General features: G+C 64.7%; 54 protein-coding genes, 2 tRNA genes and 1 pseudogene (1 of these 57 cut by a window edge). 38 read left to right on the forward strand and 19 right to left on the reverse strand.

The features are described from left to right. The first annotated feature begins 18 nt into the window (after positions 1-18). The 13 genes from Q0C17_RS11180 to Q0C17_RS11240 all read left to right on the forward strand — a co-directional run bounded on the left by Q0C17_RS11180 (position 19) and on the right by Q0C17_RS11240 (position 11,298). Positions 19-1,482, forward strand: a complete 1,464-nt coding sequence (locus Q0C17_RS11180; protein WP_291205964.1) for a cytochrome b N-terminal domain-containing protein — start codon at positions 19-21, stop codon at positions 1,480-1,482. Positions 1,483-1,502: 20 nt separating this feature from the next. After that, entirely contained in the window at positions 1,503-2,465 is a 963-nt protein-coding gene (locus Q0C17_RS11185; protein WP_291205968.1) for a cytochrome c1, read from the forward strand. A 156-nt stretch (positions 2,466-2,621) separates the two neighbouring features. Further along, on the forward strand, positions 2,622-2,975 hold the full coding sequence (locus Q0C17_RS11190) for a GNAT family N-acetyltransferase (RefSeq protein WP_366914815.1): 354 nt from the start codon (positions 2,622-2,624) through the stop codon (positions 2,973-2,975). A 4-nt stretch (positions 2,976-2,979) separates the two neighbouring features. Further along, the gene (locus Q0C17_RS11195) at positions 2,980-3,858 is read left to right on the forward strand and encodes an S-methyl-5'-thioadenosine phosphorylase (protein WP_291205971.1); all 879 of its coding nucleotides are present in this window, start codon (positions 2,980-2,982) and stop codon (positions 3,856-3,858) included. A 69-nt stretch (positions 3,859-3,927) separates the two neighbouring features. Further along, positions 3,928-4,887: a hypothetical protein gene (locus tag Q0C17_RS11200; protein ID WP_291205974.1), complete on the forward strand. Its 960-nt coding sequence runs from the start codon at positions 3,928-3,930 to the stop codon at positions 4,885-4,887. Positions 4,888-4,950: 63 nt separating this feature from the next. Next, entirely contained in the window at positions 4,951-5,412 is a 462-nt protein-coding gene (locus Q0C17_RS11205) for a nuclear transport factor 2 family protein (protein ID WP_291205977.1), read from the forward strand. A gap of 90 nt (positions 5,413-5,502) precedes the next feature. Then, positions 5,503-6,468, forward strand: a complete 966-nt coding sequence (locus tag Q0C17_RS11210; protein ID WP_291205980.1) for an ion transporter — start codon at positions 5,503-5,505, stop codon at positions 6,466-6,468. A 132-nt stretch (positions 6,469-6,600) separates the two neighbouring features. Beyond that, complete coding sequence (locus Q0C17_RS11215; protein ID WP_291205983.1) at positions 6,601-7,308, forward strand: TerB family tellurite resistance protein; 708 nt, start codon at positions 6,601-6,603, stop codon at positions 7,306-7,308. A gap of 100 nt (positions 7,309-7,408) precedes the next feature. Then, positions 7,409-7,681 (forward strand): hypothetical protein, encoded by a 273-nt coding sequence (locus tag Q0C17_RS11220; RefSeq protein ID WP_291205986.1) that lies wholly within the window; start codon positions 7,409-7,411, stop codon positions 7,679-7,681. Positions 7,682-7,756: 75 nt separating this feature from the next. Further along, positions 7,757-8,320 (forward strand): isopentenyl-diphosphate Delta-isomerase, encoded by a 564-nt coding sequence (gene idi / locus Q0C17_RS11225; RefSeq protein ID WP_291205989.1) that lies wholly within the window; start codon positions 7,757-7,759, stop codon positions 8,318-8,320. A gap of 62 nt (positions 8,321-8,382) precedes the next feature. Next, positions 8,383-8,919 carry a cytochrome c family protein gene (locus Q0C17_RS11230; RefSeq protein ID WP_291205992.1) on the forward strand — a complete coding sequence of 179 codons (537 nt, stop codon included), beginning with the start codon at positions 8,383-8,385 and terminating at the stop codon, positions 8,917-8,919. Positions 8,920-9,049: 130 nt separating this feature from the next. Beyond that, positions 9,050-9,433 carry a BlaI/MecI/CopY family transcriptional regulator gene (locus Q0C17_RS11235; protein WP_291205995.1) on the forward strand — a complete coding sequence of 128 codons (384 nt, stop codon included), beginning with the start codon at positions 9,050-9,052 and terminating at the stop codon, positions 9,431-9,433. After that, positions 9,430-11,298, forward strand: a complete 1,869-nt coding sequence (locus tag Q0C17_RS11240; RefSeq protein ID WP_291205998.1) for a peptidoglycan DD-metalloendopeptidase family protein — start codon at positions 9,430-9,432, stop codon at positions 11,296-11,298. The genes Q0C17_RS11235 and Q0C17_RS11240 overlap by 4 nt, the downstream gene beginning before the upstream one ends. A 69-nt stretch (positions 11,299-11,367) precedes the next feature. Here the strand turns inward: Q0C17_RS11240 and Q0C17_RS11245 are convergent, their stop codons facing one another. Together Q0C17_RS11245 and pgeF are read right to left on the reverse strand one after the other, a co-directional pair. Beyond that, positions 11,368-12,303 carry a ribose-phosphate pyrophosphokinase gene (locus Q0C17_RS11245; RefSeq protein ID WP_291206001.1) on the reverse strand — a complete coding sequence of 312 codons (936 nt, stop codon included), beginning with the start codon at positions 12,301-12,303 and terminating at the stop codon, positions 11,368-11,370. 90 nt (positions 12,304-12,393) lie between these two features. After that, positions 12,394-13,158, reverse strand: a complete 765-nt coding sequence (pgeF, locus tag Q0C17_RS11250; protein WP_291206004.1) for a peptidoglycan editing factor PgeF — start codon at positions 13,156-13,158, stop codon at positions 12,394-12,396. 169 nt (positions 13,159-13,327) lie between these two features. Here pgeF and typA point away from each other — a divergent pair, with 169 nt between their 5' ends. Then, positions 13,328-15,160: a translational GTPase TypA gene (typA, locus tag Q0C17_RS11255; RefSeq protein ID WP_291206007.1), complete on the forward strand. Its 1,833-nt coding sequence runs from the start codon at positions 13,328-13,330 to the stop codon at positions 15,158-15,160. A gap of 96 nt (positions 15,161-15,256) precedes the next feature. On the opposite strand, the gene Q0C17_RS11260 is transcribed toward typA, so the two are convergent. Then, the gene (locus tag Q0C17_RS11260) at positions 15,257-15,880 is read right to left on the reverse strand and encodes an energy transducer TonB (protein WP_291206010.1); all 624 of its coding nucleotides are present in this window, start codon (positions 15,878-15,880) and stop codon (positions 15,257-15,259) included. Between the two features lie 201 nt (positions 15,881-16,081). Beyond that, positions 16,082-16,426 carry a UrcA family protein gene (locus Q0C17_RS11265; protein ID WP_291206013.1) on the reverse strand — a complete coding sequence of 115 codons (345 nt, stop codon included), beginning with the start codon at positions 16,424-16,426 and terminating at the stop codon, positions 16,082-16,084. A gap of 1,007 nt (positions 16,427-17,433) precedes the next feature. On the opposite strand from Q0C17_RS11265, the gene Q0C17_RS11270 reads away from it, so the two are divergent. Beyond that, entirely contained in the window at positions 17,434-18,255 is an 822-nt protein-coding gene (locus tag Q0C17_RS11270) for a PhzF family phenazine biosynthesis protein (RefSeq protein WP_291206016.1), read from the forward strand. Here the strand turns inward: Q0C17_RS11270 and Q0C17_RS11275 are convergent. The 6 genes from Q0C17_RS11275 to hemC form a co-directional block, all read right to left on the reverse strand. Next, entirely contained in the window at positions 18,252-18,959 is a 708-nt protein-coding gene (locus Q0C17_RS11275) for an SDR family NAD(P)-dependent oxidoreductase (protein WP_291206019.1), read from the reverse strand. The two genes, Q0C17_RS11270 and Q0C17_RS11275, sit on opposite strands and share 4 nt — an antisense overlap. Before the next feature lie 55 nt (positions 18,960-19,014). Then, positions 19,015-19,090: transfer RNA gene (locus Q0C17_RS11280), tRNA-Thr, on the reverse strand. 79 nt (positions 19,091-19,169) lie between these two features. Then, entirely contained in the window at positions 19,170-20,600 is a 1,431-nt protein-coding gene (locus tag Q0C17_RS11285; protein WP_291206022.1) for a heme biosynthesis HemY N-terminal domain-containing protein, read from the reverse strand. Positions 20,601-20,605: 5 nt separating this feature from the next. Then, complete coding sequence (locus tag Q0C17_RS11290) at positions 20,606-21,631, reverse strand: hypothetical protein (protein ID WP_291206025.1); 1,026 nt, start codon at positions 21,629-21,631, stop codon at positions 20,606-20,608. A 72-nt stretch (positions 21,632-21,703) separates the two neighbouring features. Then, entirely contained in the window at positions 21,704-22,411 is a 708-nt protein-coding gene (locus Q0C17_RS11295) for a uroporphyrinogen-III synthase (RefSeq protein WP_291206027.1), read from the reverse strand. After that, positions 22,408-23,373, reverse strand: a complete 966-nt coding sequence (gene hemC, locus Q0C17_RS11300) for a hydroxymethylbilane synthase (RefSeq protein WP_291206030.1) — start codon at positions 23,371-23,373, stop codon at positions 22,408-22,410. Before hemC ends, Q0C17_RS11295 begins: the two co-directional genes overlap by 4 nt. 124 nt (positions 23,374-23,497) lie before the next feature. Here hemC and Q0C17_RS11305 point away from each other — a divergent pair, with 124 nt between their 5' ends. From Q0C17_RS11305 to Q0C17_RS11315, 3 genes are all read left to right on the forward strand, one after another. Further along, a complete protein-coding gene (locus tag Q0C17_RS11305; RefSeq protein WP_291206033.1) occupies positions 23,498-25,360 on the forward strand; it encodes a DUF885 family protein in 1,863 nt (620 codons plus the stop codon). A gap of 146 nt (positions 25,361-25,506) precedes the next feature. Then, on the forward strand, positions 25,507-26,670 hold the full coding sequence (locus Q0C17_RS11310) for an acyl-CoA dehydrogenase family protein (protein WP_291206036.1): 1,164 nt from the start codon (positions 25,507-25,509) through the stop codon (positions 26,668-26,670). Positions 26,671-26,673: 3 nt separating this feature from the next. Beyond that, positions 26,674-27,138, forward strand: a complete 465-nt coding sequence (locus tag Q0C17_RS11315) for a DUF3429 domain-containing protein (protein WP_291206039.1) — start codon at positions 26,674-26,676, stop codon at positions 27,136-27,138. Here Q0C17_RS11315 and Q0C17_RS11320 read toward each other — a convergent pair. Next, positions 27,123-27,650, reverse strand: coding sequence for a disulfide bond formation protein B (locus Q0C17_RS11320; protein ID WP_291206042.1), 528 nt, complete (start codon positions 27,648-27,650; stop codon positions 27,123-27,125). The two genes, Q0C17_RS11315 and Q0C17_RS11320, sit on opposite strands and share 16 nt — an antisense overlap. A 136-nt stretch (positions 27,651-27,786) precedes the next feature. Here Q0C17_RS11320 and Q0C17_RS11325 point away from each other — a divergent pair. From Q0C17_RS11325 to Q0C17_RS11330, 3 genes and pseudogenes are all read left to right on the forward strand, one after another. Then, a tRNA-Leu gene (locus tag Q0C17_RS11325) sits at positions 27,787-27,870 on the forward strand. Between the two features lie 258 nt (positions 27,871-28,128). Next, positions 28,129-28,305, forward strand: a pseudogene (locus tag Q0C17_RS18185) (Arm DNA-binding domain-containing protein); the annotation flags it as partial. A gap of 120 nt (positions 28,306-28,425) precedes the next feature. Further along, positions 28,426-29,193, forward strand: a complete 768-nt coding sequence (locus tag Q0C17_RS11330; protein WP_366914817.1) for a tyrosine-type recombinase/integrase — start codon at positions 28,426-28,428, stop codon at positions 29,191-29,193. Between the two features lie 53 nt (positions 29,194-29,246). On the opposite strand, the gene Q0C17_RS11335 is transcribed toward Q0C17_RS11330, so the two are convergent. The 3 genes from Q0C17_RS11335 to Q0C17_RS11345 form a co-directional block, all read right to left on the reverse strand. Next, the gene (locus Q0C17_RS11335) at positions 29,247-32,735 is read right to left on the reverse strand and encodes a toll/interleukin-1 receptor domain-containing protein (protein ID WP_291206045.1); all 3,489 of its coding nucleotides are present in this window, start codon (positions 32,733-32,735) and stop codon (positions 29,247-29,249) included. Positions 32,736-32,741: 6 nt separating this feature from the next. Next, the gene (locus Q0C17_RS11340; protein WP_291206048.1) at positions 32,742-37,010 is read right to left on the reverse strand and encodes a TIR domain-containing protein; all 4,269 of its coding nucleotides are present in this window, start codon (positions 37,008-37,010) and stop codon (positions 32,742-32,744) included. A gap of 171 nt (positions 37,011-37,181) precedes the next feature. Beyond that, positions 37,182-37,439 (reverse strand): hypothetical protein, encoded by a 258-nt coding sequence (locus Q0C17_RS11345; RefSeq protein ID WP_291206050.1) that lies wholly within the window; start codon positions 37,437-37,439, stop codon positions 37,182-37,184. Between the two features lie 183 nt (positions 37,440-37,622). Between Q0C17_RS11345 and Q0C17_RS11350 the strand changes: the two genes are divergently transcribed. Both Q0C17_RS11350 and Q0C17_RS11355 read left to right on the forward strand, forming a co-directional pair. After that, the gene (locus Q0C17_RS11350) at positions 37,623-38,831 is read left to right on the forward strand and encodes an AI-2E family transporter (protein ID WP_291206053.1); all 1,209 of its coding nucleotides are present in this window, start codon (positions 37,623-37,625) and stop codon (positions 38,829-38,831) included. Positions 38,832-38,948: 117 nt separating this feature from the next. Then, entirely contained in the window at positions 38,949-39,626 is a 678-nt protein-coding gene (locus Q0C17_RS11355; protein WP_291206056.1) for a DUF6445 family protein, read from the forward strand. On the opposite strand, the gene thpR is transcribed toward Q0C17_RS11355, so the two are convergent. Next, on the reverse strand, positions 39,613-40,179 hold the full coding sequence (gene thpR, locus Q0C17_RS11360) for an RNA 2',3'-cyclic phosphodiesterase (RefSeq protein WP_291206059.1): 567 nt from the start codon (positions 40,177-40,179) through the stop codon (positions 39,613-39,615). The two genes, Q0C17_RS11355 and thpR, sit on opposite strands and share 14 nt — an antisense overlap. An 83-nt stretch (positions 40,180-40,262) precedes the next feature. Beyond that, on the reverse strand, positions 40,263-40,595 hold the full coding sequence (locus Q0C17_RS11365; RefSeq protein WP_291206062.1) for a DUF2853 family protein: 333 nt from the start codon (positions 40,593-40,595) through the stop codon (positions 40,263-40,265). 379 nt (positions 40,596-40,974) lie between these two features. Here Q0C17_RS11365 and Q0C17_RS11370 point away from each other — a divergent pair, with 379 nt between their 5' ends. The 3 genes from Q0C17_RS11370 to Q0C17_RS11380 all read left to right on the forward strand — a co-directional run bounded on the left by Q0C17_RS11370 (position 40,975) and on the right by Q0C17_RS11380 (position 43,414). Continuing rightward, positions 40,975-41,751 (forward strand): Bax inhibitor-1 family protein, encoded by a 777-nt coding sequence (locus Q0C17_RS11370; protein WP_291206065.1) that lies wholly within the window; start codon positions 40,975-40,977, stop codon positions 41,749-41,751. Between the two features lie 144 nt (positions 41,752-41,895). After that, the gene (gene mdh / locus Q0C17_RS11375; protein WP_291206068.1) at positions 41,896-42,858 is read left to right on the forward strand and encodes a malate dehydrogenase; all 963 of its coding nucleotides are present in this window, start codon (positions 41,896-41,898) and stop codon (positions 42,856-42,858) included. Between the two features lie 13 nt (positions 42,859-42,871). Then, complete coding sequence (locus Q0C17_RS11380; RefSeq protein ID WP_291206071.1) at positions 42,872-43,414, forward strand: GNAT family N-acetyltransferase; 543 nt, start codon at positions 42,872-42,874, stop codon at positions 43,412-43,414. Positions 43,415-43,430: 16 nt separating this feature from the next. Here the strand turns inward: Q0C17_RS11380 and Q0C17_RS11385 are convergent, their stop codons facing one another. Beyond that, positions 43,431-43,736 carry a PepSY domain-containing protein gene (locus Q0C17_RS11385; protein ID WP_291206074.1) on the reverse strand — a complete coding sequence of 102 codons (306 nt, stop codon included), beginning with the start codon at positions 43,734-43,736 and terminating at the stop codon, positions 43,431-43,433. Between the two features lie 157 nt (positions 43,737-43,893). On the opposite strand from Q0C17_RS11385, the gene Q0C17_RS11390 reads away from it, so the two are divergent. From Q0C17_RS11390 to Q0C17_RS11415, 6 genes are all read left to right on the forward strand, one after another. After that, on the forward strand, positions 43,894-44,454 hold the full coding sequence (locus Q0C17_RS11390; protein ID WP_291206077.1) for a hypothetical protein: 561 nt from the start codon (positions 43,894-43,896) through the stop codon (positions 44,452-44,454). A 23-nt stretch (positions 44,455-44,477) separates the two neighbouring features. Then, positions 44,478-45,713 (forward strand): peptidoglycan DD-metalloendopeptidase family protein, encoded by a 1,236-nt coding sequence (locus Q0C17_RS11395; RefSeq protein ID WP_291206080.1) that lies wholly within the window; start codon positions 44,478-44,480, stop codon positions 45,711-45,713. A 29-nt stretch (positions 45,714-45,742) separates the two neighbouring features. Then, the gene (locus Q0C17_RS11400; RefSeq protein WP_291206083.1) at positions 45,743-47,074 is read left to right on the forward strand and encodes a S41 family peptidase; all 1,332 of its coding nucleotides are present in this window, start codon (positions 45,743-45,745) and stop codon (positions 47,072-47,074) included. Positions 47,075-47,262: 188 nt separating this feature from the next. Further along, positions 47,263-48,480 (forward strand): divergent polysaccharide deacetylase family protein, encoded by a 1,218-nt coding sequence (locus tag Q0C17_RS11405; RefSeq protein ID WP_291206086.1) that lies wholly within the window; start codon positions 47,263-47,265, stop codon positions 48,478-48,480. Then, positions 48,477-48,992 (forward strand): RNA pyrophosphohydrolase, encoded by a 516-nt coding sequence (locus tag Q0C17_RS11410; protein WP_291206090.1) that lies wholly within the window; start codon positions 48,477-48,479, stop codon positions 48,990-48,992. Before Q0C17_RS11405 ends, Q0C17_RS11410 begins: the two co-directional genes overlap by 4 nt. Positions 48,993-49,007: 15 nt before the next feature. After that, a complete protein-coding gene (locus Q0C17_RS11415; protein WP_291206093.1) occupies positions 49,008-49,766 on the forward strand; it encodes an alpha/beta hydrolase in 759 nt (252 codons plus the stop codon). Positions 49,767-49,825: 59 nt separating this feature from the next. Here the strand turns inward: Q0C17_RS11415 and Q0C17_RS11420 are convergent, their stop codons facing one another. Both Q0C17_RS11420 and folE read right to left on the reverse strand, forming a co-directional pair. Next, the gene (locus tag Q0C17_RS11420) at positions 49,826-50,146 is read right to left on the reverse strand and encodes a hypothetical protein (RefSeq protein WP_291206097.1); all 321 of its coding nucleotides are present in this window, start codon (positions 50,144-50,146) and stop codon (positions 49,826-49,828) included. A 155-nt stretch (positions 50,147-50,301) separates the two neighbouring features. Beyond that, positions 50,302-50,922 (reverse strand): GTP cyclohydrolase I FolE, encoded by a 621-nt coding sequence (gene folE / locus Q0C17_RS11425; protein WP_291206100.1) that lies wholly within the window; start codon positions 50,920-50,922, stop codon positions 50,302-50,304. A gap of 347 nt (positions 50,923-51,269) precedes the next feature. Here folE and cysS point away from each other — a divergent pair, with 347 nt between their 5' ends. The 6 genes from cysS to thrS form a co-directional block, all read left to right on the forward strand. Beyond that, positions 51,270-52,655: a cysteine--tRNA ligase gene (cysS, locus tag Q0C17_RS11430; protein WP_291206104.1), complete on the forward strand. Its 1,386-nt coding sequence runs from the start codon at positions 51,270-51,272 to the stop codon at positions 52,653-52,655. Continuing rightward, positions 52,640-53,191: a histidine phosphatase family protein gene (locus Q0C17_RS11435; RefSeq protein ID WP_291206107.1), complete on the forward strand. Its 552-nt coding sequence runs from the start codon at positions 52,640-52,642 to the stop codon at positions 53,189-53,191. Before cysS ends, Q0C17_RS11435 begins: the two co-directional genes overlap by 16 nt. After that, positions 53,188-53,808 carry an exopolysaccharide biosynthesis protein gene (locus Q0C17_RS11440; RefSeq protein ID WP_291206110.1) on the forward strand — a complete coding sequence of 207 codons (621 nt, stop codon included), beginning with the start codon at positions 53,188-53,190 and terminating at the stop codon, positions 53,806-53,808. The genes Q0C17_RS11435 and Q0C17_RS11440 overlap by 4 nt, the downstream gene beginning before the upstream one ends. A 176-nt stretch (positions 53,809-53,984) precedes the next feature. Further along, the gene (locus Q0C17_RS11445) at positions 53,985-54,428 is read left to right on the forward strand and encodes an iron-sulfur cluster assembly scaffold protein (RefSeq protein WP_291206113.1); all 444 of its coding nucleotides are present in this window, start codon (positions 53,985-53,987) and stop codon (positions 54,426-54,428) included. Between the two features lies 1 nt (position 54,429). Then, positions 54,430-54,750 carry a membrane protein insertion efficiency factor YidD gene (yidD, locus tag Q0C17_RS11450; protein ID WP_291206145.1) on the forward strand — a complete coding sequence of 107 codons (321 nt, stop codon included), beginning with the start codon at positions 54,430-54,432 and terminating at the stop codon, positions 54,748-54,750. 262 nt (positions 54,751-55,012) lie between these two features. Continuing rightward, on the forward strand, positions 55,013-55,498 hold the 5' end (the start) of the coding sequence (gene thrS, locus Q0C17_RS11455) for a threonine--tRNA ligase (protein ID WP_291206148.1). Its footprint extends 1,446 nt past the window's final position; 486 of the gene's 1,932 nt are visible here — the first part of the coding sequence; the start codon lies at positions 55,013-55,015; its stop codon lies beyond the right edge, outside the window.

The following is a 55,498-nucleotide window of genomic DNA, read 5'->3' on the forward strand; positions in this document are numbered from 1 at the left end:
TGAGAAGGACACCTTTAGATGAGCGGACATGAATCCTCCTACACACCGAACTCGGCCTTCGAGCGCTGGCTCGACAAGCGCCTGCCGATCATCCGGTTTGCCAATGACACGGCGATCAATTTTCCGACGCCGAAGAACCTGAACTACTGGTACGTCTTCGGCGGCATCCTTGCGGTCTGCCTGGCGATCCAGATCATCACCGGCATCATCCTCGCGATGCACTATGAGGCCAGCGTCGACGGCGCCTTCGCCTCGGTCGAGCGCATCATGCGCGACGTGCCGTTCGGCTGGCTCCTGCGCTATATCCATTCCAACGGCGCCTCGATGTTCTTCCTCGCCGTCTACATCCACATGTTCAGAGGCCTCTATTACGGGTCATACAAGGCTCCGCGCGAAGTGCTCTGGATCCTCGGCTGCGTGATTTACCTGCTGATGATGGCGACCGCCTTCCTCGGCTACATGCTGCCCTGGGGCCAGATGTCCTATCACGGCGCCAACGTGATCACCTCGCTGTTCGGCGCCATCCCGCTCGTCGGCGAAAGCCTGCAGACCTGGCTCCTCGGTGGCCCGTCGATCGGCAACCAGACGCTCCAGCGCTTCTTCTCGCTGCACTACCTCTTGCCGTTCATGATCGCCGCCGTGGTTATCCTCCACATCTGGGCGCTGCACGTGCCGGGTAACAACAACCCGACCGGCGTGGAAGTTCAGGATGTCGAGAAGGACACCGTGCCCTTCCACCCGTACTACACGGTCAAGGACGGCTTCGCGATCGCGGTCTTCCTGATCATGTTCGCCTTCTTTGTCTTCTATGCGCCGAATGTGCTGGGCCATGCCGACAACTATGTCGAAGCCAACCCGCTCGTGACGCCGTCGCACATCGTGCCGGAATGGTATCTGCTGCCATTCTACGCGATCCTGCGCGCCATCACGTTCGACCTCGGTCCGATCGATGCCAAACTGCTCGGCGTGATCTTCATGTTCGCCGCCATTGCCGTGCTGTTCGTTCTGCCCTGGCTGGATACATCCAAGGTCAAGTCGATGCGCTACCGCCCGGTCGCCCGTCAGTTCTTCCTGGGTTTTGTGGTCGTCTGCCTCCTTCTGGGCTGGTGCGGCGCCGCCAATCCGGATGCCGCGGTGATCCCGGCGCTGCAGGGCGAGGCGAGCCTCGTGGTCAGCTACACCGACGCGGCCGGCGCCGTTGCCTCATCTACCTACAAGGGTGGCGACGAAGCCTTTGAGGCGGCCAAGGCCTTCATGGCGACCCTGCCCGCTTCGGCAGGCGCGAGCATCACAGCGGTTCCGGCGCCGACCTTCGCGTTCCGGCACCTGTCGCTGATCCTGACGGTCATGTACTTCGGCTACTTCGCCATGCTGTTCTTCATCGGCCTTGGCGAGAAAACCAAGCCGCTGCCCGAGTCGATCCACAAATCCGTACTGAAGGCCCACAAGCCGAAGTCCGGCACTGCCATTCCGGCTGAATGAGCCAGGTGAGGAGAGAGACGATGAAAACCTTCCGCATCCTCGCAGCCGGTCTTGCCGGCCTGGCCTTCGCAGGGCTCGCCCATGCTGCTGGCGGCTCTAAGCAGGCCCACGCCCCTGAGGGCGGCTGGCCCTTCGAAGGCGCCACCGGCCAGTATGACAAGGCCTCCGTCCAGCGCGGCTACCAAGTCTACAAGCAAGTCTGCTCAAGCTGTCACGCGATGAAGCTGCTCAGCTACCGCAACCTCGGTGAAGAAGGGGGGCCGTTCTACGATCCGGAGTTCCCGAACCCGAACGACAACCCGTACGTGAAGGCTCTTGCGGCCGAGAACGAGATCGTCAGCCCGACCCCGAACGATGCCGGTGAGTATGAACTGCGTCCGGCCACCCCGGCTGACCGGTTCCGCTCGCCGTTCCCAAACGATGCCGCTGCCCGCGCGGCCAATGGCGGCGCCCTGCCGCCTGACCTGTCGGTGATCACCAAGGCCCGTGTCGGCGGCGCCTCGTATATCTACAGCCTGCTCACCGGCTATCCGGACTTCTCGATGTACGAGGACCGGATCACGGAAGAGAATGGCGAGACCGTCTACACGACCGTCATCGACATGGCGAAGTTCGAGAAACTCGGCGAATACAAGCCGCATCACGGCCCGGCCTACCTGATCCAGCCGGCCGGCCAGTACTACAACCCCTACATGGCCGGCGACACCAAGCCGAACTATCTGGGTGATCCGCGTCACGCCCCTCCCGGTGGTTTCCTCGCCATGGGCCCGCAGCTGACCGATGGCCGCGTCGAGTATACCGACGGGACCGAGGCGACCGTCGACCAGATGGCCATAGACGTCGCGCAGTTCCTGGCCTGGGCCGGCGATCCGAAACTGCAGGCCCGCAAGGAAGTCGGCCTCGCCACGATGGTATATCTCGGCATCCTGACGATCCTGCTGTGGTTCTCCTACAAGCGCATCTGGCGGAAAGTGGAGCACTAGGCTCTGGCTGACAGCCTGAAGACTGAAACAACCATCCGCCGGGCGACCCCGGCGGATGGTTTTCTCATTGAGGCCCTGACGCGCCGCATCTGGACCGGCCGGGTTTCGCAGGAGTCTACCGTATTCCGCGAGACACCGGAGACGGTCGCAGCGCAGATTGCCCGGGGCGGCGGCGCGATCCTGATGCATGGCGGCGAGACCATCGGCTCCGGACGATGGGTTGCGGTGCCTGGACCGGGCGGGCAGGGCACATGGATGGAAGTCAAACGCATCGGCGTACAGCAGGCGTTCCAGAGGCAGGGGCTCGGCGCCGTGATCCTCGACGCCCTTGAAGCGGCGGGGCGCGAGGCGGGGATGGCGGGCGCGCAACTCGCGATCCGCGCCGACCAGCCCCGCCTCATCGATTTCTATGCCGGCCTCGGCTACCAGCCCGCCAATGATGTGGAGCTGACCACCGTCAACCCGCTCTCCCCGCCGCCGTTCGGCATGCGCAAGATTTTCAAGGACTGACCCCATGAGCACCTGGACTCTCGGCATCATTGGCGGCTCGGGACTGTATGCCATCGACGGGCTCGAGGACCGACGCGAGGAGCGCATCGAGACCGCCTGGGGCGCGCCGTCGGACACACTGGTGCGCGGACGGATCGGCAAGGTGGACCTCGTCTTCCTGCCCCGCCACGGAAAGGGTCACTGGCTGACGCCGACGCACGTGCCCTACCGCGCCAACATCGCGGCGCTGAAGGCGGCGGGCTGCACCGATATCCTGTCGGTCTCCGCCTGCGGCTCGCTGCAGGAACAATATGCGCCCGGCGATTTCGTCGCCGTCGACCAGTTCATCGACCGCACCTTTGCGCGCGAGAAAACCTTCTTCGGCCCCGGCATGGTGGCGCATGTCTCGATGGCCCAGCCGGTCTGCGCCCGCCTGTCGGGCCTGGCGGCCGACGCGGTGGCGGCTGTCGGCGGCAAAGTCCACCGGGGCGGGACGTACCTCGCGATGGAAGGCCCGCAATTCTCCTCGCTGGCGGAATCTAAACTCTACCGCAGCTGGGGCTGCGACGTGATCGGCATGACCAACATGCCGGAAGCAAAGCTCGCCCGCGAGGCGGAGCTGCCTTATGCGACGCTCGCCATGGTCACCGACTATGACTGCTGGCGCGCCGAAACCGAGGCCGTGACGGTGACAAACGTGCTCGAAGTCATGCACCGGAACAGTGCACTCGCCCGCCACGCGATTGTCCGGCTGGCCGAGGCACTGAACGGGTCCGTCCGCACCCCCTCGCCCCAAGGTATTGATTCTTGTCTGGATTTTGCACTGATTACAGCGCCCGAAGCCCGCGATCCTGAACTTCTTGATAGATTGCGGGTCATTGCAGGTCGCGTGCTCGGCAGCTAAGACTGCCGCTGCGCCCCTGAACTGGCGCGTACCTTGCTTGCTTCGGCAGTGCCTCGGGGGGATCTCAGAATGAGCGAAGCGCAGTTTTACACCTTCCTGACCGCCGGTCTGGGCCTGCTGACCGCGTTGATGACGCTGGTCGCCTGGCACCTCTGGCGCATGCGCGAGGATACGCGCGCCGGGCGGCAATCAGCGCTTGAAGGCATCAGCCATGAAATGCGGATCAACCTGCAGCGCATGACCAGCGAGCTGTCGCAGGTCGCAGCCAATCCGGCAGTCGGCCCGGATGTACTGCTGCCGATCCGCCATCCCCAGCTCGACGGCGTCAACCGCGCGCTGATCAATGCCAACCGGCACGGGATCGCCGTGATCGGCGTGACCTACCAGGAGCTCGAAGCCCGCAAGCTGTCGCTGCGCGCGCAGCTCGCGCAGGGCAATGCGCCGGGCGCGGTGCTCGATGATGCGATGGACGCGGCCATCAACGGCATCGCCGCGCTCTATTTCTGGGAAGTCCACCACGGCGCCCTGCCGGCCGAGATCGGCCGCGTGCGCAGCTGGGACGTGCGCGACTGGATGAAGTCGCACGGGTTCAAGGCGGACGCATTCCCTGGCATGCACCTGCGCGATGAGGTAGTGGAACGCCTGCGGATGTACGGCCTCGAGCTGACGCCAAAACCGCTGACCCACACCGCGTGGGAATACTACAACATGAGCTATGACCGTCACGCCGACCGGCGTGAGCGCGAGGCTCGCCGTGCCGAGAAAGCGCTCGAGGAAGACGAGGCCGGCAACGCCGCAGGCGAGGACAAGCCGCGCGGCCTGTTCGGCTTCCGCAAGAAGCCGGTGGCTGAGCCGGAGCAGACGTACGAGACCGAAGAGGTGGTGGACGAGGTTGTTGCGCCGGAACCTGCGCCCGCGCTGGCCCCTGCGCCTTCGCCGGCACCCGTCTATGCGGCCGCCGAGCCCGAACCGGTGGCCGCGGATCCGGCGCGTGAGACGTCCGGCACGGAGCCCAAGCCGACCTACTGAACGGCTTGCACGCCGGGCTGACTCGCCGTCTGCTGAGCCTCATCATTCCAGGGGAGATTGCGCATGATCCGTTCCGCTTTCACCGGCGCTGCCTTCCTGTTGCTGTGCGCCTGCGCCACCGCGCCAGCCGCGTTGACGCCCGAAGCGAAGGCCGCCGAGGCCGCCACCATCACCGCGCTGCTTAAAGCCCAGGACGCCGCATGGAACGAGGGCGACATTGAAGGCTTCATGCAAGGCTACTGGCCGTCGGATGACCTGCGCTTTGCGTCCGGCGGCACGGTCGTGCGGGGCTATGACGCGACGCTCGCGCGCTACAAGGTGCGCTATCCCGGCCGGGAAGGGATGGGCGAGCTGACAACCACCGACTACGAGATCGACATCCTGTCGCCCGACGCCGCCATCGCGCATGGCAGCTGGCATGTGAAACTCGCGGACGAGGAATTGTCCGGTCTCTACACGCTGGTGCTGCGCAAGCAGGACGGCGAATGGCTGATCGTTTCCGACACGACCACCTCGGCGGAATGACCGGCTGCTGATTGCAAGGTTGGCAGGCGCGCCGGCTCAGGGCAAACACCCCTCCGGCAGACGTGCAGCGTAGACAGGGGGACAGCCAGAATGGCGCGCGCAACACTCGACTACGAGACAAGCAACTCCGCGATCGAGGCCTTCCTCGAACGCCCGTCGATTCGTACGACGATCACCTCGCTGATCATCTTCAATGCCCTGACGCTGGGCGTGCTGACCTACAGGGATTCGCTGCCGGGCGCTGCCGTTGCGATCCTCGAGTTTCTGGACGGCGCGGTCACGGCCGTCTTCGTCGCCGAGATTGCGGCCAAGCTCTGGGTGTACCGGTGGCAGTTCTTCCGGGTCGGCTGGAACGTGTTCGACTTCGTCGTGGTCGCGCTCTCGCTGATTCCCGGCGCTTCGGTGTTCACCGTGCTGCGGGCGCTGCGGGTGTTGCGCGTGCTGCGGCTCCTGCGCTTCGTGCCAATGATGAAGCGCATCACCGAGGCGCTCCTGAAGTCGATCCCCGGCATGGGCGCGATCCTCGCTGTGATCATCCTCGTCATCTATGTCGGCGCCGTGATGGCGACCAACATGTACGGCAACACAGCCAATGCCGACGTGCGCGAGATGTTCGGCACCCTGCCCGATTCCGCCATGACACTGTTCCAGCTGATGACGATGGACGGCTGGTCGGACCTGCTCGACACGGTCACGGATGACGGTCATCCGTATGCGTGGGTCTTCTTCCTGATCTTCATCTTTGTCGGCAGCTTCGCGATCCTGAACCTGTTCATCGCGCTGATCGTTGAGGCGCTGACCGAAGAGCAGAAGGCGGCCATCGGCGAGCAGATCGAGAGCCTTGAGGCGGCGATGGAGGGACACGCCTCGGCGGACGTGACCGGCGCGATCGAGGAAATCCGGGCACGTGACGAGTCGATCGAGGAAACGCTCGGTCAGGTAGAGGAAGACCTTGTGGAGGCTGAGACGGACCGCAGCGAGATGATGCAGATGCTGCGGGAGATGCGGGCCGAGATCCAGTCGCTGAAGGCCATGATTGCGGCGCGCGGCGGCTGATCCGGCTCACACCGCTCTGCCTGCATGGCTGAGGTTTAATCGAGCCGCGCCGGCCCGGGAGGCGGCTTCACACGTCTTTGATGGGCGGGTGCTGTCCAAGCGGGGCTGCAACCTGCTATAGGTATTTCGACCATGAGCCTCTGGACGACCCTTCTCAACAGTGGCCGGCGCCTTTTCGACACCGGACCCGAACCCGAACTCGACAGCGCCGGGGCAGACGGCTGCGCGCCGGATCCCAACGATGTGGGCTTCACCGCCGCGGTCGTCGGGCTGGGCGCCAAGATGGCCGCTGCGGACGGTCTGGTCTCCGATAGCGAGATCATGGCCTTCTCCCGGGTGTTCCGTGCGCCGCCGGAGGAAGCCGACAATGTGCGCCGTGTCTTTACGCTCGCGCGCCAGACGGTGCGGGGCTACGAGGCCTACGCACGCCGGATCGGCAAGCGCTACGGCGACCGGCCCTGCCTTCTGGAAGGCGTGCTGGACGGCCTGTTCCAGATCGCCGGCGCTGACGGCGTGGTGACCGAGGCGGAACTGACCTACCTGCAGAACGTCTCGGATGCCTTCGGTTTCGACCGCGCCACTTTCCGCAGGATCCGCGCCACGCATCTGGGCGCCGAGCGGGATGACCCCTATCATATCCTGGGCGTTGCCCATGATGCGGCTTTCATGGACATCCGCTCTGCCTACCGCCGTCTGATGGCGGACCATCACCCGGACCGTATCGTCCAGATGGGCGCTCCGCGCGAGTTCGAGGACGCCGCCCACGCCAAAGCCGCAGCCATAACGGCGGCCTACGCGCGCATCCGTGCGGAACGCGGCCTGCTGGTCCGTCAGGACTGATTAACCCTCGCGCAGGGCAAAATTGCACACTCTGGTCGCACACGAGTGCGTTGACGCGCTGCCTTCATGCCGCCATCTTGATCCTTGATCGTGAGGCTCAATGGACCAGACACTTCCCCCCAACCGCACCCCCGACTACCTGGCCTCGCTTCGCGCTGGCCTCGCATTTGCGGCGCAGGTGCTGATTGGCGCGATGCTGATCTTTGTCGCCAGCCTCGTGGCCATGACGACTGCCCTTGCCGGCCTGATGCTGGCGGGCGCTGCGCTCGTGCTGCGCTACGCTGCAGTGCGGCAACCGGTGCCGGTGCGGGTGAAGGATGCCCCCGTCACGCTGCAGGCCCGCCGTACCCCGCGCGGATGGACAGTCGAGTAGGTCTGCCCCCCGAACCGGACGCGGTTTGACCTTCATCCGGGCTGGCACTAGCTTTGCCCCAGAAGGAGCAGGCGCGTGAGCGACGAGTTCGAGCAGGTGATCCTTGTGGACGAGGCCGACGAGGCGCTCAGAAACGGCGACAAGTGGCGCATCCATCAGGATGGACTGCTGCACCGCGCATTCTCCATTTTCGTGTTCAATGCCGACGGCGACTGCCTGATCCAGCAGAGGGCCGCGGGCAAGTACCACTCGGCCGGCAAGTGGGCGAATGCCTGCTGCGGCCATCCGAGACCCGGCGAGCCGACCGGCGCGGCGGCGGTGCGCCGCCTGGAAGAAGAGGTCGGCCTGCGCCTGAAGCTGACCTTCGGGTTCAAAAGCCGCTACGTCGCCTATCTCGACAATGACATGATCGAGAACGAAATTCCCCACCTCTATTTCGGCCGCACATCCTCGGCGCCGGTCCTGAACCCGGACGAGGTGCAGGCTGTGCGCTGGGTTTCACTGGAGGCGCTGGCAAAAGATATCGCTGGCGCGCCGGAACAATATGCCGCCTGGCTGCGTCACTATGTTGAGGCCCATCCGGCCGAACTCGCCGAATGGCGCGAGCGGACCCTGATTGTTCAAAAACACGCCGAATGAAACCTTGGCGCGGGTTTCCGGCACAATACCATCCCGCGCCCAGTATTCTTTGGAGGAAACAAATGCGATTTGACACCAAGCGTCTGACCCTGGCGATGGCATCTGCCTTCGCGTTCACGCTCGCAGCCTGTGGCGGTTCGGGCGAGTCTTCCGCGCCTGCCCCCGCAGCCGTGCCGGCAGCTGAACCTGCACCCGTCGAAGATGCCGCGCCGGTGGAAGCGGCTCCCGCCGAGTCGCCGGCACCGACCGAAGCAGCCGCCCCTGCGGCCGGCGGGACGGACTTTACGTCCTACACCGGCGACGCCGCCAAGGGCAAACGCGTCTTCGCTCAGTGCATGGCCTGCCACACCGTGCAGGAAGGCCGCCACAATGTGGGTCCGTCGCTCTACGGCATCGTCGGCCGCGAGTCGGGTACGATCCCGGACTTCAAGTATTCGGACGCCAACCAGAACTCGAACGTGATCTGGACCGAAGAAAACCTCTTTACCTATCTTGAGAAGCCCACAGAATACATCCCGGGTACGATCATGGCTTTCCCGGGCCTGCGTAACCCGCAGGACCGCGCCGACCTCATCACCTACCTGAAGAATCCGGCCTGATCGCATCGCCTCACAGGCCAACCCAAGCCGGCGAACAGGCCAAGCTCACTTCCGGAGCAACCTATCCGCGTCAGTTGACGCCGATGCGCTACAAATGTAACGTATCGGTGTTGCTGATTGCGAGGCGCCCATGTCCCAGCCAAGTTTCACAGAGCTTGCCATCCTGAAACACCTGTGGGCCAGAGGCCCGCAGAGTGCCCGCGAAGTGCATGACGCCGTCGGCCCGGGCCAGGGGTGGAAGGCCTCCACCACGCGCACCTTCATCGCCCGCATGGAGGAGAAAGGATGGGTAGCCCGGCAGGAGGTGCATGGCCTCGCCGTCTACACCGCCGCGATCGATCGCACCGCCACGCTCGGCGGCCTCGTGCGCCATCTCACGCGCCAGATCCTCGACATGGACGGCCCGCTTCCCGCCGCGCTCTTTGCGGAAAGCCCGCACCTCTCAGACGCCGAACTCGACGAGCTCGACGCCATCATCAACGCCGCAGAAGACCGCAAGGGAGGCAAGGCATGAGCCCGCTGGTTCTTGTCCTGCTCGCACTCGGCTGGAGCGGCCTGGTCTGGGCCGGAGCACGCTTCGCCGCCCGTCGCAGCCGCCCGCGCGCCGCGCAATCCATCTGGCGCGGCGCCGCGCTGTTGGTGCCACTGCCCTTCCTCCTGTCCCTCGTCGTGCCGGCCTTGCCAGCGCCCGCGGCCGCCCCGATCGCGGACCTTCCGATCTACGAGCCGTTCCAGGTCGCTCCGGGTGCGGATGAAGTGGCCATGGCAGGCACGGCCTTCGCCCTGCCGCAAGCCGGTACACTGGTCCTCGCCGCGCTCGTGGCCGGATGGGCAGTGCGCCTTGGTCTCTGGCTCGTCAGCCAGGTACGTCTGCAGGTCCTCAAGGGGCGGTCCTATCCCGTCAACCGCCCCTTGCGCCACTGGACAGAGGCGATGGGGCTCGCCCGCATGCCGCAGGTGCGCATCATCCCGCAGGGCGCGCCCTTTCTCGCGGGCCTCGTGCGCCCCGCCGTTTTCCTGCCGGCCGCGCTCGCGGGCCGGGAAGGGGACGCGGAGATCATCGTCCACGAGCTGGTCCACCTGAAGCGCGGCGATCTCTTGATGCGCCCGCTGGAACGTGTCGTGGCAGATGTCTTCTGGTTCTCGCCTTTTGCCTGGGCCATCCGGTCGGAGCTCGACTACTGGCGTGAAGCGGTCGTTGACGAGGCCGCTGCCGAACTCACCGGCGACCGCATCGCCTATGCCCGCGCGATCACCCGCGCCGCTCGGTTTGCCCGCCCTGTCACCTCGCTGCCCGTCGCGGCCATGGTGCTGAAGAAGGACGGAACGCTCAAGATGCGCGTCAATCTTCTGCTCACGGACGATACGCGTCCGCGCCGCCGCGGCCTCGCTGCACTGGCCATCCTCGCCTGCGCCGCGCCGCTCGCCGTCGCGCAGGGCGTGCTCATTCGCGGCCCGGCAACCGCTGCCGCAGCGACAAACATTGCCTACGCCCATCCTGTGCTCGACAAGGCGAGGCTCACCAGCCCCTTTGGCCTGCGCAAGCACCCTATCACCGGTGAACAGAAACTGCACAGCGGAACCGACCTCGCTGACAAGCTTGGCGCCGCCGTGCATTCGCCCATTGACGGCAAGGTAACCCGTGCCGAGTTCCTGGAAGGCTACGGCAATCTCGTCGAAGTCTCCGCCGGCACCACCGCCCTGCGCTTCGGCCAGCTCGACACGATCAAGGTGAAAGCCGGTGACACGGTCGAGCCGGGCACAGTGATCGGTACGCTCGGCCAGTCCGGCCAGGCCACCGGCCCGCATCTTCATCTCGAAGTCTGGCGCGGAGGTGAGCAGGTTGATCCCCAGTCGGTGGAAGGCCTTGTGCTGGCCAAGGATCTTACCGTCTCGGCAAGTGCCAAGGCGCTCGCCCCGCTCGCGCAGGACCTGCCCTCGGCCGGTGGCGCCGCCGCGACCGCAGCGTCCATGGCGCCCGCGCCTCGCGGCGCGTTCGATGACTGCGGCAAGCTAGCTGAAACGCTGAAGGCGGCGGCGCCGCCCGACGGCTGGGGTGATCGGGTGGAAGCGGCCCGCACGGCGAATGCCGCCGCCGGCGTGGCGCAGGCAGACTGGCTGCCGAAATCCGTCACCTATCCGAAGCCCGTCTATCCGCCGGAAGCCGCTTCCGCGCGCGTCTCGGCGGCCTGCGAAGTGACATTCGATCTGGATGCGGACGGTATCCCGCAGAACAAGGTGGCCCGCTGCACCGATCCGCGCTTCGAATCCTCCGCTGCCGAGCTGCCTTCCGCGACGTTCGAGCCGATGCGTACTGAAGGCGGCGCAGCGGTCGAGGCGAAGGGCATCGTCTTTCCGCTGCTTTACTGCGCCGAGTAAGGAAATCGCAAACAAGCGACCCGCGAGGCGCGCCTCGCGGGTCTATTCATGTGCGTGAGGCAGGGGCGTCTAGCGGTCGAACAGTTTCGACACGCTCTCTTCATTAGCAATCCGCCGGATCGCTTCGCCCAGCAGCGGCGCCATCGGCAGTACTCGAATTTTCTTCGATTTCAACGCATCCGCCGAAGGCTGGATCGTGTCAGTCATCACGAGTTCGTCCAGAACCGATTTCTCGATTCGCTGCACGGCATTGCCAGACAGCACGCCGTGCGTGACATAGGCCGACACCGACACCGCGCCCTGTTCCTTCAGCGCCGCGGCGGCGTTCGCCAGCGTGCCGCCGCTATCGCAGATATCGTCGAGCATGATGCAGCGCGCACCCTTTACTTCGCCGATGATGTTCATCACTTCCGACTTGCCCGCTTCCGGCCGGCGCTTGTCGACGATGGCGAGGTCTGCGTTCAGCTTGTTGGCCAGCGCGCGGGCGCGCACCACGCCGCCCACGTCGGGCGAGACCATCACGATCTTGTCTTTGCCGAAGCGTTCCTTGATGTCGTCGATCATCACCGGCCCGCCAAAAAGGTTGTCGGTCGGAATGTCGAAGAAGCCCTGGATCTGCCCGGCATGCAGGTCCACGGTCAGCACGCGGTCGGCGCCGGCGGACGAGATCAGGTTGGCCACCAGTTTTGCCGAGATCGGTGTGCGGCCATCGGTTTTCCGGTCCTGCCGCGCATAGCCGAAATAGGGGATCACCGCCGTGATGCGCCGGGCCGAAGCGCGCCGCAACGCGTCCATCATGATCAAGAGCTGCATCAAGTTGTCATTGGCAGGGTAGGAGGTCGACTGGATGACGAATACATCCTCGCCGCGCACGTTCTCGTCGATGCGCACGAAGATTTCCTGGTCTGCGAATGTTTTTACCTCCGAGCGCGTCAGCCGCATGTCGAGATAGTCGGCGATCGCTTCGGAAAGGGGCCGGTTGGCGTTGCAGGAAATAAGTTTCATGTCGCGTCGACCCTCTGCTGCCCGGCTCGCGACGCTTTTGTAACAGGCGCCTGCGAGTCGCAAGCCACGTAAAACCGGATTCGGGCCTGCTTACCCAGAAATCGCGATTACTGAGGCATTCCGGCCATAATCTGCCTCACCGCGCAGGTTCCGGCGGCGGTTGGAGAAATAGATGTCCTCCATCGCGCAGGTATCGTGGCCAAGATTGCCCACCTCGCTGAGCCCCGCGCCTGTGAGCTGGCGCGCGCAGAAGCCGGGCAGGTCGAATTGCCAGCGGTCAGCCTGGCCGGGGATGAACAGGTCCTCACTGGACGCATCCCTGGCCAGGAAACTTCCGCGGAATTCAGGGCCCACTTCATAGCTCGCCTGCTGGATCGTCGGCCCGATGGCGGCGCGGATGCGCGCCCGGTCCGCGCCCAGCGCTTCCATCGCCTCCACCGTGCGAAGCAGCACGCCGGCGAGGGCGCCTTTCCAGCCGGCATGGGCCGCGCCGATGATGCCCTTGTCTGGGTCCGCAAAGAGAACCGGAGTACAGTCCGCCGAAAGGACGCAGAGTCCGAGGCCAGGCCTGTCCGTCACCATTGCGTCCGCTGGCGGCCGCTCCGTCCACGGTCCGGTCACCCGCACCACGTCCGGCGAATGCACCTGGTAGCAGGAGAGCAGCCAGCGCGATCCGATCGCCCCGGAGATTCGCGCCCGGTTTTCAGCGATATGGCGCGGCGAATCGGCCGATCCCTCGCCGGCATTGAGGCTCGTGTAATCGCCCGCGGATACTCCGCCCCGGCGGCCGAAGAAACCATGGGAAAGCCCGGAGATACCGGCAATCTGGGAGGCGGTGACATAGGGCGGTTGCATGCCCCTCCTTGCTGGCCGCGCCGGGCGCCCGCGTCAAGCGCATCGCACCTGCGAAGAAGCCTGCCCCGCCGGCATGGTCAAACGGCTTCGTCTCTGCTACGGGGCGCCCAAATCCACCCGAAAACTAGCCGTTCCCCTCCCGAACGCCGCCCGCCGGAAAGCCCGCCCTATGACGACCCCGATCGAAAAGATGCGCAACATCGCCATCATCGCCCACGTTGACCACGGCAAGACCACGCTGGTTGACGAACTGCTCAAACAGTCCGGCACCTTCCGCCTGAACGAGAAGACCGCCGAGCGGATGATGGACTCCAACGATCTTGAGCGCGAGCGCGGCATCACGATCCTCGCCAAGACCACCTCGGTCGAATGGAACGGCTACCGCATCAACATCGTCGACACCCCCGGCCACGCCGACTTCGGCGGCGAGGTGGAGCGTATCCTTGACATGGTGGACGGCGCCATCGTTCTGGTCGACTCCTCGGAAGGCCCGATGCCGCAGACCAAGTTCGTGGTCTCCAAAGCGCTGAAAGTGGGCCTGAAGCCCATCGTCGCCGTCAACAAGATCGACAAGCCGGAGCGCCGACCGGACGAAGTGGTGAACGAGTGTTTCGACCTCTTCGCCAACCTCGACGCCACCGATGAGCAGCTTGATTTCCCGATCCTCTATGGCTCGGCCAAGAATGGCTGGATGTCGAAACAGTATGAAACACCGACTGCCAACATGGACGAACTGTTCCAGCTTGTCGTCGACCACGTCCCGGTCCCCCGCGTCGAGGAAGGCCCGTTCCGCTTCCTCGCCACCACGATCTCCGCCGATCCCTTCCTCGGCCGCATTCTTACCGGCCGGATCCTCTCCGGCACCGTGAAGCCGAACCAGTCTATCAAGGTCCTCTCGCGCGATGGCACGCTGGTGGAGCAGGGACGGGTCTCGAAAGTCCTCGCCTTCCGCGGCCTTGAGCGCGTGCCGGTCGATGAAGGCCAGGCGGGCGACATCGTCTCCATTGCCGGCATGACCAAGGCGAACGTTGCCGATACATTCTGCGATCTGTCGGTCACCGTGCCGCTTGAAGCGCGCCCGATCGACCCGCCGACCATCTCGATGACCTTCCGCGTCAACGACTCGCCGCTCGCCGGCACCGAAGGCACCAAAGTCACGAGCCGGATGATCTGGGCCCGCCTTGAGAAAGAGGCCGAAGGCAACGTCGCACTGAAAGTCGAGCGTGCCACCGATGCCGAGGCCTTCACCGTCTCCGGCCGCGGCGAACTGCAGCTCGCGGTGCTGATCGAAACCATGCGCCGCGAAGGCTATGAACTGGGCGTCGCCCGCCCGCAGGTCGTCATGCAGACCAGCCCCACCGGCGAGAAGCTTGAGCCGATCGAGGAAGTGACCATCGACGTCGATGATGAACACTCCGGTATCGTCGTGCAGAAAATGGCCGAGCGCAAAGCCGAGATGCTGGACATGCGCCCCTCGGGCGTTGGCCGCACGCGCCTCCTGTTCCACGCGCCGACGCGCGGCCTGATCGGCTATCAGGGCGAACTCCTGTCCGACACGCGCGGCACCGCCATCATGAACCGCATCTTCCACCAATACGCGCCCCACAAGGGCAAAATCCAGGGCCGCCATACCGGTGTGCTGATCGCTATGGAGCAGGGCGAGGCGGTAGCCTTTGCGCTTTGGAACCTCGAAGACCGCGGCCCGATGATGATCCATCCGGGTACCAAGGTTTACGGCGGCATGATCGTCGGCGAGCATAACCGCGACAACGACCTCGAAGTGAACGTGCTCAAGGGCAAGAAGCTCACCAACATGCGCGCCTCGGGCACAGATGAAGCCGTCCGCCTCACCACGCCGCTGCAGATGACGCTGGAAAAATCGCTGGCCTATATCGCGGAAGACGAACTCGTTGAAGTCACCCCGAAGTCGATCCGCCTGCGGAAGGTCCACCTCGACCCGAACGTGCGCAAGCGCCAGTCGAAAGCCAGCGCCGACGCTTAGGTCCGCTCGCCCCCGCGAAGGCGGGGGCCGCGACCTGCCGGATGCGCTTGTCCCGTTCCTCGCCTTTGCGGAGACGACCAGCCCGGTGTGTGGGGCTCACCTGACCTCGAACGCGATCGGATAGATCGCGCCGTACTGTTCCACGGCAATGCCGTTCTGGCTCACCTTCGGCAGGAACTCCGCCTTGCTCACCGCGCGGATCGCCTCGGCGCGGAAGATCTCGTCCGTGCACTGAGCGGTCAGGTTGAACGGCCGCCCCCGCCTATCGACATCGAACAGAACATCGCAGCTGCCGGATATCCCGCGCGTCACCGCGATCGCAGGCATCGAAGGCGCCGGCGCGCGCACCACCTGGATGTTGCGCCCGGCGACCGGGGAGACAGACGCCGGAAGGGGCCGGAATGTCGAAGGTGCAAGATCCTCGGAAGGGGGCGCAAAGATGAACCCGGGCGTAGTGCCGGTTGTGGTCACAACGGGCCGGGGTGGCGGGGGAGGCTTCTCTGCCAGAATCTGTGGCTTCAGGTTGTCCTCGGGTCGGATGACCACTTCCGGCGAAGTGGGTGTGATCCTGGTCAGCGGCCGCGTTTCCCGCTCCGCCAACACAACTTCTTCCACCTTGATCAGCCAGCTGGCCGTCAGGAAAAGCGCATAGACCAGCGGCGCCGCCAACAGCAAAGCCATCGACAGGCGAGGGGGCGCCTCGTTCAACGTCAATCTCATCTGTTTCCTCCAGCCCCTGATGGGCGCGGGCCACATGACTCGCAGCTCCGGAATTGACGCTACGTCAATCTTACGCAACGTCAACTGAAATCAATCCGAAGTCGCAGCCCGAAGCGAGGGGCCATCCCTGGCCGGGGATGGCCCCTCCAACGCCAATGACCGGGAGGAAACGTGGCCAGGCGTTGTTCCGGGAGGATGGGATCAGTCCGCCGAGGCGAGCTGCGTCAAGGCAATGCGCTCGAACGTTGGGGCGACATCGAGGCCAGCGGCAGTGTGCGCTTCGTGGATCTGCTTGACGGCGGCCAGCACCAGCGAGTCGGCGCACGCGGTATCAAGATACTGCCCGCCGGCGCCTGGAACGCGCGACGTACAGACGCGCTTGGCCGCCCACTCCAGCTCTGCCAGCAGCGCACCCGCGCCGGCATCGCTCGACACCAGTGCGGCGTCATAATCATGCGTCAGGGTGACCATCTTGCCGTCTTCCGCAAGCGCGGCGGGCGACAGGAGAACAATGGCTGCAACAGCCGGTGTGGTGAATTTGAACATGGATCAGTCCTTCAGAGTTAGGGGCCCGCCCATGATGGCCGGACCGGAAACTCCTCCCGCAGCACGAGGTCGCCTCAACTGCCGTCTCCAGGGACACCGCCCCCCTCGGGCGATGTGGCCTTCCCAGTGCGGCCAAGGTTCATGCTGCGTTGCAACAATTACCTCGCAGCCGCAGCATGGCAAGGGACACACTTTCATCGGCCGTTGAATATCCCTCTCCGGACACGTCCATGCCTGACGGTTGTGCAGGCTTGCCCGATCTCATATCGCCTCTCAGGCGTACTTCGCCGCGGAAGGCGGGGCCTGTGCCGACCTCCAGAGCCCCTTCGCCCTCATTTCCCGGGAAAGGTTTGGCGTCATCCCGGTTTCGCCCAAGGCGAAGACCGGGATCCGAAAGCCAAATAATACAAGCCTCTCCGCCTCCGGATCATCCCTGCTGCGCCGCCCGGCCGGCCCCCCCCGCCGCAGAATCCGAGAGCTTCCGATTCGGGCTGCATCCGCGCCTGCCGTCATCTCCCGCCCGTGACCTGGTTGCCTCGCCGTCCTGGATCGGGGCCCACCCGCGTGCGCCGGCTGCTCTGGCCGGCTATCTTCGGGCAGCTCGCTGCGCTGAAGAACGGGTTGCGCGCCCGCTACCGGCGCAGCGTATCATTTGGATAGTTCGTCAGCCGCCGGAGGCGCGACACGCTCAGCTATATCGGCGCGCAGCCCTGCGCCAGTTACTCCGGATGCGGATCTAAATCGCCGGTGCGTCCCGTCCATCTTCGTTCTATACACGCCCCCCGGGAAACTACGCGCCACCATCCTTCCCAGCCCTTGAAGCCCCCATTTCCCGCAAGCGGGAGAGTTGAGAAACAATCACACCTGGAGAAAACCGCCGCACCGGCCCAAACCCCTGCGGCCGCACCGGCTGCCTGCAGCCTTCCTCAACATCCCATCAGAAATCCTCGTTTGCGCGCTGCGCCGCGCCCGTGCGATTACAGCCGCCCCAGGACGGAGTTTCCGCGATGCCCAGCTATCCCTTCTACCAGGTCGACGCTTTCGCCTCGAAGGCCTTCGAGGGAAACCAGGCCTGCGTGATGCCGCTGGAGGCCTTCCTGCCGGACGAAACGCTCCTTGCTATCGCCGCAGAGAACAACGTTGCCGAAACCGCTTACATTGTGCCCGCAGGGGAGGGCGTCTGGAAACTGCGCTGGTTCACGCCGGCTGTGGAAGTGCCGCTCTGCGGCCACGCGACCCTCGCCTCGGCGCATGTCCTTTTCGCGCATGGCGGCTTCAAGGACGAGACCATCGCCTTCGACACGGTGAAGTCCGGTCGTCTCCTCGTGCGCCGCTTGCCGGGCGGGCAGCTGGAGATGGATTTCCCGTCTGCCCCCATCCGGCCTGTTCCGGTTACGGATGAAATCGCCGCCGCGCTCGGCGCCCGCCCGGTCGAGGCATGGGGCGGTATGTTCTACGCCGCGCGCTTCGAAACGCCGGCAGTCGTGCGTGGGCTCAGCCCCGACCAGCGCGCCCTCAAATCTCTCGGCGCTGACGGCGGCGGATGGGACCGCGGAAATTTCGGCTGCTTCGCCCTCGGCGGCGAAGACCGCATAGACGCCACCTCCCGCTTCTTTGCACCCGGCTCCGGCATCGACGAAGACCCCGCAACAGGCAGCTGGCACACGATGCTTGCTCGCATCCTCGCCGAGCATTTCGGCAAGTCCGAAGCGCGCTGCTTCCAGGCCTATCCCGGCCGCGGCGCCCATGTCGGGGTGAAACTGGAGGGCGATCGCTGCAAGCTGACCGGCTCGGCCGTCACGGTCATTGAAGGCCGCTTCACGCTTTAGGCGGGCACTTCCTTGCCGGTCCAGTCGAAGCACTTGCCGGAATCCTCCGGCGTCAGACGGTCCACCACGTCCAGCAGGTAGCCCGCTGCTTGCGCGGGCATGAACAGTTTGCCGTCCGCCACACCGCCCTGAAAGGTCCGAGACAGTCCCGTATCGACCGTGCCCGGATGAAGCCCCACGCAGATGTTGCCGGGCGCCCGCCGCGCCTGTTCCAGTGCGAAGTTTCGGATCAGCATGTTCAGCGCTGCCTTGGAGGCGCGGTAGGCATGCCAGCCGCCCAGCCGGTTGTCGGAAATTGAGCCGACCCGCGCCGACAGCGCCGCAAACACGCTGCGCTCCGCCTTCGGCATCAGCGGCAGCATCTGCGCCGCGATCAGCGCCGGTCCAAACGTATTGGCCGCGAACACGCGCTGGAACGCTTCGAGCGTCATCGCCCTGTAGGTCTTCTCCGGTTGCAGGTCCGCGCCCGACAGAAACCCGCTCGCCACGAGGCAGAGAGTTACCGGTCCGGCCTTTCGGATCTCGTCCGCCACGACGGCTAATTCCGATGCGTCAGTGAACTCGGCAGTAAGGTTGATGGCGCCGTTGACCGCTACGCCACTGCGCGAGATGGCGAACACCGTCTTATACCGGCCAGATGCGACAACATCCTCCGCCAGCGCCCGCCCGATCCCGCCCGAACTTCCGAATACAACTGCAACCATGATGCCGCCTCAGCTAGTGCGGCGGGCGTATCAGGAAAGAGACAAGGAGGGGGAATGGTGCCGCTTAGGTGACTTGAACACCTGACCCCCGCATTACGAATGCGGTGCTCTACCAGCTGAGCTAAAGCGGCATGCCGTTCCGGCAGAGCCCGCATATACTGGCAGGGGATGGGGGGCGCAAGGCCAGTTTTGCCGCGCTTGGGAAGGGCTTCAATCCTCGTCCGGGGCGTAGTCCAGGGGCTGGGTCAGCGGGCCTTGCGGGGCTTTCGGCATGACCGGTCCTTCGTCGGCCAGCGGCAAAGCAAGGACGCGGCCGGCTTCGAGTTCGCGGCCATAGGTTTCGTAGCGCGGGTGCACGAGGTCGCCGACATCACCGAAGGCGTAGACGAGGCGGCTCCAGGCAGCACGGTCATAGTCGAAGGCGCTGCCCTTCGGGTCGATATCCGACCAGTCAGCCTCGCGCGAAGCCGAGGCGGCCATCCGGCCCCACCGCTGGGCTTCGACCGGGTCGCCATAGCCTTTCAGGGCACGCTCCATGAGGAGGCAGAGACGCGCGGTCGGGTTCTCCTCCACGAGGAGGGCAAGGATGCGGATGCCGCCCACCCAGTCGGCGGAGTCCATCGCCACTTCGGCACTGAGGATGCGGCTTTCGCGGTGGTTCGGATTGGAATCGGCGAGACCCTTGAGGCGGGCCGCGATGTTGAACCTGGAATCCTGCGGGATCAGTCGGCGCGAAAGCTGCGCGAGCGCCGGGTGGGGCCGGGCCTTCCAGCCGAGCTCGAGAACACCTTGCGCGGCTTTGACCTTGCCATCGGTCATCAGGAAACGGGCGCCGTGATAGGCGGCCGGCGGGAAATCGGGCGCTGATCGGATGGCTTCGCCGAGCGCCTTCTGGGCGGCGAGTTTCTCCGTATGCGGAAGACCGACTGCCTTTGCCGTGTGCAGTACGGCGCGGCGGCGCTTGGCGTTGAGCGCCTCGACCTGCGCGCGCTTTTCGCCCTGGTTAAGGGTTTCGAGTGCCTTGTCCCAGTCACCCTTGGATACCTGCAGGTCGAACAGGGAGTTGAACGGCCAGTCGGCATCGGACTTGAGGGCGAGGGCCTCGCGGGCGCGGCTTTCAGCGGTCAGCTGGTCGCCGCGTTCGGACGCGGCGGTGGCGGCGCCGCGAAGGCCGGCGAGCTGCCCGCCGGGCAGGCGCGTCAGCAGGCCCCAGGCCCGTTCGGCGCCGGCCCAGTCATCGTTGGCTTCGGCGGCGCGGGCTTCGAGGAGGAGTTTCAGGCGTTCGTCCTCGGCATGACGCATGGCGCGGCGAGCAAGTTTAAGCGCGGCTTTTGAGTCGCCGCCTTCTGCCGCCAGAAGGCCTTCGGCGAGGGCCGCGTTGGCCTTGCGGGTGCGGGCGAGGCGGCGGGCTTTGGAAATGCGGCCGGGCAGGACGAGAATGCCGGTGGCGAGCCACCAGACAAGTGCGATTAGGCCGCCAAGGAGGGCGACGAAAATGGCGGCAACACCGGACCTGACGGCCACGATTTCCTGTCCGACCGGGAAGGTCACTTCGCCCGGCAGGCTGAAGGCCCACCAGGAGAGGGCCGCGCCGGCCATCACCAGGACGATGACGATGAAGAAGAGGAAAAACCGGCTCATGTCCGTCAGTTCCCCTCTTCCACAAGGCTGAGGCGGACGTCCTCGAGCGCTATTTCGAGCGTGATGCGACGGTTTGCGCGCTGGGTCCAGTCGCTCGCCGCACGGGATGCGGCGGCGTCGAGCCCTGACAGGGCTTTCACACTGCCGGCGAGATCGCCGGCAGTGAGCGCAGCGGCGGCAGCGTCGAGCGCCTTGGTGGTCTCGCTGTGCTTACCATTCACAGGGCGGACGCTGACGGCGTCGCCAAAAGTGCGGTCGAGCCAGGAGAGGCGCGAAGATTTGTTTTCCGGTGTGGCGGCGGCGAGGACGGCGGCGCGCACTTTCGGGAATTCAGCCTGCAGACTCGTCAACGCTGTAGCGCCCGAGACATACGGCGAAAGCCGTTTGATTGTTTCGTTCTGTGGCAACGCCTTGCGCAAGGCGCGGTAGTCGGATTCGAAACCGGTGCCCCGGCGGGTGGCCGCTTCGATGGCGGAGAGGGCGAGGGCGGCCTCGGCGCGGTTGCCGCTGGATTCGATCGCGGCGCTGGACTTTGCGGCGGCCGCTTCGGCGGAGGCTTCGAGACTGGCAAGGCGATCCGTCAGGGCACGGACATCTGCACGCGGAGCGCGGTCTTCAAGTGCGTCGAGGCGCTCGTTGAGATCGGTGAGTGCAGCCGGATCGCCGCCAGCGGCGATGGCCTGGTCGAGACGCCGGGAGACAACATCGAGTTCGCGGATCAGACCCGCGAGTTCGGCAGAAGCGGCGGCGGGCTGGGAGAGTTTCTCGTCGATGGCGGCCTGCACCGCTATCACCTGGGCGACTTGTCCTTCGAGGCGGGCGAGGTCTTCGTTGCCCGAGGGGCGAACGAGGTCCGCGCCGAAGATGCCGGCCACGGCGCCGATCAGCGCGGCGGCGGCGCTGGCCCCTGCGAGCGCCAGCCAGCCGGGCGCAGGACGCGCAGCCTTGTCCGAACTGGCGGGGGCCGGTTCGAACTGGGCGTCTATCGGACCGTTTACAGGGTCCGCGTCGCTGAAAGGGTCATTGGTCATGGTGCCTATATGAGCAGCTTCAGGTTTCAAAAGAGTTTGGCACAGCGGCGATTCAAGGGCAAAGCGCCGGGATCAGCCGACCAAGGTGGCGGCGGCGCTGGCAACGGCCAGCATCAGGGCGGTGTCGTTTGGCCGTGCGGCGACCCATTCGCCGCGCCCGGCCGCGCCTTTCAGAGGGGCGAGGGCCGCGTCCGAAATGGCGACCGTGGCGGCGCGGGAAAGATCGGGTGAGCCGGCGGCCACCGCGCCGGCGGCCTTGGCCGAGTGCAACAGCAGGATTACCGGAGAGGCGCCCAAAAGAGCGGTGAGGGCCTCCGAGCTGAGGCTTTCCTCTGCTTCGGTGCGATACGGGGCGCAGAAGCGGGCATCTCGCCCGGCGGCACGCAGCAGGGCGACGAGGTTTCCGGCGGCAGCTTCGTTGGCGACGTGCAGCAGCGGGCCATCAATGCCGGAGGCGACAATCAGGCGGGCGAGGTCGTCTGCGTTGCCGTCGCCTTCAATGACGTGAGTGTAGCCGCCCACGCGGGCCGCTTCGGCGGTCGAAGGGCCGACGCACCAGACGTGGACGTCGGAGGGGACTTTCGCGGCCGCGACGGCATGGACGCCGTTGGCGCTGGTGAAGACGATGTGCGCGATACCTTCGGCGAGGCCCGGATCGAAGCCGGTTTCGACGATACGCAGCATGGGTGAGAGGATCGGTGTGCAACCGAGCGAACGCAGCGCCTCCGCTGTGTCACGGGCGCCGGGCAGCGTCCGCGTGACGATGACGGCAAGGTTCACCGCTCGTCCCCGAAGACGGGCAGGTTGCCCTTCGCGCCGGCGCGGATTTCGGAGGCAACATCGCGGCCAAGCTGGGCGAGCTGCGCCATCGAGGCAGCTTTCGGCGCCGTGCCGGTGGCGGCCCAGCGCCGGTCGCCGGCGGGGCTCAGCACTTCGCCGGTGAGGCGCCAGGTGTCGCCCTCGTCGAAGAGATGCGCGGCGATCGGGGTGCGGCAGCTGCCGTCGAGCATGGTGAGGAAGGCGCGCTCGGCGGTTGCGGCGGCTTCGCTCTTCGTGACGTTGATTTTAGCGAGGGCGGCGCGCAGGTCATCGCCTGCATCGTCGCGGATGACGACGCCAATGATGCCTTGGGCGGCGGCGGGCAGCATGTCGGTGACGGGAATGGGCGCCGCGAGGTCTGCATAGCCGAGGCGGCTGAGGCCGGCCATGGCGAGGAAGGTGGCGTCGGCCTGGCCTTCCTCGAGCTTGCGAAGGCGCGTCTGCACATTACCGCGGAAAGTGATGACCTGAAGGTCCGGGCGCAAGGCGAGGGCCTGCGCTTCGCGGCGAAGGGAAGCTGTGCCGAGGCGGGCGCCTTGCGGCAGGTCTCGCAGTGACTTGGCGGTGCGCGAGACGAAACCGTCGCGCGGATCCTCGCGCTCCGGGAAGGCGGCGAAGACCTGGCCGGGCGGGAGCAGGGAAGGGACGTCCTTCAGGCTGTGGACGGCGAGGTCGAGGCTGCCTTCAGAGAGCGATTCGTCAAGCTCGCGGGTGAACAGGCCCTTGCCGCCGGAATTGACGAGGCGTTCGGAAGTCAGCTTGTCGCCGGTGGTTGTGAACGTGACGATCTCTGCTTCCAATGCACCGGCGGAAGCCTGTTTCAGGCTGGCGGCGATCTGGTGGGCCTGCGCCAGAGCGAGGGGGGAGCCGCGAGTGCCGAGGCGGACGGTACGCGGGGCGGAGGCAGATTTCTTCTCGGTCATGGTTTTGCTTAGCGGCGGAATCCCAAATTGCCAATTCGGGCCGCTCCGGGCGTTGACGCAGGCGGCGGTGGGGCGTACGGGAGTTTATCGTTAAACGGAAAGTCCGTTTTCAGGAGACCCCCCGATGATCCGTACCGCCGTCTCGGCTTTTGCCATCATTATTGCGCTGGGCGCCTGCGCGCCGACGACCCCTGCCGCCGACCCCGCCGCGATTGCCGCTGCACAGGCTGAGCAGAGCGCGAAACTCAATGCCTGGTTCGATGCCAAGTATGAGGAACAGCTCCAGTTCAGCCCGATTGGTCTGACCTTTCAGGGCCGCAAGGACAAGAATGACCAGATCGACTGCTTCACCTTCGCCTGCGCCGATGAGCAGCTGGCCTGGCAGAAGGCAGCGACTGAAGAGCTGAAAGCGACGTTCCCGTATGACAGCCTGTCGCCGAGCGACAAGGATTCCTACGACCTCTGGGTCTACCAGTATGACCGCGCCGCCGCCGGTGTCGCCTATCGCAACAACGGCTTCGTATTCGACCAGATGAACGGCGTGCAGAGCTTTGCGCCGACTTTCCTGATGCAGTTCCATCAGGTCGACGAGGAAGCCGACGCCCAGGCCTATGTGAAGCGTATTACCGCTGCCGCCGCGGCCCTGCAGGACGCGCTCGCGATTGCCAAAGACAATGCAGCCAAGGGCGTGCACGCGCCGAAGTTTGCCTACGAAGGCGTGATCGACCAGTCGAAGAAGATCATCACCGGTGCTCCGTTCACGGCTGGTCCGGACTCCGCGATCTTCGCTGACTTCAAGGCCGACGTGCAGAAACTGGTCGATGGCGGCAAGATGACGCCGGAAGCGGCCGCAACGCTGACAGCGGAAGCTGAAGCGGCCCTCAAGGGGCCGTTCCTGACCTTCTACAACGACCTCCTGGCCTTCGCGACCGCCGACATGGCGAACTCGCCCGATGCGGCTGGTCCGCAGGGTGCGAACCTGCAGCCGAACGGCGAAGCCTATTACAACTACATGCTCACGCAGATGACGACGACGGGCATGACCGCCGACGAGATCCACCAGCTGGGCCTGTCGGAAGTCGACCGGATCCATGGCGAAATGGAAGCGATCAAGACCTCCGTCGGGTTCACCGGCACCCTGCAGGAGTTCTTCACCAGCATTCGCGACGACAAGGACAACGAGCAGCACTATTATCCCGATACGGATGAAGGCCGTGAGGCCTATATCGCCGATGCAACCGCGGCGATCGATAAGATCAAGGCCGTGCTGCCGCAGTATTTCGGCATCCTGCCGAAGGCTGACCTTGTCGTGAAGCGCGTCGAAGCCTTCCGCGAACAGCCGGGCGCTGCCCAGCATTATTTTCCTGGCACACCGGACGGCTCGCGCCCCGGCATATACTATGCCCACCTCTCGGACATGAAGGCGATGCCGAAGGGCGAGCTTGAAGTGATCGCGTATCATGAGGGCCTGCCGGGCCACCACATGCAGATCGCGATCGCGCAGGAGCTGACCAGCGTGCCGAAGTTCCGCACGCAGGCCGGCTTCACAGCCTATTCAGAAGGCTGGGGTCTCTACTCGGAGAAACTCGCCAAGGAAATGCCAGGTACCTATGTTGATCCGTACTCGGACTTCGGCCGTCTCGGATCCGAAATCTGGCGCGCCATCCGTCTCGTGGTGGACACGGGCCTCCATTCGAAAGGCTGGACGGAAGAGCAGGCCGTGCAATTCTTCCTCGACAATTCCGCCATCACCGAGGCGCAGGCCCGTTCCGAAGTGCAGCGTTACGTCGTGATGCCGGGCCAGGCGACGGCCTACAAGATCGGCATGATCCACATCCAGCAGCTGCGCGCGAAGGCCGAAGCCGAGCTTGGCGACAAGTTCGACATCCGCGCCTTCCACGACACGATCCTCGGCGGCGGCGCCCTGCCGCTCGACTTGCTCACCCGCAAGGTCGACCAATGGATCGCAGACACGAAGGCGGCGTAAGCCGCGCTGCCTGCGCCAATGACCAAGCCCTTCCCGGAAACGGGGAGGGCTTTTTTTGTTTGGCGCGGCGTGGGGCTTCTCCCCGCGTGACCCCTTGCCTCGGACGGCCATCCGCTTAGGCTTCCGGTTGCCCGAGGAGCCTGTCCATGCACCTGAAATTTGCCCCCGAGACCGAGATTTTCCGCGCGCATGTGCGCAGCTGGTTCGAGACCGAATTCCCAAAGGACATTATAAACAAGTACAAGGCGGGCACGCCCCTGACGACGGCGGATGTGCGCAGGTCCGAGATGGCCCTAGGTGCGAAGGGCTGGCTCGCCACAGCCTGGTCGACAGAATATGGAGGGCCAGGCTGGGGCCTCGAGGAACAGTATGTGTTCGACGAGGAACTGGAGCGCGCCGGCGTGCCCACAGTGACGCCGATGGGTGTGATCTATGTCGGCCCGGTGATCTACACGTTCGGGTCAGAGGCGCAGAAAGAGCAGTGGCTGCCCGGTATCCGCGACGGATCGGTCGGCTGGGCGCAGGGCTACTCCGAACCGGGCGCGGGATCGGACCTTGCGAGCCTCGAGTTTTCCGCCGTTCTGAAGGATGGCGTCTACACGCTGAACGGTCACAAGATCTGGACTTCTGCCGCGCAGCATGCCGACTGGATTTTCCTCCTTGCCCGGACGAGCCGGGGCGAGAAGAAGCAGGAGGGCATAAGCTTTATCTGCTGCAAGCTGGACGCGCCCGGCGTGACCGTGAAGCCAATCATCTCGATCGACGGGGCCCATGCGCTGAACGAAGTACTGTTCGACAATGTGCAGGTGCCCGAAGCCAATCGTATCGGCGAAGAAGGCAAGGGCTGGAGCTATTCGCAATACCTGCTCGGTTTCGAGCGCACGTCATATGCGCGCATCGGCGGTAAACGCGCGATGCTGCGTCATGTCCGGAGCCTCGCGAGCGCAGTGCCCGACGGCGGCAACGACCGGCTGATCGACGATCCAGGGTTTGCCGCGCGGCTCTCGCGCGCCGAGATTGCGGTGGACGGGCTGGAGATGACAGTGTTCCGCATTCTCTCGGCGCAGGTCTCTGGCGGCTCAGTGGGGGACGCCTCCTCGACCGTGAAGATTCTCGCGACCGAGACGCATCAGGCGATCACGGAACTGTTGCTTGAAGCCGCCGGGCCTTTCGTGGGCCATCGGGCGCCGTCGGCCGGGTCTGGCCCGCGCGACGTGGCGAGCTATTTCGCCGGGCGGGCGCAATCGATCTATGGCGGTACAAATGAGATCCAGAAAAATATTATCGCCCGCAAGGTGCTGGGGCTCTAGGCCATGAGGATTTCCGGGATCCCCGCCGCGCCGCTGATGCTGACGGCGGCCGGTGTGTTGCCCTTTGCGGCGGGCGCGGGCGTAATGTGGATGGCACGGGAAAATCCCGTGCTGCAGGCGCAGGCGGGGCTGACGCTGCTGGTCTACGGCGCGGTGATCCTGTCCTTCCTGGGCGGCCTGCGCTGGGGCGCAGAAGTGGTGGCCCGCGGCGACGATGGGCCGCGCGCTGGTGTTCTGATATGTTCCGTAATCGGATCACTCACGGGCTGGGGCCTCGTGCTTTACGGCGTGCTTGGCGCGCTCGACTGGCAGGTCTATGCGGCGGCGGCGGCGGCGCACGTGGTCCACGGGTTTTGGGATACAGGCACCGTTGTGATTCCGGCCTGGATGCGGCGGCTGCGCGCCCTCGGCACGTTCGGCGCGGCGGCAGGCCTGCTGGCCGGGGGAGCGGCCTATTTCGTCCTGTAGCTGCGGAAGGTGATCGCGGCGGCGGCGAAACTCGCGGCGGCAAGCAGGGCCGAGACGACACCGTTCCATCCGGCCATCGACAGGCCGAGGATGTAGAAGGGCGCATCATTGCAGAGCGGGATAGAGATGGGGGCATCCAGACTGCCCATCTCGAGCGGGTTGACGCCGCCGGATGAACAACCGGCCGGGGGCGGGAAGAACTTCCATTCGACGCCAGCATGATAGGCCGCCACCACCACCCCGGTGAGGAAGACGAGGCCGATCAGCACGTTGAGGGCCACCAGGAAGCGGCGCTTGGGCACGACGCGCCAGATGGCGAGGCCGGTCAGCGTCATGGCGATGAGGGCCCAGTAGACCTCGCGCTGGCGCAGGCACAGTGGGCAGGGGGCAAGGCCGCCGAACTGCTGGAAGGCATGGGCCGCCGCGAGCATCAGCGCGGACGCGGCGAGGGCCGCGACCGGCCAGCGCCAGCCCGAAAGGAGACCCGCAAGGGGAGAACTCACCGCTGTCATGGCCTTCATTCACGCGATGGCGGCCTCTGCGGCAATGCGGCGGAGCGTCACGAGGCCGGGATCGGGGCGCGGATTGACAAGCGCCGATTGACACCGCCCTGCCGCCTGCGGCAGGAACCGGGCGTCATCACCCAGGGCCCCTGTGGTGAAATGGTAGACGCGGCGGATTCAAAATCCGCTTCCGCAAGGAGTGCTGGTTCAAGTCCGGCCAGGGGCACCAACTGCTGGTTCTAACCAGTCCGAAAGGGTCCGAGACGAAACAAAAATAGGCAAATAAATTCAATGGTTAGCGTCCGGATCGATCCGAAGCGGCGCGAAGCCCTGCGTTGGCGTCCGGGAAAATTGTTGGAATCTGTGTTGGTATGAATTGAGGTCATGCCAACAATCTACCAACACGGTGCATGCCTTGCCTCTGACCGATACACAGCTGCGGAATCTGAAGCCCGAAGCGAGCGCCTATCGATAATCGGATGGCGGCGGGCTTTTTATTGAAGTGGCGCCGGGAGGCTCCAAGCTCTGGCGCCTCGCCTATCGCTTCGACGGCAAGCAGAAGCTGATCGCGCTGGGAAGTTATCCTGAAACGTCGCTCGCGCGCGCTCGTGAAAAGCGGCAGGAAGCCAAGGGGCTATTGCAGGATGGAATTGATCCCGGCGCCAAGGCGAAGGCTGACCGGGAGGAGCGGCGCGCGAGAGCGGAAGACACCTTTTCTGCGATTGCCAACGAGCTGCTTGAGCGCGCCGAGATCACGATTTTGAAGAAGCGTTGGCTTCTCAGCATGGCCGAATCTGATCTCGGGCATCGTCTGATCAGGGAGATTACTGCGCCTGACATCCTGAAGCCGCTTCGACGACTTGAGAAGAAAGGGCATCACGAGAGCGCTGTTCGGATGCGCGCCGTGATCGGGCAGGTGTTTCGCTACGCTATCGCCACCGGCCGGGCGGACACCGATCCGACCTTCGGGCTGCGCGGCGCGATCATGCCGCCAAAGGTCAGCCACCGGGCGGCGATTACCGAAAAAGCGGCCTTCCAAGAACTTGCGCGGCATGTCTGGAGCTATAAGGGCGAGGTGGAAACTCAGGCGGCGCTGAAACTGATGGTGCTGCTCTACCCCCGTCCCGGCGAACTGCGCCTTCCCTACTGGAAGGAGTTTGACCTTGAAAAGCGGACCTGGACCATCCCGGAGACGCGGGCCAAGATGCGGCGCCAGCATGTGAAGCCGCTTCCGGATCTGGCGGTATCCATCCTGAGGGATCTACAGGCTCTGAACAATCGCAGCCTGCTTGTGTTTCCGTCGCACCAGTCGCCCGGCAAGCCGATCAGCGAAGTGACCATGAACCGGGCGCTGCAGCGGATGGGCTATTCACACAACGAGCACACGCCCCACGGGTTCAGGGCGAGCGCGTCTAGCTTGCTCAACGAGAGCGGCAAGTGGCAAGCCGATGCGATTGAGGCGGAGCTTGGCCATCTGGGGACGGACGAAGTCCGCAAGGCCTATCACCGGGCGCGGTACTGGGATGAGCGGGTGAAGATGGCGGAGTGGTGAGCTGGGAAAGTTGCAGGACGTCTTTCCTCCGAAGCCGAGTGACTTTCCGAGTGTTACTCCATCCGAGTCACGTTCACGACCCATTGCAGCGGCGCATCCCACCAGGGCCGCTTCGGGGCAGCGCAGACATTTTCGCCTTCGCGGCCGCGCAGGATAGGCGCGGTCTCGACGATCTTTGCGTCGATTAGGCGCGGGAAAGGCGCCATCCGGCCTTTGTTGTCGGGCGCCAGCGAGCCGCGCAGGCTTGCTTCGCAGAAATCTGCAATGTGGCTATCGTCCGCTACTATAGTCATGGCGCGCCGAACGTCCCAGAGCCGCGCGGTGCGGTCGTTGCTCCAGGTCAGGATGCGGGTCTCGTCCTTCGAAAAGCTGGCGCCGAAAACTATGTCCTCATGCTGCAACGCCGGGCCGATCTGGGTGCCGGAAGCGGCGTCCCAGAGCCGTGCGGTGTTGTCAGAGCTCCAGGTCAGGATATGGGTTTCGTTCTTGGAGAAGGTTGCGCCTTGGACACGGTCCTCATGCCGGAGGGTGGGACCGATTTGGGTTCCTGTAGCAGCGTTCCACAACCGAGCTGTGTCGTCTTCGCTCCAGGTGAGTATTCGGGTTTCGTTCTTCGAGAAGTTGGCGCCCCGCACATCGTATACATGCTGGAGGGCGGGTCCGATCTGGGCCCCTGTGCCAGCGTCCCAGAGCCGGGCCGTGCCATCTCTGCTCCACGAGAGGATGTGGGTGCCGTGCTTCGAGAAGACGGAGCCGGACACACCGTCCTCATGAAGGAGGGCGGGCCCGATCTGGGCGCCAGTGGTCACGTCCCAAAGCCTGGCGGTGTTGTCGCTACTCCATGTCAGGATGCGAGTTTCGTCAGGGGAAAAGACCGCTCCATCGACCCAGCCCTCATGCTTCAGGGTGGGCCCAATCTGGGCGCCGGTAGTGGTGTCCCAGAGCCTGGCGGTGTTGTCCGCGCTCCAAGTGAGGATGCGCGTGTCGTCCTTCGAGAAGGCCGCTCCATTGACCCAGCCCTCGTGCTGGAGGGCGGGCCCAATCTGGGCGCCGGTGGTCGAGTCCCAGAGCTGGGCCGTGTTGTCTGCGCTCCAGGTTAGGATGCGAGCCTCGTCCTTCGAGAAGGCGGCGCCCCAGACAGTATTCGCATGCGTTAGGGCGGGCCCAATCTGGGCGCCGGTGGTCGCGTCCCAGAGCCGGGCGGTGTAGTCTAAGCTCCAGGTCAAGATGCGGGCTTCGTCTTCCGAGAAGACGGCGCCTCGGACGACGCCGTCATGTTTGAGGCTAGGTCCGATCTGGGCGCCAGTGGTAACGTCCCAAAGTCTGGCCGTGTTGTCGCTACTCGATGTCAGGATGCGAGTTTCGTCCGGAAAAAAGGCCGCTCCATTGACCAAGCCCCCATGCTGGAGGGCGGGCCCAATCTGGGACCCAGTGGCGGCGTCCCAAATCCGGGCGGTGTTGTCCTCGCTCCACGAGAGGATGCGGGTTTCATCCTTCGAGAAGGCCGCGCCGTAGACAGACATCTCATGCCGGAGCGCGGGGCCTAACTGTGCGCCTGTGGCGGAATCCCACAGCCGGACGCCAGTATCGCCGCTCCAAGTGAGGACGCGCGACTCGTCGCTCGAGAAGCCGGCGCCAGCAACATAGCCTTCGTGTTTAAAGTCGGGGCTGATCTGGGTGCCAGCGATAGCGTTCCAAAGCCGAGCGGTATTGTCGCTGCTCCAGGTTAATATGCGCGTTTCGTCCTTAGAGAAAACGGCGCCCCGGACGGCGCCGTCATGTTTTAGGCTAGGTCCGATCTGGGCCCCTGTGCCAGCGTCCCAGAGCCGGGCCGTGCCATCTCTGCTCCATGTAAGGATGCGGGCTTCGTCCTTTGAGAAGGCGGCGCCCCGGACAGTGCCGTCATGTTGAAAGGCGGGCCCGATCTGGGCACCGGTGGCAGAGTCCCAAAGCCTGGCTGTGTAGTCGTCGCTCCAGGTGAGGATGCGAGACTCGTCCTTGGAGAAAGCGGCGCCGAAGACCCAGCCGTCATGCCGGAGATCTGAGCCGATCTGGGCACCGGAGGCAGCGTCCCAGAGCCGGGCGGTGTTGTCCCCGCTCCAGGTGAGGACGCGGGTCTCGTCGTTCGAGAAGGCGGCGCCGGAAACAGGACCTGTATGTCGGAGTTCGTGGCCGATCGGGGCTCCGGTACCCGTTTCCCAAAGCCGTGCAGTGTTGTCTAAGCTCCAGGTGAGGATGCGGGTTACATCCTTCGAGAAGGCGGCGCCGGATACACGGTCTTCATGCTGCAGGACTGGCCCAGTTTGCGCGCCAGTGACGGCATCCCAGAGCCTTGCTGTGTTGTCATAGCTCCAAGTGAGGATTCGGCTTTCGTCCGAAGAGAAGACCGCGCCATAGACCTCTCCTTCATGCCGGAGAGGAGGCCCGATCTGGGAGCCCGTGACTGCGTTCCAGAGTATGGCTGTTCCGTCCGCGCTCCAGGTCAGGACTCGGCTTTCGTCCTTCGAAAAGATCGCGCCAGTGACCCTCGCTTCATGCTGTAGGGCCACCTGTTGCTTGAGAGACTGCACAACAGACGCAAAGCTCGCATTCGCCTCGGGCGTTGACGGCGAAATGGCAGTTTCGCGGCTTGCCAAGATCGACAAGAGTAGTGCCCTTCTCGGGTCACCGTTCGACAGCAACTGCTCTGCCGTGCGCGCCAGCATCAGCGACTTTGATTTCGCGAAAGCACGTTGCTCCGACACGAGGAACCAACCGCCATAGGCAAGCGCCGCGAAACCGCCGACGAGGATCAGCGCCGCTGCGGCCTGCCAGATCCGGGCTCTCCTGATCTGGCGCCGCTCGCGTGAAAGCTGCTCTTGGATATGTGTTCGGCTGGCGGCGATCCAGGTGGTGAAAAGTTCGCCGGGCTCGGGTTCGTTCTTCGGGCGGCGGGCGGCCCAGGATTCGGCTTCCTCAAAGGCGCCGGAGGGGAGGAGGCCACCTTTTGGGCGGCCCTTGCGCTCCCACTCTGCAGCGCGCTCTGTGTAGCGTCGGCCTTCGCGCAGCCATGCGGCATTGACCGACAGTACACGGATGAGGTGCGCCAGCGCCGCGTCGAAGCCGGGGCCGGAGTCCGTGAAGTCGATCGCGATATTCAGCGAGTTCAGCTTCGGCGGCAGCTTGGCGAAATCGACGGCGCCTGCGAGCACCGGGATGATTCGCTTTCCGACCCGCTGCGCGTAGGCAATCTCCTCGTCGCAGACCTTGCTGGCGGCGGAGTGCGGCGAGACGAGGAACACCATGGCCTCGGCCCCGGCGATCATCTGCTCCAGCCTTTGCCACCAGGGCTCGTCCGCCGAAATCCCGGCGCCGACCTTGTCCGGGTCGTGCTCGGCCTTGTCGAAATCCGGCTGGAACTCCGGATGCGCGATCAGCGCGTCGGCAATGCGCTGCAGTATTGCGGCGTCCTTGCGGGAATAGGAGAGGAAGACCTTTGTTTCCTCGGGCGGCGTTGCGTCTCGTGCGGATGTTTCGGGTTTAGGCGACACCGGGCGGGCCATGGCGCGTCACTCCATGCCCGTCAGGTTGGCGAAGAGCTGCAGCGGCGCATCCCACCAGGGCAGCTTCGGCACAGAACAGACATCTTCGCCTTCTCGGCCGCGCAGAATGGGGGCGGCGGTAACGAGTTCCTGATCGATCAGGCGGGGGAAAGGCGCCATCCGACCTCGGTCGTCGGGCGCGAACGAGCCTCGTAGGTTTGTATCGCAAACATCTGCAATGTGGCTTTCGTCCGGGTTGATTATCATGGCGCGGCGAACGTCCCACAGCCGTGCGGTGTTGTCCTCGCTCCACGTGAGGATACGGGCCTCGTCATTGGAGAAGGCGGCACCCAGGACAGAGCCCTCATGCTTTAGGGCGGGTCCTATCGGCAAGCCTGTGGCGGCGTCCCAAAGTCGGGCAACCTTCCCGCTCCAGGTCAAGATGCGGCTTTCGTCTTTCGAAAAGCGGGCGCCATTCACGGGCTGCTCATGCTGGAGGGGGGGCCAAATCGGTAGACCTGTCCCAGCGTCGGAGATCCGTAAAGTCATGTCGCCGCTCCACGTCTGGACGCGGGTTTCGTCCTTCGAGAACGCCGCGCCGTAGACAGCGCGCGCATGCTCAATGGAATCCCCGATCTGCGCCAGCGTGCCCGCGTCCCAGATTTTGGCTTCCCCGCTTTGATCGAGTATCGCTCCACTCCATGTGAGGATGCGGGTTTCGTCATTCGAGAATGCGGCGCCGAAGACAGCGCGTTCATGCTTCAGGGCAGGCCCGACTTGAAGTCCGGTGTCCGCATCCCAGAGCCGGGCAGTCTTGTCCCAGCTCCAAGTCAGGATCCGGGTTCCGTCCTTGGAGAGGGCGACTCCATTCACAGGCTGCTCATGCTGAAGAGCTTGGCCGATGGGCAAGCCAGCAACGGCATCCCAGAGTCGTGCGGTTTTGCCGCTCCAGGTTAATATGCGCGTTTCGTCCTTCGAAAAGGTGGCGCCGGAAACATAGCTCTCATGCTGGAGGGCGGGTCCGATCTGGGCGCCGGTGGCCGCGTTCCAGAGGCGGGCAGTGCTGTCCCGGCTCCAGGTGAGGATGCGGGCATCGTCTTTGGAGAAGGCGGCGCCCGAAACAACGCCCTGATGCCCGAGGGCTGGCCCGATCTGCGCCCCATTGGCGGCGTCCCAGAGGCGCGCGGTGGTATCGCCGCTCCAAGTGAGGATGCGGGTTTCGTCCTTCGAGAAGGTGGCGCCGGAGACATAGCTCTCGTGCTGGAGGGCGGGTCCGATCTGGGCGCCGGTGGCCGCGTCCCAGAGGCGGGCGGTTCTGTCCCCGCTCCATGTCAGGATGCGGGCGCCGTTCTTCGAGAAGACGGCGCCGGAGACATGCTCCTCATGCCGGAGGATGGGCTCTTTTTGCGCGCCAGTATCGGCGTCCCAAATTATCGCTTCCCCCGTTTCGCCGAGTATGCCTCCACTCCAGGTCAAGATGCGGGTCTCGTTTTTCGAGAAGGCAGCGCCATAGACATAGTGTTCATGCCAAAGGTCTGATCCGATCTGCGCGCCGGTGGCGGCATCCCAGAGCCGCACCGTCTTGCCGCTCCATGTCAGGATGCGGGTTTCGTCCTTGGAGAAGGCGACGCCATTCACAGGCTCCTCATGCTGAAAGACGCGCCCGATCTGCGCGCCGGTGGCGGCATCCCAGAGCCGCACCGTCTTGCCGCTCCATGTCAGGATGCGGGTTTCGTCCTTCGAGAAGGTGGCGCCATCCACAGGCTGCTCATGCTGGAGGGCGGGCACGACCGGCAAACCGGTGGCGGCGTCCCAGAGCCGAGCGGTCTTGTCATCGCTCCAAGTCAGGAGCAGGGTCTCGTCCTCCGCGAACTCGGCGCCGCGGACAACCTCCTCATGCTGGAGGGCGGGCACGACCGGCAAACCGGTGGCGGCGTCCCAGAGCCGAGCGGCCTTGTCATCGCTCCAAGTCAGGAGCCTGCTTTCATCCTTCGAGAAGTCGGCACCAAGCACGGATCCCTCATGCTGAAGGGAGTGCCCGATCTGGGAGCCGGTTTCCGCGTTCCAGAGCCGGGCGGTACCGTCCCTGCTCCAAGTCAGGATGCGGGTCTCATTCTTCCAGAAGAAAGCGCCGGAAACGTAGTCCTCATGCTGGAGCGTTAACTGCTGTTTCAAGGACTGTGCGGCCGAGACAAAGCTGGCGTGCGCTTCGGGTGTGGAGGGCAAGATTGCGGTTTCTCGGCTGGCAAGGATCGACAACAATAGTGCCCTTCTCGGATCGCCGTCCGCGAGGAATTGCTCGGCTGTGCTCGCAAGCGTTCGTGATTTGTCTGCGCCGAAAGTGCGCTGAGCAGACAAAAGGAACCAGCCGCTAATGGCTTGCGCGCCAAATCCAAGCACAAGAACCGATGCCGCCATCGCCTGCCAACGCCCGGCCCGGCGGCGTTGGCGCAGTTCGCGTTTGGCCTGCGCATTTTCGCGCGCGGCGGCCTCGTACTCGGCCGTGCGGCAGGCGCGTAGATAGTCCCGCCCGATCGCGCCGAGCAGAGCGGCGAAGTCAGGCCGTTCGAGCAACTCCTCCGCCCGCGCGAGCCGCTCGCTCGTGTGGACCAGCATGTCTGCGCGCCGCTGCATCCTATAGTCGTCCGCCCACTCCCGCGCCGAGCGCAGCGTTCGTTGAAGCCGCTCCAGTGTGATCCGCTCTTCGCTGATCCAGGCGGCGAGGCCACGCCAATGGCGGAGGACGGCTTCGTGGCTGACTTCCATGACAGGTTCGCCCGCGCTCTCGGAGGCGACGAGCAGGCGCTCTTCGATGAAGTGGGCAATAAGCGGGCGTGACGCTTCGGGAATATCGATCAGCCGCGCGACGCGGCGCTTGGGGCTCGAATCGGCTTCGTCCAACTGGACAAGCCAGGGGATGAATGCCGCGCGGGCGAGGCTGTCCAGCTCATGTCGGGTAGAGGGCAGGGCAGGGTCGGCTTCGGCCTTGCGGAGCGCCGCTTCGACGGCTGCATTGATGGCGCCGCTGACGCCGCCGAGGCCGGTTTCGTATTCCTGCAGGGAGAGCGTCCGGTCGCGGCCATAGTCCGTTACCAGACGTTCCAGTGTGAACGCGAGGAGGGGGAGGGCGTCGGCCTTGTCGAGATCGGCGATCAGGCGGTCAGTCAGCGCCGGGTTGATGGTGATGGGCGGATCGGTGAGCTTGGCGGGGCCTTCGATCACTTCGCGAAACGCCGAGGGCGGCAGGGCAGGCAGGTTGAACAGGCGCAGCTGCGCGGCGAGGCGGCTGTCGGCTTGCAGGCTGCCGAGCGCGTCCGAGCGGATGGTGGCGGCAACGATGAGGTCCGGCTTCGACGCGAGAACGTCGAGCAGAAGCTGGATGGCGGCGGGCGCGCTGGCATTGTCGGCAGAGAAGAGTTCTTCGGCCTGATCGAGCGGCAGGACGAGTGTGGGCGGCGTGCCACGCCAGGTTTCATTGGCGGCGGCGGCCATGGACTGGAAGCGGGCGATGACGGCGGCCTGCCGCGCGGCGAGGACTTCGTCAGCGGGCTGCGGCGACGCAGCGCCAAGCGCGTTCGCGAGGCCGGTTTCGCCGGAGAGCGCATCGCGGCCGGGCCGCCAGGTGGGCAGCACAAGGAAATTTTCCTCATCTCGCTTCAGGCGGGCGAGGAGGCCTGCTTTCAGGAAGCTGGATTTGCCCGCGCCCGAGGCTGCCGCAATCGTCAGTATGCGCTGAGGCGTTCCCCCCCGCATCTGGCGAAGCGCATCGAGGCCTGCCGTGATCTGAGCATCGCGGCCGAAGAAGATGGCGGCGTCTTCTTCTTCGAGGGCCTTCAGGCCCCGGTAGGGCGGGCGGCCATCGGGCAGGTGGAAGTGTTTCGGGTCGAGGCCCGCGCGCTGCAGGCCGAAGCGCAGGCGCGTGAGGCCGTCTTCGCGCAGTTCCGGCGCCGAGATGTTGGCCATCTGGAACTGCGAGGTGAGTTCGAGGGGCAGCTCGCTCCAGGGTGTCGGCTGGACGAGGACCGGGAAGATCTTCTTGCCGAGGGCCTTGGCGAACTTGAACTCGTGGAAGCACCATTTGGAGGCGCACCAGTCCGGCGAGACGAGAACGACGACGGCGAGGCAGCGCTCGCCCGCTTTCTGCAGCTCCTCTTCCCAGCGCTGGCCGGGGGCGAGGCCGTGTTCGGGGTCAAGGTCGAGGAAGGTCTCGCCATAGCCTTCGGCGCGCAGCCAGTCGCGAACCGCGACCGCTTCTGCGTTGTTTTTGCTCGAATGGCTGATGAATATCACGCCCACTCGATGCGACCTCCCACGGGCAGAGGATCATCGTAAAAGTTGTCCGGTGGCAAGCGGGGAGGTGCGGAGAGAAGAATAGAAGTCCAACGGAGTCCGATTTGTTGCCGGGCACCACAGGAATGCACGCAACCCCGCCGAGGCGGGGTTGCGTCGTTTCTGGGGCAGCGCAGGCTATTCCGGCGCGTCTTCGGTCGCTTCTTCAATGGCGTCGCCGGCGGCGTCGATGGGGTCGGTGTTTTCGTTGCCCGTGACTTCGTCGATGGCTTCGCCGGTGTTCTCGAGCAGGGCATCATCCTTGTTCTCTTCGCCGGTGAGGGTTTCCTCGATGGCGGAATCCATCTCCTCGCCCTGCTTCTCGGCGCTGTCGCCGCACGCGGCGAGCAGCAAGGCGCCGGCGAGGGCGGCGGTCAGGGTGGTGAGGTGTTTCATGGGATGGTCTCCTTCTGCAGGGTGGAATGGCGTAACGTGAATAACGGACAGGCGCGGGGAAAGTTCCATCAACCGCGGCCGAAATGTCCCTGAACATGCCGGGCAAGCGTTGCTATTGTCACGCGCTTGCGGAACCGTGGGGGCGGCGGCGCGTTGGGGCTGCGCACCGGGGATGCTTAAGGCATGACAAGTCAGGATGAAGCGGCTCAGGATGGTTCTCAGGCCAGTGCTCAGGCCAGTGCTCAGGCCAGTGCTCAGGCCAGTGCTCAGGCCAGTGCTCAGGCCAGTGCTCAGGCCAGTGCTCAGGCCAGTTCCAAAGCCAATGCCCAGGCCAACTCCGGCGCGAACATTCTGACAGCGGTGCTGCTCTCAGGCGCGGCGATCTACTTCCTTCAGGCCATTATCGCGCCACTTTTGCTGGCTGTGTTCCTGCTTGCGCTGGTGGCGGAACTCACCCGGCTGATGCACCGGATCGCCCCCAAGGTGCCGCCGAATCTCTCGCTCGGCCTGTCGCTACTGGTCATCATGGCGGGGTTTGCGCTGATCAGCGTGATCATCACCGACAACCTGACGGGCATCTTGGCGCGGGCGGATGAGTATACCACGCGGATGGACGTCATCCTGATGGAGATGAGTCGTACGTTCGGGGTGAGGCTTGCGCCGAATTTCGAGAGTATGCTGCGCTCTGTGCAGACCGCCGAGATGGCCGGAGCCATGCTGAACTGGTTGCAAGGCGGAGTTTCCATCTTGATGTTCGTGCTTGTCTACCTGGGTTTCTTGATCGCCTCGCGCGCGTCCTATTCGCGCAAGCTGAGCGCGCTGAGACCCAAGGGAGAAGGCGCGGTCGACATTGATCAGATCCTCGCGCGCATCCAGAAGGCGGTTCAGAGTTACGTCCGTATACAGACGGTAACCGGCCTGATGATCGCCGCTGCGTCCTGGCTGGTGATGGTCTGGGTGGGCCTGCCACAGCCAATGTTCTGGGCATTCTTGATCTTCGTGGCGAATTATGTGCCGATTGTCGGCGGCGTGGCGGGTATTCTCTTTCCGGCGGCATTCAGCCTGCTGGTTTTCGGCGATCTCGGAAAACCGCTGATCCTCCTGGCGTCGCTCAGCGTGATTGGCTTCACGGTCGGTAACGTCCTCCAGCCCCGGATGCAGGGCGTGGACCTCAATCTCGATCCTGTGGTGGTACTGCTGTCGCTGGCCTTCTGGGGCGTCTTGCTGGGAGTGACGGGGGCGTTCCTGTCGACGCCGCTGACGGTGGCAGCCATGGCAATACTCGCCGAGTTCAAGGCGACGCGGTGGCTGGCAATCGTCCTGTCCAGCGACGGCAACCCCTATCCGACGCGTACGCGCGCGATCGTGCGCCGGACCAAGGTGCCGCGTTAGCTGTGATTGCCGGTTGATCGGCTCCGGTGTCCGTTGGATGTTGCGGGCCAAGGGGAGGGGCGTGCAGGGAGCCTGCGCGCATGGCCTGTCCCGGGTGCTGGAGGCCTGAGCGTTCCCATGGTGATTGCGCCTTCCCCCACGATCGGGCGCATCGGGCATGAGCGCGAACCGATTGTCATCATTGACGGGTTCAGTTCCGATCCGCAGGCGCTCGTCGAAGCCGCTGCCGTGCAGACCTTTGACAAACGCGGGCCGCATTATCCGGGCATCCGCGCGCCGGCGCCGCCGCGTTATCTCGGCGAGCGGATGGACCTTATCCAGAAGGCGCTGTCGACCGCGTTCGGCCTCAACAACGGCGCAGACCTGGTGGAGTGCAACTTTTCGCTGGTGACGACGCCGCCGGACGAGCTGGCGCCGCTGCAAAGAATGCCGCATTTCGATGCCCCCGAGCCGGACTATTTTGCCGTGCTGCATTACCTGTGCGGGCCTGAACATGGCGGGACCGCATTCTACAGGCACCGCACCAGCGGCTTCGAGACGGTGAGCCCGTCGCGCATGGACGACTATTCGGAGCTACTCGACCGCGAACTCCAGCGCGTGCCGGCGGCGCCGGGATATCTGTTCGGCGATACGCCGCTGTTCGAGCAGACCTACCGGGTTGAGGCGGCGTTTAACCGGCTGGTGATCTATCGCGGCTGGACGCTGCATACCGGGCAGGTGCCGCCGGGCCACAGCCTGTCGCCTGATCCGCGCAAGGGGCGGCTGACAATCAACACCTTCCTCAAGTCGCGTTGAACGGATCCGGCAGCGGACCCGTCAGCGGATAGTCGGCTTCGGCGACATAGCGCGAGGGACCGCTGGCGCGCGGTTGGCTTGAATAGAGATGGAAACCCCCGGCGAGCCAGGGCTCGCTGCGGTAGGTCTGGTGGCGCTCGCTCCAGGTGCGGGCTTCCTCCAGCAGCGTGCCGTGACAATAGGCCAGCGTGACGTGCGGTGTGAACGGACGCCGTTCCAGCGCCAGGCCAAGGCGGCGGCCGGCGCGTGCGCAGGCCGAAGCAAGGGCGCACAGCTCATCCGTCTCGCGCACACGCGCCCAGACGGCAGTCGGCTCGCGGCGGCCAAACCAGCCGGCGCCTTCAAGGACGAGATCCAGCACCGGCGCCTCGATCTCGCCGAGCAGCTCGTCCAGGTCGCGCGCAGCGGATTGGCTGATCTCGCCATAGAAGCAGAGCGTGATGTGAAAGTTTTCCTCCGGGCGCCAGCTGGCGCCCGGCAGGTCCTTCTGCAGTTTCCGGAGCGGGTGCATGACGTCCGGCGGGACGGGCAGGGCGGCGAAGAGGCGAAGCATGGGTGTGGTTTCAACATGGCGCTGGGCAAAAGAAAACCCGGCCTTTTGGGGCCGGGCCGGATCGGTGATCCTGTGGGAGGTGTTCAGCCAGCTAGATGGTCGAGTCGGCCGAAATGCTCGGCGAGAAGGTAATAGAAGGTGACGCGGGATTTCTGGCCGCCTTCAGCCTTCATCTGATCGCAGACCGTCTTTATGCCCGCATCCAGCTCGCCCTGGTTGAGCGCCAGGCCGAGCTTGTTGCGGCACCAGCGATCGCGGATCCGGTCAAGCTCGCCGCCATCCGAGCAGGCGACGACGGAGCTGTCCTTGTTGCGAAGGGCAATCCCCAAATGCCCTACGATCTTTTCGGCTGCAGCCTTGTTGTAACCTTTTGCGTACTTTTTGATATTCTCAGCATACGCCGATGCATCAGCCATGTTCTTCCCCTTTTAAGTCGTGGCATGCGAATACTGCGAACGGTGGAATTCACAGTTAAGTCAGAGTTTAAGTCTCGTCATAGGCGAGTCAACGGCGACTAGCTGTTGAGTACAATGGTGACTTCGAGGCAACTCGGGGCGACGAGGGAATACTTTGTCGAATACTTGTATTCGCAAGATTTTCAGCGTGATAATCAAATATTAACGAAGGATTGAATCCATGCTCCGGGTGAAACCGGTAACAGGGCGGGAACCTCTGGGTGCCAGTTTCTGCGTATTGCCATACCGGATTCTGTTGCACGAAGGATCGAAGGTCTCCATATATTGTCCAAACGGCGCCTGATGGGTGTCCGCGATCAGAGAAAGGGTTCTACAACCGATGAATGACTTCAACCGGACTTTCGGAGGGATCGACGCACGGTCTGCCGATACCTCCGTCAACGTGGGCCTGCGCACCTTCATGCTGGGTGTTTATCAGAAGCTGGCGCTGGGTATCGCGCTGGCCGGCGCACTGGCCTTCCTCGTCGGCTCCAACATGGTGCCGGCGCTGACGCAGCTGGTTCTCTTTTCGCCGCTGCGCCTGGTTATCCAGTTCGCACCGATCGTGCTGATCCTCGGCTCGGCCTTCCTGATGAAGCGCCCGTCGCCGCTGGCCACCGGAATTGTCTACTGGACGATCGTGTCCCTTCTGGGCCTCAGCCTGTCGATCTGGGTCTACATGTCGCTTGGCGGAGTCGGCGCTGAAACGCGCACCGGCCGCTCGATCTCGCCGACCCTCTATACGATGGCCAAGGCCTTCCTGCTGACCGCGTCAGCCTTCGGCGCGCTGAGCCTCTTCGGCTACATGACGAAGACGAACCTCAAGCCGATCGGCGTGTTTGCCGTGTTCGCGCTGTGGGGCCTCGTGGGCGTCAGCCTTCTGAGCCTGCTGTTCCCGCCGTCGGGCTTCCTTGAAGTCGCGATCATGGTCGGCGTGCTGGCTGTCTCGGGCATCCTGATTGCCTTCGACACGCAGAACCTGAAGGAAGGCTACTTCCAGAACGAGGGGGACACCCGCTCGCTCGCGGTGATGACGAACTTCGGTGCGCTCGGTTTCTTCATCTCGTTCTACAACATTTTCACGATCCTGATGTCGATGCTGTCCAGCAACGACTGACACCAGGCTTCGGAATAACTTGACGGCACACCCCGTGAGCGCTGCTCACGGGGTGTTTGCTTTCGGGCCGCATTGCACCCGGGCGCGGCCTCGGCTAGGGGTCCCGCGGTACTGTTTCCGCGCCCATATTCCGAGGAGAAACACATGGCTCGCAACAAGATTGCCCTGATTGGTTCCGGCATGATCGGCGGCACGCTCGCCCACATCTGCGCCCGCGAAGAACTGGGCGACGTGATCCTGTTCGACATCGCCGAAGGCCTGCCGCAGGGCAAAGGCCTCGATATCGCCGAATCGACGCCGGTCTACGGCGCCTCGGTCGGCCTGAAGGGCGTCAACGACTATGCCGGCATCGCCGGGGCAGATGTCTGCATCGTCACCGCAGGCGTGCCGCGCAAGCCGGGCATGAGCCGCGATGACCTTCTGGGGATAAACCTCAAGGTCATGAAGGCCGTGGGCGAGGGCATCAAGGTCCATGCGCCGAACGCATTCGTGATCTGCATCACCAACCCGCTCGACGCCATGGTCTGGGCGCTGCAGCTTTTCTCCGGTCTGCCGACCTCGAAGGTTGTTGGTATGGCGGGCGTGCTCGACTCGTCGCGCTTTGCCTACTTCCTCTCCGAGAAGACCGGTGTGTCCGTCGCCGACATCCACGCCTGGACGCTGGGCGGCCACGGCGACGACATGGTGCCGATGGTGCGCCATTCGACCGTGGGCGGTCTGCCGCTGACCGAGCTCGTGAAACAGGGCTGGATGAGCCAGGCAGAACTCGATGCCATCGTTGACCGCACGCGCAAGGGCGGCGGCGAGATCGTCAACCTTCTGAAGACCGGCTCCGCTTACTACGCCCCTGCCGAGAGCGCCGTTGCGATGGCGAAATCCTACCTCAAGGACCAGAAGCGCGTGCTGCCTGTCGCCGCCTACTGTGCCGGCGAGTACGGCCTCAAGGACATGTATGTCGGCGTGCCGACGCTGATCGGGGCCAAGGGCGCTGAGAAGATCGTCGAGTTCGACCTCACGGCTGACGAGAAGGCGATGTTCGAGAAGTCGGTCGCCTCGGTGAAGGGCCTGATCGAAGCCTGCAAGGCGATCGATCCGTCGCTCGCCTAGACACCCCAATGCCATGGCCGCCGGCCCGCTGATCGAAACCCCGCGCCTGATCCTTCGCCCTCCGCGGGCGGAGGACCTGGACGGGTTTTGCGCGCTGATGGCGGATGAGGCGTCGGCGAAGTTCATCGGCGGCGTGCAGCCGCGTGCGGCGGTGTGGCGGACGCTCTGCCTGATGAGCGGGGCCTGGACGATCCGCGGCTATTCGATGTTCTCGGTGATCGAGAAGGCGAGCGGCAAGTGGATCGGCCGTCTCGGGCCGTGGCAGCCCGAAGGCTGGCCGGGCACGGAAGTCGGCTGGGGGCTTCTGACGTCGGCGCAGGGCAGGGGCTATGCCGCCGAAGGCGCGAGCGCCGCAATGGATTATGCGGTCGACATTCTCGGCTTCACCGAGATCATCCACTGTATCGATCCGAAGAACACGCCGTCGATCAAGGTCGCTGAGCGGCTGGGATCACGCAGGCTGCGTGAAGCTACAGCGCCCGCGCCTTTCACGGATATCATATGGGACGTGTACGGCCAAACGGCGGACGCATGGCGCGCCCGCCGTCAGGGTTGATCAGGCTGCGGACGGATCAGCAATCGTCATCGTCGCGGTCCAGATCGATCTCGAACTTGACGATCTCGCCATTGCTGCGGTGGATGTCGACGTCGATTTCCTTGCGGTCGGCGGTGCAGCCTTCCACTTCCCAATTGCCATCATCGCGTTCGACTTCCCGTACGCGGGTCATGCCCTTGTCGCGGGCGATGGCGATCGCTTCCTCGCGGCTGATATCGGAGGCGGGGGCAGTGCCCGCAGCGAGGTCGACGGTCTGCGCGAGGGCGAATGGCACGAGGGCGGCACCCGCGGCGAGGGCAAGGGCGGCAATGAGGGTCTTCATGGAGAGGTGTCCTTCCTGTTTGCGATCACCGGGAGGTCGTGATCTGCGGAGAGGGTTAGCTGACGACGCCTGAGCCCGCCCTGACACAGCCTGTCAGGCGGTTGTCAGTTCAGGCGTGCAGCTTGCCCTGGTTGTCGCAGCCTGCAATTCAGGACGCATGGAAAGGCATCGCCCCTTCAGTCCGGACCCCCGCGCGCGCGTAAGCGAAGCGCTCGAGGCGGCGCTCGAGGCGCTTAAGCTGGCACTGCGGGAAGAGGAAGGCGCGCGCATTGATCCGGCGCGTCGGCGATGGACCGCGCTCGGACTTGTCAGTGCACTGCAGGCCGCGCTGGTGGCGGCGCTGTCGGGCTATGATACGGCGAAGGAGGATGCGGTGCAGGACCCGTCGCATCCGGACCGGATTGCGCCGGTTGCACTTTTGCTGCGCCGGGCGCGGTCATACGCGTTCCTGAACGATCCGGAACGGCTTGAACTCTCTGGCAGCCGCCAGCGGGCGCTCGACCGGATCATCGCGATGCGCAATGCGGCCGTGCATGCGCTGCGCGTCGAAACGCCGGAGACTTTCGCTGCCGATGCGCTGGCGGCAGTGCATCTGGTCCGGCACCTGGTGCTGGACGCGCCGGCCTTCGGCCAGGGTCCGGCGCGTCTGCAGGTGGTGCTTATCGGTGACGCGCTGAATGCCTTGCAATCGGTGCTGTCAGAGGATTTGCGCGATTAACGTCAAAGTGACGCCTGTCCGGCATGGTCCGTCGGATGCGCCGCCTGCACACCCTCCTTGCCAGCCTTCTGTTCGTTCCGCTGATCGCCGCGGCGCCGGACACGTTCACGCGCGCCGACCTCGAAGCGCTGGAAGTCGAGCGCCGGGCGGCCGAGGCCGAACTGGCCGCGCTGGAAAGTCAGGGCGAGACGACGGTGGTGGACCTGCGCACGCTGGACGAGACGCTGCTGTCGACCGCGATGGAAGCGCGTCGCCGTGAGGAGCAGGCGAGCCGGGCGGAACTGACGCTGATGACGCTGAGCACGCGGCGCAAGGAAGCGCGCGCGGAGCTGATGGCGAGCGAAGGCGCGCTCGAGGATCTGCTGGCCTCGCTGGCCGCGGCCAATCGCCGGCGGCCGCCGGCACTGGTGGTCAGCCCCGACAACTCGGGTGTAGCGATCCGCCGGGCGATCCTGATGCAGGCGACCTATCCGAAACTGTCGGACCGCGCGGCGGGTATCTCGAAGGAGATTGCCGAGCTGAATACGCTGGAAGCGAACATCCGGGCGGAGCAGGCGCGCCTCGGCGCAGCCGAGGCAACGCTGGCGCTGAAGAAGGAAGAGATCGAACAGCTCGCCGCCTCTAAACGCGCGGCTTATGAAGGCATCGCCGGAAACCTCGACAGCCTGCGCAGCCGCGCCGAGCGACTCGGCAAGGAAGCCGGGACGCTGCGCGATCTGCTTGCGGCGCTGGAGTCGAATGCGCCGGAAGCGCCCCGCGCGAAGCCGGAGGCCCGCCCGCAGCTGGCGGCCTTGCGCACTTCCAAGCCCGGCGCGTCCAAGCCGGCGAGGATCGCCGAGCCATCCAAGAACACGGCTGCGCCGTTGGGCAAGTCAGCCCTGGGCGGCCTTAAGCAACCGGCTGCCGGCACGCTGCTGCGCGGGTTCGGGGCCAAGCTGCCGAGTGGGGGGACCACGGAGTATCTGGTGTTCCAGACCCGGGCCGAAGCCCAGGTGACCGCGCCGGTAGGCGGGGTGGTCGAGTTCGCGCGTCCGTTCCGTACTTACGGGCAGATGCTGATTCTGCGCACAAGTGACGGATATCATGTTATCCTTTCTGGCATGAGCCGGATCTATGTGTCCGAAGGCCAGTCCGTAAGCGCCGGGGAACCCGTCGGCCGCATGCCCGACCGCGACGACCCCGCGCCCGAACTGACTGTGGAATTAAGGCTTGGCGACAGGGTGCTGAATCCGGCAGAGTGGATGCCGGGCGACGACTAAAGGCTCGCAAAATGATGATGGAGTGGAACATGCGTTCATTGCTGACAGGCACGGCCCTCGGCGGTATTCTCGGGGCTGCGGCTGTCGGGTTTGCGGCAATGGCCTGGCCCCAGCAGGAAACGGTCACCGACTCCGTCGATCCTCGCACGCTGACCTACCAGCAGATCGAACTGTTCGCCGAGATCTTTGCCCGCGCCCAGCGTGACTATGTGGTGCCGATCGACGAGCAGGAAGCGATGAACGCGGCGATCAACGGCATGCTGATGTCGCTGGATCCTCATTCCAGTTATCTTGACCCGGAGGATTTCCAGTCCCTGCAGGTTCAGACGTCCGGCCAGTATGGCGGCCTCGGCCTTGAAGTGACGATGGAAGACGGCTTCGTCAAAGTCATCTCGCCGATGGACGGCACACCCGCCGCCGAGGCGGGCATCCAGCCCGGAGATTACATAACCGCCATCAATGGCAAGGCGATCATCGGCCAGACGCTGAACGACGCCGTGAAGGAAATGCGCGGCGAAAGCGGTACCGAGATCGAGATCACGGTCCTGCGCGAAGGCGGCGATCCGTTCCAGGTGAAGCTGGTGCGCGAAGTGATCCAGCAGAAGTCCGTGAACTGGCGCATGGAGCCGGGCAATATCGGCTATATCCGCATCGCGACATTCAACGAGCGCACCAACCTGCTGCTCGAAGAAGCCCTCGATGGCATTGGCAAGGCGGGCAAGCCCAAGGGTATCGTTATCGATCTGCGCAACAATGGCGGCGGACTGCTGGAAGAGGCGGTGAAAGTCACCGACCATTTCCTGTCGGGCGGTGAAGTCGTCTCGACCCAGGGGCGCCGCCCTGTGGATGTCGAGCGCCGCAATGCCAGCAAGGGCGAAGTGTTCAAGGGCGTGCCGATGATCGTGCTGATCAATGGCGGCTCGGCTTCCGCGTCCGAAATCGTGGCCGGCGCGCTGCAGGACCGCGAGCGGGCGATGGTGCTGGGCACGACGAGTTTCGGGAAGGGGTCGGTCCAGTCAGTTATTCCGCTGGGCGCTGACCGCGGCGCGATCCGCCTGACCACCGCGCGCTATTACACGCCGTCGGGCAGGTCGATTCAGGCGCTCGGCATCGAGCCGGACCTGATGGTGACGCCGGTGCGCCTGACCGAGGAGGAGCTGCTGAAAATCCAGCGCTGGTCCGAGGCCGATCTGCCGCATGCGATACAGAACGAGGATGGCGAGCGGTCGGCTGAACCGCGGATGCCGGACGAACAACCACCGGAAGGCTACGAAGGCGAGGATTTCCAGCTGGAGAAGGCGCTTCAGATCCTGCGCGAGGGCAAGACCGTGGCTTCCCGGATGGCCGCGAAAGCAGGGTAGTGCACCTGAGGGTTGCTGCAATCCTTAGCCGTCCGTTACGCTGGAAAGCCAATTTGTTTGCGACCTGTTAACCCTGTGGGGCGATGGTCAGGGTCTGTTTTCAAGCCCTGTTCCAAGAGGTCGAGCCCATGGGTTACCGGCGCGAGTCTGAGCCGTCACCTTTTCGCACGGGAGTCGTCCATGCGGGCATGAGCCTCGCTGTGTTCGGCGGTCTGGCCGCGTCGCTCGGTCTGGGCATCCATGTGACCGCCGATCCCGCCGCTGCCAGTCCCAGCCAGACGCTCGCGCTGTTCGATACCGTAGACTATGCCGATGCCGGCACGACGCCCAGCGCCCACCTCAATGATCCGGACGAACACCCGGGCGGCGATATGCTGCAGAGCGCGGCGGCGCTTGATGAAGCCACCGCGATGGAACTTGCCGATGCTGGCCTCGGCCCGAACGCCGCACGTGTCCCGGTGACCGGCGGGCAAGGTGGACCTTCAGTGTCCAGCGACGCCATCCGGATCAATGGCAGGATCGTGCGCGCAGGCGAATCACTCAGCCAGGTGCGGGGCGTGCCGCAATCGGACGCCGGCACCGTGCGGATCGCTTCGGCGACGACCATGGCCCCGGCCGGCAAAACCAAGAGCAAGGCGCCTTCGGACGTTTATGCGCGCAAGTTCTCGAATCCCGAAGGCCTGCCGATGGTCGGCCTCGTGATCGGCGGCCTCGGCATGAATGCCACCCAGACCCAGCTCGCCATCGACGACCTGCCGGCGAACGTGACCCTGTCCTTTGCGCTGGATTCCAAGAAACTTGACTACTGGATAAAGACAGCGCGCGCCGACGGGCATGAAGTGCTGATCGAAGTGCCGATGGAGGCGTACGAGTACGGGCGCATGAAGATGCACCCTGATACGCTGACCGCCGGCGCCGAGGCCAAGGCAAACCTTGCCCGGCTTGAAACGATCCTGGCGCGCACCAGCGGCTACTTCGGCATCGTAAACTATCAGGGCGCCAAGTTTGCCGCTGACAAGGCGTCGGCCAGCCCCGTCCTCACGCGCCTCAGCGAGAAGGGCCTCGCCTTTATCGACGATGGCAGCTTCGAACGCTCGACCCTGCCTGGCCTCGCGCGCGAAACAGGCCTGCGCTATGCCCGCGCCACCGGGCCGATCGACAACCGCCAGACACCGGCCGACATCAGCGCCGAACTGATGGACCTGGAAGCTGTGGCGCTCGAGAAAGGTGCCGCTTTCGGGGCAGGCTACGCGTTCCCCGTGACCGTCGAGGCTGCGAAGGTCTGGATATCCCAACTGGAGGAGAAGGGGCTCGTGCTGGCGCCTGTCTCGGCCATCTCGAATTCCCGCCCCATTGAGGTGCGCACTGGCAGCCTTGATATGTCTGGGCTAAATACAGGCGGGTGACCCAACCCAAGTTTGACTCAAGCCTTTACCGCCCGAATGTCGGCCTCGCCCTGTTTTCCAAGGCGGGCTACGTCTTCGTTGGCCGCCGTGTGAATGGCCGCGGTCCGTTCCAGTGGCAGATGCCGCAGGGCGGGATCGACGAAGGCGAAAGCGCCGTGACGGGGGCCTTGCGCGAACTCGAGGAAGAAATCGGCGTGCCGTCCAAGCTGGTCGAGGTGCTCGAGGAGACGCCGGACTGGCTGCACTACGAGTTTCCGCCGGACCTCAAGAAGCGCCTGCCTGGGCCCTATCACGGGCAGAAGCAGAAATGGTTCGCCTTGCGGTTCAAGGGCTCGGACAGCGATGTGCGTCTCGATCGACATACGCCGGAGTTTGACGCCTGGCGCTGGGCGCCGCTTGAAGAGACGCCGGACCTGATCGTGCCGTTCAAGCGACCGGTTTATCTGGAAGTGTCCGAGCGGTTCCGCCGCTGGACCGAGCCGGTCCTGCCGGGCCGCGTGCCACAAGGCTAAAGGGGGTAGGGGAATATGCCGACATTGTTGATGATCCACGGCGTGGGCTGTGACGCGAGCGCGTGGGACGTGATGAAGCCGGCTTTTGAGGCGGGCGGATGGACCTGCGAGGCGATCACGCTGTTTCCAGACCGGCGCGTGCGGGAAAACCCTCCGGCAAGCCTGTCGGAACTTGGCCTTGCCGATTACATCGAGGCGTCCGCAGCCGAGGCGCGGCGGCTGGCCGCGCGCGACGGGGTAAAACCTGCCGTGATCGGACATTCGATGGGCGGCCTGATTTCGCAGGTTCTGGCCGAGCGGGGTGAGGTCTCCAAGGCCGTGTTCCTGACGCCGGCGCAGACCAAGGATTGCGCGGCTGTTGGCCTGCCGGTGGTGTGGACCTTCCTCAACGTGTTGCTGCAGCAGGACCGGAAGAAATCCTACAAGGTCTGGAGGACCGGCTTCTGCTGGGGCGTGCTAAACCGCGTGCCGAAGGCGCGCCATGAGGCGATCTATGCCGGAGCGCTCTACGATTCCGGAAAGGTCTACGGGGATATCAGCGACGGAATCACCGTGGACGAGACGAGGGTGAAGATCCCCACGCTGACGGTTTCCGCCGGGCAGGACCGGGCTACCCTGCCGCAGGGTGTGCGCAAGGTCGGCGCGAAGTATGCCCGCAGCCCGGTGGCCGGCGATTTCCTCGAATATCCCGGTCATGCGCACTGGATTGTCGATGAGCCGGGTACGGACAAAGTTTCTGCCGATATCCTGAGCTGGCTGAACCGTGCCGCCTGAACAAAAAAGGCGCCTGCGGGCAGCAGGCGCCTTCCTGAAGTCAGCAGCCTTCTGGCCGTCTACTCGGTCTTGGCGGTAACCGTTGCGGTACCCGCAGAACCTTGCGACGTCGTGTAGGGCGTCACATGTCCGATGTCGGTGCCCCAGGTTTCGAAGGTGGCGCAATTGTCGGCGCCATTGACGCTGGAACAGATGGTCTTGCCGGCTTCGTCCATCGTGTAGGGGACAGCGGCGCCGCCGTTGAAGCTGACCGTGCCATCATCGGCAAAGACGGCTACGAGCTTGTCGCCTTCGGCAGGGGCGAACTCGACAGTGGTGGTCGCGGCCATGGCCGGCAGGGCGGCAAGGGCGAGGGCGGCGAGGATCAGGCTGGATTTCATGGTGTTGCATCTCCCGGTTGGTGGTTCTTGTTGTCAGAGAACTCTACGCCGGAGAATTGATAGCGAAGCGGCAGGCCGGTTCAACTCTCTGCATACAGCAAAACGCCCCGCACGTTTCCGGACGGGGCGTTTGAAAGGTTCAGCCTTGTTTGCGATCAGGCCTGTTGTTCACACATCCGCAGGAAGCGGTTGCGCAGGTCGGCGTCGGATTTGAACACGCCGGTGAACTGCGTGGTGATCGTGGTCACGTGCTTGTGGTGCACGCCGCGGGTCGACATGCACTGGTGCTCGGCTTCAATGAAGACGGCCGTGCCCATCGGCGCGAGGCTTTCGGTGATCGCGTCGCAAATCTGTGCCGTCATGGTTTCCTGCGTCTGCAGGCGCCTGGCGAAGATTTCCACCACACGGGCAAGTTTCGAAATCCCGACGACAGCCTGCGACGGCTTGTAGGCGACGAAGGCCTTGCCAAGGAACGGCGCCATATGGTGCTCGCAATGGCTCTCGACTTCGATGTTCCGGAGGATAACGATATCATCATACCCCTGCACGTCCTCGAAGGTGCGGCTGAGGTATTTCACGGGATCTTCCCCGTAACCCTCGAACCATTCCTTGTAGGCATTGACGACGCGCTTCGGCGTGTCGATGAGCCCTTCGCGGGCAGGATCGTCACCGGCCCAGGCGATGAGCGTGCGAACGGCTTCTTCAGCCTCCTGCTGGGTGGGGCGGCGCACGGGTTCCGCGCGCAAGGGGTCGTTCTTGGGTGTCACGGCATCCATGGCCACTTGTATTCCTTCTGAGGGACGGGGGTCGAGCCGGGGCACGGTGGCACGGACTTAACGCCCGCCCGGAGTTGCTACCCTCAGGGCGATGGCAGGCAACATAGGGCGCCGACCGGTCCGTTTCCAGAGCTTTCTGCGCGGAAGGTCATTACCGGATCCGCGCGAAATCAGCACAATCTTGGCTTTCGCCGCGTCAAGTGTTAATGGACCGGCCATGACCCTGTCCATGTTTACCGTTTCGTACCGCTGCACCTGTTGTTGCTGAGGCGACAACACGCCATTAGGGCTGGCCTGAACAGAGCCCTGCCAATACCTGCGAACCGACGGACGGATACGAGACCGGGATGACCCTGAAACTTCACGACACCATGGCGCGCGAAAAGCGCGGCTTCCAGCCGCAGGATCCAAAGCGGATCACGATCTACGTTTGCGGCCCGACGGTCTACAACTATGCCCATATCGGCAATGCCCGCCCGCCTATCGTGTTCGATGTGCTGCGCCGGTTGCTGATGAAGACCTATGGCGACAATGCCATCGTCTTTGCCCGCAACATTACCGACATCGAGGACAAGATCATCAAGGCCTCGCTGGATACCGGCGAGCCGATCTCTTCGATCACGAAGAAGTATGCCGACATTTACAATGCAGACATGGTTGCCCTGAACGTCCTGCCGCCGACGGTTGAGCCGTGGGCGACCGGGCATGTGCCGGAGATGATCGAGATCATCACCAAGCTGGTGCGCAAGGATTATGCCTATGTCGGCAAGGACGGCGTATGGTTTTCGGTGGCGGCAATGTCCGACTACGGAAAACTTTCCGGCCGCAAGCCCGGCGACAATGAAGCCGGAGCCCGCGTCGAGCCCGGCGAGGACAAACGCGCGCCGGAAGACTTCGCGCTCTGGAAGTTTGCCAAGCCGGGCGAGCCGGAAGATGCGGTCTGGGATTCGCCCTGGGGCCGGGGACGACCGGGCTGGCATATCGAGTGCTCGGCGATGGCGGCGAAACATCTCGGCCGGACGCTGGACATCCATGCCGGCGGCGTGGACCTTCAGTTCCCGCATCATGAAAACGAGATCGCGCAATCCGAATGCGCGCACGGCGAGCTCATGGCGCGCTACTGGCTGCATAACGGGTTCCTCGACATGGGCGGGGAGAAGATGTCGAAGTCGCTCGGAAATGTCGTGCTGGTTCATGACCTTCTGGAAGAGTGGAACGGCGAAGTGATCCGCTTCGCCATGCTGAGCGGGCATTACCGCGCGCCGCTCGACTGGACGCCGGAGCTGCTGAAGCAGGCGAAGACGACGCTGGACCGGATCTATGGCGCGCTGCGCCGCGTCTGGGACGCCGAAGGCGGCAAGGCAGCCTATCGCGGCGTGCGCGATGCGCTTGAGGATGATCTCAACACGCCGGAAGCACTGGCAGAGCTGTCGGGCATTGCGTCGGCCGCCAACTCGGCAGCGGACCAGAACGATACTGCCATGATGGCGGCGACACGCGCCGATCTGCTCGCGGCGGGCGAACTGCTCGGCCTGCTGACGAAGACGCCGAAGGAGTGGGAGCAGGGCGGCGACGCGGGCGAAGCGGCGCGGATCGACGGCCTCGTCGCGGCCCGCATCGCAGCGCGCGCGGCCAAGGACTGGGCCGAGGCCGACCGCATCCGCAAGGCGCTGGCCGAGGAAGGCGTCGAGATCATGGACGGCGCGGGAGGCAGCACATGGCGACGCGTGTGAAGCGGCGCACCGTCATTGGCCTGCTCGCTGTTGCCCTTGTGGCGGCTTGTGCCGGGACACCGGTGGCAGAGCCTGCTCCCGAAGCGCCATATGCCCGCCTATTCCTGGTCCGCCATGGCGAGAAGGAAGCGGGTGCAGATCCGGCCCTGTCCCTGGCCGGTGCGCAGCGTGCGCAGGCCTTGGCTGCGCGGCTCGGCGGGGAAGGGGTAACGCAAATCTGGTCAACCCAGACTAACCGGACCAGGCAGACGGCTGCGCCGCTGGCGGCGGCGCTTGGTCTCGAGGTACTGATCTATGATGCGTCGGCACTGGCGGCCTTTGCCAGCGCGCTTGGTGACACGCCGGGCGTGAAGCTGGTGGTGGGCCATTCGAACACGACCGACGCGCTCGCGGCGCTGATCGGGGCCGACCCCGGCCCGGCCATCCATGAGGCGAGTGAGTTCGACAGGATGTACGTGATCGACCTCAGCGAAGATGGCGTTACAGCTGACCGTATCGAGCGCTACGGCGCATCATCCAGGATCAATGCCGAATGAACAAGAAAGGCACCTCGACGCCGGTCACGAACCTTCGATCGCTGCTGCGGTCTCTGGTGCTCAACACCGAGGGCGACACTGTGACAGTCCGTGAGCTGATCAATGCCGTCGGCCGGCGGGCCTATGGACCCGTGCTCCTGCTGCTAGGCTTCATCGCGGTCAGCCCGTTGACGATCATTCCCGGCGCCAACTGGGTTATCTGCACCGTGGTGCTGATCTTCTCCCTGCAGATCGTGATCGGCCGCAAGACGCCCTGGCTGCCGAAAGGGGCGCTGGATTTCCGTTTCAAGCGCGAGCATCTGGTGCAGGGCGCGCAGGGCGCCGAGAAGTCGGCGCACATGGTGGACGCACTGGTGCGCCCGCGCCTCATGTTCCTGACCGAGGCGCCGTTCGTGCAGCTGGTCGGTGTCGTTTGCGTAGCGGCTGCGCTGATCACCTATCCGCTCGGACTGATCCCGCTTGGCCCGGTATTGCCGAGCCTTGCAGTCCTGCTGCTGGGGCTCGCCCTGACGGCGCGCGACGGCGTCGTGGTGCTACTGGCCGTGGCGACCTTCTCGGGCTCGGTGCTGATCCTGCTGCGCGTCCTGCCGAAGCTCGCGCAGCTGTGGCCGTTCTGAAGCCGCTGACCTGTCAAAATGGTAAATTGACCCTACGTCAGGCGACGGGCATCCCGGGGCATGGCTCCTGGGCCATTTCTACACCCCACTCTCTGAGCCGCCCCTGTTTAGAAGCATCGGCGGCTCCTTTTTTGGCGCTCTTGCCGCCCGGCGCCGGGCGGGCCATCTAGGCGGCCATGAGCGAGCTTTATCACAACCGCATCCTCGAACTCGCCGCGGGGATTCCGCATCTCGGCCGGCTGGCGGATGCCGAGGGCTCGGCGCTGAAAGTGTCCCGCGTGTGCGGGTCCACGGTGAATGTGGACGTGAAGCTCGATACGGCCGGAGAACGGGTTACGGCAATTGCGGTCGATCCGCAGGCCTGCGCGCTGGGGCAGGCGACGACATCGATCCTGGCCGAGCATGCTGTTGGCGCGACAGTGGCCGAGATCCGTGCGGCCTGCGACGGCCTGCGCGCCATGCTGAAAGACGGCGCAGCACCGCCCGATGGCCGGTTCTGGGAACTGCGCCATCTGGAGCCGGTGGCCGACTATCCGCCCCGCCACACATCCACGCTGCTGGCCTTCGACGCCGCCGTGGCGGCGATCGACGAGGCCCTGGCCGCAAGGGCGGCGGCCTGAGATGGGCCTGCGTCGCCGCACCGCCTATGTGCTGCTCGCCGTCTACAAGCATGGGCCGAGCCAGCTGTTCCAGCTGGCGGGCGCACGGTGCCAGCATACGCCGACCTGCAGCGAATACGGGGCGGAATGCGTCGCCCTGCATGGCTGGTGGCCGGGCGGATGGATGACACTGGCGCGCTTCATCCGGTGCCGTCCGGGTGGCAGTCACGGCTACGACCCTGCCCCGGAAACGAAACCCGCCGTTCCGTTCTGGCAGCCTTGGCGCTATGGCGACTGGGCGTCTGGACCGAGGGGGCTGGTTGAAACCGGACCTGAAGCGTGACATAGCGGCGCCCATGAACGCGAACCTGTTTCTCACCGGCCTGACCGCGCGAACTCGCCAGGGTGCCTGAAGCGCCCTCGGCCCGCACACCCGTGCACGCCCCTTCATGCACCCGCAGAAATCCAGACCAGCCCCGGCGGATGCCCTGAAAACAGGGTGGGAATCCCGGTAAAGCCGCGTTAAGCGTGGCCGCGCCAGATGCCTTTGCCGGATCACCCGAATTCGCCGCCCGTGCGCGGCCAGTCAAAGAAACGAAGACCCCATGATCAACGTTACGCTCCCCGATGGTTCGAAGCGCGAATATGCTGATGGCGCCTCGCCGCTCGACGTCGCCGAAAGCATCTCGAAATCCCTTGCGAAGAAGGCCCTGGCCGCAAAGGTCAACGGCCAGATGTGGGACCTTGCGCGCCCGCTCGAAGGCGACTCCACGGTCGCCATCGTCACGGACAAGGATCCGGACGGCCTCGAGCTGATCCGCCATGACGCTGCGCACGTGCTCGCACAGGCCGTGCAGGCCCTTTACCCCGACGCGCAGGTGACGATCGGACCCGTCATCGATGACGGCTTTTACTATGACTTTGCCCGCAAGACGCCTTTCTCCACGGACGACTTCGAGAAGATCGAAGCGAAGATGAGGGAGATCGTCGACGCTGATTTTCCGATCGTGCGCGAGGTCTGGGAGAAGGACGCCGCCATCGCCGAGTTCAAACGCATCGGCGAGGAGTACAAGGCGCAGATTATTGACGAC

Origin of the sequence: Hyphomonas sp. (assembly GCF_022844445.1) — a bacterium.
Lineage (GTDB): Bacteria > Pseudomonadota > Alphaproteobacteria > Caulobacterales > Hyphomonadaceae > Hyphomonas.

Coding starts and splice junctions, on each gene's coding strand:
- Q0C17_RS11180 (WP_291205964.1), top strand. CDS start 19: ATGAGCGGACATGAATCCTCCTACACACCGAACTCGGCCTTCGAGCGC.
- Q0C17_RS11185 (WP_291205968.1), top strand. CDS start 1,503: ATGAAAACCTTCCGCATCCTCGCAGCCGGTCTTGCCGGCCTGGCCTTC.
- Q0C17_RS11195 (WP_291205971.1), top strand. CDS start 2,980: ATGAGCACCTGGACTCTCGGCATCATTGGCGGCTCGGGACTGTATGCC.
- Q0C17_RS11200 (WP_291205974.1), top strand. CDS start 3,928: ATGAGCGAAGCGCAGTTTTACACCTTCCTGACCGCCGGTCTGGGCCTG.
- Q0C17_RS11205 (WP_291205977.1), top strand. CDS start 4,951: ATGATCCGTTCCGCTTTCACCGGCGCTGCCTTCCTGTTGCTGTGCGCC.
- Q0C17_RS11210 (WP_291205980.1), top strand. CDS start 5,503: ATGGCGCGCGCAACACTCGACTACGAGACAAGCAACTCCGCGATCGAG.
- Q0C17_RS11215 (WP_291205983.1), top strand. CDS start 6,601: ATGAGCCTCTGGACGACCCTTCTCAACAGTGGCCGGCGCCTTTTCGAC.
- Q0C17_RS11220 (WP_291205986.1), top strand. CDS start 7,409: ATGGACCAGACACTTCCCCCCAACCGCACCCCCGACTACCTGGCCTCG.
- Q0C17_RS11230 (WP_291205992.1), top strand. CDS start 8,383: ATGCGATTTGACACCAAGCGTCTGACCCTGGCGATGGCATCTGCCTTC.
- Q0C17_RS11235 (WP_291205995.1), top strand. CDS start 9,050: ATGTCCCAGCCAAGTTTCACAGAGCTTGCCATCCTGAAACACCTGTGG.
- Q0C17_RS11240 (WP_291205998.1), top strand. CDS start 9,430: ATGAGCCCGCTGGTTCTTGTCCTGCTCGCACTCGGCTGGAGCGGCCTG.
- Q0C17_RS11245 (WP_291206001.1), bottom strand. CDS start 12,303: ATGAAACTTATTTCCTGCAACGCCAACCGGCCCCTTTCCGAAGCGATC.
- pgeF (WP_291206004.1), bottom strand. CDS start 13,158: ATGCAACCGCCCTATGTCACCGCCTCCCAGATTGCCGGTATCTCCGGG.
- typA (WP_291206007.1), top strand. CDS start 13,328: ATGACGACCCCGATCGAAAAGATGCGCAACATCGCCATCATCGCCCAC.
- Q0C17_RS11260 (WP_291206010.1), bottom strand. CDS start 15,880: ATGAGATTGACGTTGAACGAGGCGCCCCCTCGCCTGTCGATGGCTTTG.
- Q0C17_RS11265 (WP_291206013.1), bottom strand. CDS start 16,426: ATGTTCAAATTCACCACACCGGCTGTTGCAGCCATTGTTCTCCTGTCG.
- Q0C17_RS11270 (WP_291206016.1), top strand. CDS start 17,434: ATGCCCAGCTATCCCTTCTACCAGGTCGACGCTTTCGCCTCGAAGGCC.
- Q0C17_RS11275 (WP_291206019.1), bottom strand. CDS start 18,959: ATGGTTGCAGTTGTATTCGGAAGTTCGGGCGGGATCGGGCGGGCGCTG.
- Q0C17_RS11285 (WP_291206022.1), bottom strand. CDS start 20,600: ATGAGCCGGTTTTTCCTCTTCTTCATCGTCATCGTCCTGGTGATGGCC.
- Q0C17_RS11290 (WP_291206025.1), bottom strand. CDS start 21,631: ATGACCAATGACCCTTTCAGCGACGCGGACCCTGTAAACGGTCCGATA.
- hemC (WP_291206030.1), bottom strand. CDS start 23,373: ATGACCGAGAAGAAATCTGCCTCCGCCCCGCGTACCGTCCGCCTCGGC.
- Q0C17_RS11305 (WP_291206033.1), top strand. CDS start 23,498: ATGATCCGTACCGCCGTCTCGGCTTTTGCCATCATTATTGCGCTGGGC.
- Q0C17_RS11310 (WP_291206036.1), top strand. CDS start 25,507: ATGCACCTGAAATTTGCCCCCGAGACCGAGATTTTCCGCGCGCATGTG.
- Q0C17_RS11315 (WP_291206039.1), top strand. CDS start 26,674: ATGAGGATTTCCGGGATCCCCGCCGCGCCGCTGATGCTGACGGCGGCC.
- Q0C17_RS11320 (WP_291206042.1), bottom strand. CDS start 27,650: ATGACAGCGGTGAGTTCTCCCCTTGCGGGTCTCCTTTCGGGCTGGCGC.
- Q0C17_RS11330 (WP_366914817.1), top strand. CDS start 28,426: ATGGCCGAATCTGATCTCGGGCATCGTCTGATCAGGGAGATTACTGCG.
- Q0C17_RS11335 (WP_291206045.1), bottom strand. CDS start 32,735: ATGGCCCGCCCGGTGTCGCCTAAACCCGAAACATCCGCACGAGACGCA.
- Q0C17_RS11345 (WP_291206050.1), bottom strand. CDS start 37,439: ATGAAACACCTCACCACCCTGACCGCCGCCCTCGCCGGCGCCTTGCTG.
- Q0C17_RS11350 (WP_291206053.1), top strand. CDS start 37,623: ATGACAAGTCAGGATGAAGCGGCTCAGGATGGTTCTCAGGCCAGTGCT.
- Q0C17_RS11355 (WP_291206056.1), top strand. CDS start 38,949: ATGGTGATTGCGCCTTCCCCCACGATCGGGCGCATCGGGCATGAGCGC.
- thpR (WP_291206059.1), bottom strand. CDS start 40,179: ATGCTTCGCCTCTTCGCCGCCCTGCCCGTCCCGCCGGACGTCATGCAC.
- Q0C17_RS11365 (WP_291206062.1), bottom strand. CDS start 40,595: ATGGCTGATGCATCGGCGTATGCTGAGAATATCAAAAAGTACGCAAAA.
- Q0C17_RS11370 (WP_291206065.1), top strand. CDS start 40,975: ATGAATGACTTCAACCGGACTTTCGGAGGGATCGACGCACGGTCTGCC.
- mdh (WP_291206068.1), top strand. CDS start 41,896: ATGGCTCGCAACAAGATTGCCCTGATTGGTTCCGGCATGATCGGCGGC.
- Q0C17_RS11380 (WP_291206071.1), top strand. CDS start 42,872: ATGGCCGCCGGCCCGCTGATCGAAACCCCGCGCCTGATCCTTCGCCCT.
- Q0C17_RS11385 (WP_291206074.1), bottom strand. CDS start 43,736: ATGAAGACCCTCATTGCCGCCCTTGCCCTCGCCGCGGGTGCCGCCCTC.
- Q0C17_RS11390 (WP_291206077.1), top strand. CDS start 43,894: ATGGAAAGGCATCGCCCCTTCAGTCCGGACCCCCGCGCGCGCGTAAGC.
- Q0C17_RS11395 (WP_291206080.1), top strand. CDS start 44,478: ATGGTCCGTCGGATGCGCCGCCTGCACACCCTCCTTGCCAGCCTTCTG.
- Q0C17_RS11400 (WP_291206083.1), top strand. CDS start 45,743: ATGCGTTCATTGCTGACAGGCACGGCCCTCGGCGGTATTCTCGGGGCT.
- Q0C17_RS11405 (WP_291206086.1), top strand. CDS start 47,263: ATGAGCCTCGCTGTGTTCGGCGGTCTGGCCGCGTCGCTCGGTCTGGGC.
- Q0C17_RS11415 (WP_291206093.1), top strand. CDS start 49,008: ATGCCGACATTGTTGATGATCCACGGCGTGGGCTGTGACGCGAGCGCG.
- Q0C17_RS11420 (WP_291206097.1), bottom strand. CDS start 50,146: ATGAAATCCAGCCTGATCCTCGCCGCCCTCGCCCTTGCCGCCCTGCCG.
- folE (WP_291206100.1), bottom strand. CDS start 50,922: ATGGATGCCGTGACACCCAAGAACGACCCCTTGCGCGCGGAACCCGTG.
- cysS (WP_291206104.1), top strand. CDS start 51,270: ATGACCCTGAAACTTCACGACACCATGGCGCGCGAAAAGCGCGGCTTC.
- Q0C17_RS11435 (WP_291206107.1), top strand. CDS start 52,640: ATGGCGACGCGTGTGAAGCGGCGCACCGTCATTGGCCTGCTCGCTGTT.
- Q0C17_RS11440 (WP_291206110.1), top strand. CDS start 53,188: ATGAACAAGAAAGGCACCTCGACGCCGGTCACGAACCTTCGATCGCTG.
- Q0C17_RS11445 (WP_291206113.1), top strand. CDS start 53,985: ATGAGCGAGCTTTATCACAACCGCATCCTCGAACTCGCCGCGGGGATT.
- yidD (WP_291206145.1), top strand. CDS start 54,430: ATGGGCCTGCGTCGCCGCACCGCCTATGTGCTGCTCGCCGTCTACAAG.